39 protein-coding genes and 1 riboswitch are annotated in these 48,017 nt (G+C 48.7%); of the genes, 4 read left to right on the top strand and 35 right to left on the bottom strand.

Annotated features, from left to right (window positions below; all coding sequences use genetic code 11):
• Positions 1 to 475: 475 nt before the first annotated feature.
• From IEX98_RS23715 to IEX98_RS23690, 6 genes are all read right to left on the bottom strand, one after another.
• Positions 476 to 6,631, bottom strand: coding sequence for an S-layer homology domain-containing protein (locus tag IEX98_RS23715; protein WP_188892157.1), 6,156 nt, complete (start codon positions 6,629 to 6,631; stop codon positions 476 to 478).
• Positions 6,632 to 6,848: 217 nt separating this feature from the next.
• The gene (locus tag IEX98_RS23710) at positions 6,849 to 7,376 is read right to left on the bottom strand and encodes a phage tail protein (RefSeq protein WP_188892155.1); all 528 of its coding nucleotides are present in this window, start codon (positions 7,374 to 7,376) and stop codon (positions 6,849 to 6,851) included.
• Between the two features lie 20 nt (positions 7,377 to 7,396).
• Positions 7,397 to 7,903, bottom strand: a complete 507-nt coding sequence (locus IEX98_RS23705; RefSeq protein WP_188892153.1) for a phage tail protein — start codon at positions 7,901 to 7,903, stop codon at positions 7,397 to 7,399.
• Positions 7,904 to 7,936: 33 nt separating this feature from the next.
• Entirely contained in the window at positions 7,937 to 8,449 is a 513-nt protein-coding gene (locus IEX98_RS23700; protein WP_188892151.1) for a phage tail protein, read from the bottom strand.
• Between the two features lie 17 nt (positions 8,450 to 8,466).
• Positions 8,467 to 8,763, bottom strand: a complete 297-nt coding sequence (locus IEX98_RS23695; protein ID WP_188892149.1) for a DUF6916 family protein — start codon at positions 8,761 to 8,763, stop codon at positions 8,467 to 8,469.
• Positions 8,764 to 8,795: 32 nt separating this feature from the next.
• Positions 8,796 to 9,281: a GNAT family N-acetyltransferase gene (locus IEX98_RS23690; protein WP_188892147.1), complete on the bottom strand. Its 486-nt coding sequence runs from the start codon at positions 9,279 to 9,281 to the stop codon at positions 8,796 to 8,798.
• Between the two features lie 234 nt (positions 9,282 to 9,515).
• Between IEX98_RS23690 and IEX98_RS23685 the strand changes: the two genes are divergently transcribed.
• Positions 9,516 to 10,982 (top strand): PhoX family protein, encoded by a 1,467-nt coding sequence (locus IEX98_RS23685; protein WP_188892180.1) that lies wholly within the window; start codon positions 9,516 to 9,518, stop codon positions 10,980 to 10,982.
• Between the two features lie 328 nt (positions 10,983 to 11,310).
• On the opposite strand, the gene IEX98_RS23680 is transcribed toward IEX98_RS23685, so the two are convergent.
• The 12 genes from IEX98_RS23680 to IEX98_RS23625 form a co-directional block, all read right to left on the bottom strand.
• Positions 11,311 to 11,619 (bottom strand): hypothetical protein, encoded by a 309-nt coding sequence (locus tag IEX98_RS23680; protein ID WP_188892181.1) that lies wholly within the window; start codon positions 11,617 to 11,619, stop codon positions 11,311 to 11,313.
• Between the two features lie 99 nt (positions 11,620 to 11,718).
• Positions 11,719 to 12,216 (bottom strand): preQ(1) synthase, encoded by a 498-nt coding sequence (gene queF, locus IEX98_RS23675; protein ID WP_188892145.1) that lies wholly within the window; start codon positions 12,214 to 12,216, stop codon positions 11,719 to 11,721.
• Between the two features lie 33 nt (positions 12,217 to 12,249).
• Positions 12,250 to 12,978: a 7-carboxy-7-deazaguanine synthase QueE gene (gene queE / locus IEX98_RS23670; RefSeq protein ID WP_188892144.1), complete on the bottom strand. Its 729-nt coding sequence runs from the start codon at positions 12,976 to 12,978 to the stop codon at positions 12,250 to 12,252.
• Positions 12,971 to 13,435, bottom strand: coding sequence for a 6-pyruvoyl trahydropterin synthase family protein (locus tag IEX98_RS23665; RefSeq protein ID WP_188892143.1), 465 nt, complete (start codon positions 13,433 to 13,435; stop codon positions 12,971 to 12,973). Before IEX98_RS23665 ends, queE begins: the two co-directional genes overlap by 8 nt.
• Positions 13,432 to 14,091, bottom strand: coding sequence for a 7-cyano-7-deazaguanine synthase QueC (gene queC / locus IEX98_RS23660; RefSeq protein WP_188892142.1), 660 nt, complete (start codon positions 14,089 to 14,091; stop codon positions 13,432 to 13,434). Before queC ends, IEX98_RS23665 begins: the two co-directional genes overlap by 4 nt.
• A 97-nt stretch (positions 14,092 to 14,188) precedes the next feature.
• A riboswitch (PreQ1 riboswitch) is annotated at positions 14,189 to 14,232 on the bottom strand.
• A 1,631-nt stretch (positions 14,233 to 15,863) separates the two neighbouring features.
• Positions 15,864 to 16,589, bottom strand: a complete 726-nt coding sequence (locus tag IEX98_RS23655; RefSeq protein ID WP_188892140.1) for a nucleoside phosphorylase — start codon at positions 16,587 to 16,589, stop codon at positions 15,864 to 15,866.
• 1 nt (position 16,590) lies between these two features.
• A complete protein-coding gene (locus IEX98_RS23650; RefSeq protein WP_188892139.1) occupies positions 16,591 to 17,262 on the bottom strand; it encodes a sulfite oxidase-like oxidoreductase in 672 nt (223 codons plus the stop codon).
• A 22-nt stretch (positions 17,263 to 17,284) separates the two neighbouring features.
• The gene (locus tag IEX98_RS23645; protein WP_188892137.1) at positions 17,285 to 18,208 is read right to left on the bottom strand and encodes an ABC transporter permease; all 924 of its coding nucleotides are present in this window, start codon (positions 18,206 to 18,208) and stop codon (positions 17,285 to 17,287) included.
• A complete protein-coding gene (locus IEX98_RS23640; RefSeq protein ID WP_188892135.1) occupies positions 18,192 to 19,265 on the bottom strand; it encodes an ABC transporter permease in 1,074 nt (357 codons plus the stop codon). The genes IEX98_RS23645 and IEX98_RS23640 overlap by 17 nt, the downstream gene beginning before the upstream one ends.
• On the bottom strand, positions 19,258 to 20,757 hold the full coding sequence (locus IEX98_RS23635) for an ABC transporter ATP-binding protein (protein ID WP_188892133.1): 1,500 nt from the start codon (positions 20,755 to 20,757) through the stop codon (positions 19,258 to 19,260). Before IEX98_RS23635 ends, IEX98_RS23640 begins: the two co-directional genes overlap by 8 nt.
• 79 nt (positions 20,758 to 20,836) lie before the next feature.
• Positions 20,837 to 21,877 carry a BMP family lipoprotein gene (locus tag IEX98_RS23630; protein ID WP_188892132.1) on the bottom strand — a complete coding sequence of 347 codons (1,041 nt, stop codon included), beginning with the start codon at positions 21,875 to 21,877 and terminating at the stop codon, positions 20,837 to 20,839.
• 230 nt (positions 21,878 to 22,107) lie between these two features.
• Positions 22,108 to 22,713: a TetR/AcrR family transcriptional regulator gene (locus IEX98_RS23625; RefSeq protein ID WP_188892131.1), complete on the bottom strand. Its 606-nt coding sequence runs from the start codon at positions 22,711 to 22,713 to the stop codon at positions 22,108 to 22,110.
• A gap of 291 nt (positions 22,714 to 23,004) precedes the next feature.
• Here IEX98_RS23625 and IEX98_RS23620 point away from each other — a divergent pair, with 291 nt between their 5' ends.
• A complete protein-coding gene (locus tag IEX98_RS23620) occupies positions 23,005 to 24,438 on the top strand; it encodes a DHA2 family efflux MFS transporter permease subunit (RefSeq protein WP_188892179.1) in 1,434 nt (477 codons plus the stop codon).
• A gap of 88 nt (positions 24,439 to 24,526) precedes the next feature.
• Here the strand turns inward: IEX98_RS23620 and IEX98_RS23615 are convergent, their stop codons facing one another.
• The 11 genes from IEX98_RS23615 to IEX98_RS23565 form a co-directional block, all read right to left on the bottom strand.
• Positions 24,527 to 25,000, bottom strand: a complete 474-nt coding sequence (locus IEX98_RS23615; protein ID WP_229692359.1) for a MarR family winged helix-turn-helix transcriptional regulator — start codon at positions 24,998 to 25,000, stop codon at positions 24,527 to 24,529.
• Between the two features lie 123 nt (positions 25,001 to 25,123).
• Entirely contained in the window at positions 25,124 to 26,065 is a 942-nt protein-coding gene (locus IEX98_RS23610; protein ID WP_229692357.1) for an urease accessory protein UreD, read from the bottom strand.
• Positions 25,992 to 26,705, bottom strand: a complete 714-nt coding sequence (gene ureG / locus IEX98_RS23605) for an urease accessory protein UreG (RefSeq protein ID WP_188892128.1) — start codon at positions 26,703 to 26,705, stop codon at positions 25,992 to 25,994. The genes IEX98_RS23610 and ureG overlap by 74 nt, the downstream gene beginning before the upstream one ends.
• 56 nt (positions 26,706 to 26,761) lie before the next feature.
• Positions 26,762 to 27,445 carry an urease accessory protein UreF gene (locus IEX98_RS23600; protein WP_229692356.1) on the bottom strand — a complete coding sequence of 228 codons (684 nt, stop codon included), beginning with the start codon at positions 27,443 to 27,445 and terminating at the stop codon, positions 26,762 to 26,764.
• Between the two features lie 18 nt (positions 27,446 to 27,463).
• Positions 27,464 to 29,179: an urease subunit alpha gene (gene ureC / locus IEX98_RS23595; RefSeq protein WP_188892126.1), complete on the bottom strand. Its 1,716-nt coding sequence runs from the start codon at positions 29,177 to 29,179 to the stop codon at positions 27,464 to 27,466.
• A complete protein-coding gene (ureB, locus tag IEX98_RS23590) occupies positions 29,176 to 29,544 on the bottom strand; it encodes an urease subunit beta (RefSeq protein WP_188892124.1) in 369 nt (122 codons plus the stop codon). Before ureB ends, ureC begins: the two co-directional genes overlap by 4 nt.
• Positions 29,545 to 29,569: 25 nt before the next feature.
• Entirely contained in the window at positions 29,570 to 29,875 is a 306-nt protein-coding gene (locus IEX98_RS23585) for an urease subunit gamma (protein WP_188892122.1), read from the bottom strand.
• Positions 29,876 to 30,086: 211 nt separating this feature from the next.
• The gene (locus IEX98_RS23580; RefSeq protein WP_188892120.1) at positions 30,087 to 32,006 is read right to left on the bottom strand and encodes a LamG-like jellyroll fold domain-containing protein; all 1,920 of its coding nucleotides are present in this window, start codon (positions 32,004 to 32,006) and stop codon (positions 30,087 to 30,089) included.
• 247 nt (positions 32,007 to 32,253) lie between these two features.
• The gene (locus IEX98_RS23575) at positions 32,254 to 33,162 is read right to left on the bottom strand and encodes a D-alanyl-D-alanine carboxypeptidase family protein (protein WP_229692355.1); all 909 of its coding nucleotides are present in this window, start codon (positions 33,160 to 33,162) and stop codon (positions 32,254 to 32,256) included.
• 227 nt (positions 33,163 to 33,389) lie between these two features.
• Positions 33,390 to 34,478: a sensor histidine kinase gene (locus tag IEX98_RS23570; protein WP_229692354.1), complete on the bottom strand. Its 1,089-nt coding sequence runs from the start codon at positions 34,476 to 34,478 to the stop codon at positions 33,390 to 33,392.
• Positions 34,468 to 35,166, bottom strand: a complete 699-nt coding sequence (locus tag IEX98_RS23565; protein ID WP_188892118.1) for a response regulator transcription factor — start codon at positions 35,164 to 35,166, stop codon at positions 34,468 to 34,470. Before IEX98_RS23565 ends, IEX98_RS23570 begins: the two co-directional genes overlap by 11 nt.
• A 226-nt stretch (positions 35,167 to 35,392) precedes the next feature.
• On the opposite strand from IEX98_RS23565, the gene ilvD reads away from it, so the two are divergent.
• Positions 35,393 to 37,078 (top strand): dihydroxy-acid dehydratase, encoded by a 1,686-nt coding sequence (ilvD, locus tag IEX98_RS23560; protein WP_229692353.1) that lies wholly within the window; start codon positions 35,393 to 35,395, stop codon positions 37,076 to 37,078.
• A gap of 65 nt (positions 37,079 to 37,143) precedes the next feature.
• On the opposite strand, the gene IEX98_RS23555 is transcribed toward ilvD, so the two are convergent.
• The 4 genes from IEX98_RS23555 to IEX98_RS23540 form a co-directional block, all read right to left on the bottom strand.
• The gene (locus IEX98_RS23555; RefSeq protein ID WP_188892116.1) at positions 37,144 to 38,469 is read right to left on the bottom strand and encodes a sensor histidine kinase; all 1,326 of its coding nucleotides are present in this window, start codon (positions 38,467 to 38,469) and stop codon (positions 37,144 to 37,146) included.
• A complete protein-coding gene (locus tag IEX98_RS23550) occupies positions 38,444 to 39,142 on the bottom strand; it encodes a response regulator transcription factor (RefSeq protein ID WP_188892114.1) in 699 nt (232 codons plus the stop codon). Before IEX98_RS23550 ends, IEX98_RS23555 begins: the two co-directional genes overlap by 26 nt.
• Positions 39,135 to 40,094: a phosphatidylinositol-specific phospholipase C/glycerophosphodiester phosphodiesterase family protein gene (locus tag IEX98_RS23545; protein WP_188892112.1), complete on the bottom strand. Its 960-nt coding sequence runs from the start codon at positions 40,092 to 40,094 to the stop codon at positions 39,135 to 39,137. Before IEX98_RS23545 ends, IEX98_RS23550 begins: the two co-directional genes overlap by 8 nt.
• A gap of 763 nt (positions 40,095 to 40,857) precedes the next feature.
• A complete protein-coding gene (locus IEX98_RS23540; RefSeq protein WP_188892110.1) occupies positions 40,858 to 42,264 on the bottom strand; it encodes a polysaccharide deacetylase family protein in 1,407 nt (468 codons plus the stop codon).
• 180 nt (positions 42,265 to 42,444) lie between these two features.
• Here IEX98_RS23540 and ytvI point away from each other — a divergent pair, with 180 nt between their 5' ends.
• On the top strand, positions 42,445 to 43,581 hold the full coding sequence (gene ytvI / locus IEX98_RS23535; RefSeq protein ID WP_188892109.1) for a sporulation integral membrane protein YtvI: 1,137 nt from the start codon (positions 42,445 to 42,447) through the stop codon (positions 43,579 to 43,581).
• Between the two features lie 20 nt (positions 43,582 to 43,601).
• Here ytvI and IEX98_RS23530 read toward each other — a convergent pair whose 3' ends face one another.
• Both IEX98_RS23530 and IEX98_RS23525 read right to left on the bottom strand, forming a co-directional pair.
• Complete coding sequence (locus IEX98_RS23530) at positions 43,602 to 45,464, bottom strand: peptidoglycan D,D-transpeptidase FtsI family protein (protein ID WP_188892107.1); 1,863 nt, start codon at positions 45,462 to 45,464, stop codon at positions 43,602 to 43,604.
• A gap of 117 nt (positions 45,465 to 45,581) precedes the next feature.
• A complete protein-coding gene (locus IEX98_RS23525) occupies positions 45,582 to 47,735 on the bottom strand; it encodes a methyl-accepting chemotaxis protein (RefSeq protein WP_188892173.1) in 2,154 nt (717 codons plus the stop codon).
• Between the last annotated feature and the right edge of the window lie 282 nt (positions 47,736 to 48,017).

Genomic DNA, 48,017 nt, shown 5'->3' with positions numbered 1-48,017 from the left:
GTATTAGGCACGCCGCCAGCGTTCGTCCTGAGCCAGGATCAAACTCTCCATTATACGAGCTTTCAAGCGACCGAGTAGATCGATTGATTGAAAGTCGAGAAAGTTGAATTGCTCATTACTTTGTTTTATCGCTTTTCTATTAATTCGTTAGAATCAATAGGGCAGTTTTGCTCGTTGTTCAGTTTTCAAAGAACAATGTTTTGTTTCGACAACGGATGTTATCTTACCACATCCACTATCTCGATGCAAGCTTTTTTTCAGCTTGTTTGGAGTGTTTCCGCTCTTCACAAAGCTTGTCCTGCTTGCCTCGCCAACCGCGTCTCTCTCGGCCGGAAATAGAATATACCATGGATGACTAGAACATTGCAAGCCTTTTTGTAAAATAAAATCGAAATATGTCGATAGACGCCTTTATCTGTTAGAAAAAGCGCCTGAATCGTCTTTTAAGACGTTCCAGGCGCTTTTCTAGTAATCCCTATTCCCAAGGTGTTAAATCAGCTTGCTTCATAAGACGGAACAGCATCGTTACCGCTTCTGCCCTCGTCGCATGATCGGCCGGACGGAAGCTGCCTGCCGAATCTCCTTTGACAAGTCCAAGCTGTGAGGCTTGCCCCACGGCTTCTACAGCCCAATCTGATATGGACTGACGGTCTTTGAACCCGCCCACCGTTCCGTTGCCTTCCGGCTCAATACCTGCATAACGAAGGGCTCTAACCATCATGATCGCCATTTCCTCACGGGAAACGGTCGCATTTGGACGGAATGTTCCATCATTATAACCATTGATAATAGAAGCAGCCGCTGCTGCGTTAATCGAATCCGCATACCAGCCATTTTCTGCATCAGGGAAGCTTTCCTTGCCAGTGCTGTTAGTTAGACCAAGTACTCGCGACAGCAAGACGGCAAATTCAGCACGGGTAATCGAGCCTTCCGGATCGAATTTGCCTTTATCCTTGCCTTGCACAACGAACATGGAAGAAAGAAGATTGATTTCATTTTCTCCCCAATGTCCAGCCGTATCCTTGAACTGAACCGCTCGATTCACAACGATATACGTTCCGGCAACCCGGTCTTTCGCTTCAGCATACCATTGACCGTCTTTCGAAGTGAATTTCGCAGGAACGAAGCGGAACTCCCCGCTAGCGGAGTCAAAGCGCAGTACAGCAGACCCATACGCTGGCTTCGATGTGCCAAGCGGAATCATACGGTCCACATATTCCTCAAAAGTCGAAAATGCATGCTGACTGCTTTTTCCGTCAATATATCCGATCTTCATTTCTACTGGTCCAGCCAATACTTTGGCTCCAAGGCTTGACAGCTTGGTTTGAATGGCTGTTGCATTAGCACCAGTTGCTGGACCAAGTTCAAATGTAAATGCACTCACCGAACCCGTGCTGCCAAGCTCCCGGCTCGCCTGCTCAATCCGGTTCTTAACCGAAAATTCAATCGACCCTGACTCTGTCATTACTTCGATGACAAGCTTCTCGTTCATCCGCAGAAGTTTATTCAGTTCGGCAACGTCCAGTGCGAATGAAACTTGCTTGTCCTCGAATGACAACGTAACATAACCTGCTTGCACATCTTTGATCGATATCGGTTTATTCAGCTTTATACCATTCACAGTAAGCTGGATATCAAAGAAATCATTCCCGGCTCCTGCTCCGGACCCGCCGCCGCTGCCACTTGGCATTAGGACGGTTACTGGTGCCGCTACCGACAATCCTGCCCATTGCGCAGTCAATACAGCGCTGCCTGAACCGGCACCCTTCAAGTTTGTTCCTTCTACTACAGCTACTTCCTGTTTATCGATCTGATATACAGCTTCAGTTGTAATATCTTTCTTGCTGCCATCCGAATAGCTGGTCTCAAGTTTGATAGCGGTCGTTTGACCAACAATTACACTATAACTAGCTGGACTAAATGCTATTCGCGGCACGACGGTGAAGGAGAGAACCGCATCTGAGCTTCGATTGCCGACCGCGTCAGACGCAACGGCTTTCAATGTGTAATCCCCTTCCGCAAGTCCTAAAATCTCTACAGACCACTTGCCGTCCGCATCCGCAATGTCGGTCGCTACAGCTGTATTCCCGTCAACCGTTACATGAATCGTACTTCCCGCTTCAGCCGTTCCATTAAAAGAAATAGCATCGAAGCTCAGCTTTGTACCGTTTGCCGCTTCAAACCGAGGCGCGTCCGGTGCAGTTGTATCAATAATAATGATAGGCAGTTGCAGGGCAGGTAATGTCATATCCAGCGAATTGCCCGAGCTGTCTTTTATAACGGCGCCATTCAGGCTGATCGACCCAAGGGCAATACCATCATTGTCCGTATCTCCCGCGGCTACCGTATAAGTAAACGTTAATTTATTGCCCGCCGAATTCACAAAAGCTGCGTTCCCGGTCTTGCTTCCTATTGTCAGCGCTAGTACTGGCGAACCGCCCGAGGTATTAACCGTCACCGGTTTATTTAATACCAGGGAAAATACGAGCTCTTTACCTTCGCGATACACGCCGGCTTCTGTCGATTCCACCGATTGAATAGCAGGAATCAAAGCATCCACCTTAATAATCTCTGATAAGGCAGGAAGCGTCTCATTTAATGCATTGCCTGCAGCATCAGTAATAATCGCTTGGTTCAGTTTGATCTGCTTAAGCTGAATACCGTCCTCATCGTGATCACCGCCAATGACCATATACCGGAATGCAAGCTGGCTAGCGCTGGAGTTCACAGCATCGAAAAGAGCTGTCCGTGCTGTTCCGCCCACAAGCAGTTCCAATTCAGGAGTACCTTGCGTCGTATTAAGCGTGACGGCTTCGCTCGTTGGCAGAACGAATGTCAACTCGTCACCAACTGCATAGGTCCCTGATGCACTTGCCGTTACGCCAGTGAAGCTAGGCACAGTGGAGTCAACCTTTACGCTGGTAAGATCATATGCTGCAGTAATTGTAAGCTGTACCGTGTTTCCGTTCTCGCTTACAATCAATCCGCCGTTTGCTTGGACAGCCGTTCCCGCGGGAACATTGACTGTCTCACCGTTTGCATCACCGTTTGCCGGTACATATTTAAAGGTCAATTCCGTTGTTCCGCTGCCCGAATCATAGCTGGCACGGAATGTTTTTGCACCTAATTCAAAAGACAAGTAAGGCGTTCCGCCTGTTGTTTTGACAACTGCTTTATCACTGAATTTGACTATAAAAGACAGCGTTTCGCCTAATTTGTAGCTGCCGCTCGCTGCCGACAGGTTTACGATCTCTGGAACGACCGTATCAATCTTGACGTCGGAAAGGACAGTTGGACTTGGCAGTACCAATGACAGGAGATTTCCTGCTAAATCGGTAATGGTTGATCCGCTCTCGAAGGTTAAAGATACAAGCTCTATCCCGTCCAAATCTTGAACATTTGTCCCTGGTTCATAATCAAATACCAGCTTATCGGTTACTCCGCTAGTACCTGCGTAATCCAAATTGACTGTTTGTCCGGCGACTTTAAGAGATAACTGCAAAGAGCCGCTAGATACTGTTACTGGCTCGCTCAAACGAAGCTCAATTGCAACCGTACTGCCATAGGTGTAGGTTCCTGGTTCCGCATAGACCGATTGAATGAACGGATCCGTCGTATCAACAATAATCCCAGTCATAATCGGCTGAGCCGCAGGCGACAGGTTGGCATCATAGCCAGCCTGATCCTTGATTGAACCTCCATTCAAATCCATTGCTGCAGGCGATGAGAACGAAAGCCCATCGTTATCGGTATCTCCTGCCTGAATCGTGTAGTTGAATTGAAGCTTATTGGTACCTGAACCGGAACTGTAATTGGCATATTCAATCTCGCCGTTTATATCGAAGGCAATTCGAGGAGTTCCGGCAACGGTAACCTTCTCACTATATTCAGCTTGGAAAACGAGCAAGCCTCCTGCCTTATAATAGCCCGGATCCGGGACGTCCAGCTTCAACCATTCCGGCGATTTCGTATCAACTCGGATGCCTGACGTATCAATGCCTGTTGGAATGGTAAGCACGGCCGTATTGCCGGCCAGATCGTTAATTGAACCCCCGTTAAGAGATAGGGCTCCCAAAACAATACCGTCGTCGTCGTTGTACCCTTCCTCAATAGTGAGAGTAAATACAAGCTCCGTCGGCGATTTTTCTGAGGCAAATATGGCGTTAACCGTATCGTCGCCAATTTTTATTGGAAGCTGCGGCACTCCTGTTACCGATACAGTCTCACTGAATTGAACGGTAAATGACAGCTCCTCGTCGATTAAATAGATTCGGTTCGAAGGCAGCTGCACTCCGGTAACAACAGGAGGGACCGCATCAATTATAATACCGCTGGTCGATCCAACACTATTCAGCGTCCTCACTGCAGGCGCATTTTTATCGCTAACTAGTGTTCCTTCATTTAATTCGAGTTCACTGCCAATAGCGATGCCATTCAAATCGGACAGCCCTTCCGCGATCGTGTATCCGAAGGTAAGCTGTCCCGTATTAGAACCGCTAATATAAGATGCTTTCACTTGCGCACTCCCGATTGCCAGCGACAATTGAGGTACTCCCGTTACCTTGACCGGCACGTCGAAGTTTACCATAAAGGTTAAGGGATCTCCTGCCTTGTACGTTCCGCTAGCAGGAACAGAAACCGACGTGACCTTCGGAACCGGCTGAACGGCAGTACTGTCCACCGCTTTGTTGTTACCGAGATCTTCAGCTTCTTCACCGCCGCCAGAAATCGTCGTTTCACTGTCGAGCGTACTCAGGCTGGCGTTATCTGCAACGTCGGCCGTTATCGTTAAGACAGCAGATCCTCCCGGTGCAATTGAACCGGCATAAGTGCATGTCAGGCCTCCGGCCGGGCAACTCCATCCTGTTCCTGCGATGGACTTCGCCGTTAATCCAGCGCGAAGCTGGCTGGTTAACGAGATCGTTCCCGTTGTAGGCATAAGGCCAATATTCTCTACTTTAATGGTGTAGGTCGCATCCTTCTGCCCTTGATAGAAATCGCCGTTATGCGACATTTCTACGGTGAGGTCAGGCGCAACGTAATACTTCAACTCCAGCGTCCCAGTTAACGTATGGGCAACGCCGGCAATCGTTCGATTGACTGTAAACGTAAACGTCGCATCTCCCGCTGTATTGGCTTTCGGTACAACAGTCAACGTACGAGTCTGTCCGGTTCCCGCCAAATCATAGCTATCGATTACAGAGGATGTTTGCTTCGTAAGTGCCATTGCTATTGATGATGTATCACTTTGGAAATCGAAAGGCTGCGAATACGTATTGCCAAATCGCACCGCCTGGCGCTGTCCTTCAAAAGCGCCTGCCGCCGTTTTGCTCACAATGAGTCTTGGAAAGCCCCGCTGATCATACTTCGAGCCGGATGTACCGCCCGCGCTTCTTGCCGGACTGTCTGCTTTCAAGGCATGCGTTCTTGTAAACCCGCCATTATCGGCAAGCGCCTCCAAGCCTGCGTCAGTATCCAACAGGTTTCCGCTGCCGGCCGAGGTTCCTGTAAATACGTCCGACGCTTTATACACAACGTTATGAGTGCTAGTTTGCTGAGAAAGCTTCTTTCCTCCGTCTCCAACCGCTATATCCGCATTGGTAGATGCAGGAAAATTACCTGATACGACGGAGCTGAGAAGCGTTGGAGCTCCTCCAGCGACATAAAGCGCACCGCCTTTTTCCGTATTCGTATTTGCGGAAATGGTTACATGCCTCAAAATCGGCTGCACGGCTTGCGCAGCTTCTACCGAAGTAACGATCGCACTTCCGTATTTCGCCTGGTTGCCGCTAAACGTACTATTTTCTATAATCGTGTTCGCAATATTAATAGACAAAGCTCCAGCATAGCTGCCGATTGCTTTGTTTCCGATAAACGAACTGTCTGCAATTCGCAGCGGACCCGCTCCCGATTGGGAGGCCGGAATGAGGTCAATCGCGCCGCCTGGTTTTTTGCCCGATTGATTTCCCTCGAACGTCGATCTGATGATACTGACTTCAATATCCCCGTCGACATACAGTCCCGCTCCACCGTCTGCAGCTGTATTATTGGATACAATAACCCGGTCGAGAAGCAGCTTGCCGCCATCTAAGCCCGAGACGTACATCCCGCCTCCGTCGCCAAGCGTGTCGCCGGATTTGTTGTTAGCGACCACAACGTTGTACAGCGACAATGTCGATGTTCCCGTATCGGCATTAATGCCGCCGCCCCCATAGAATTCGTCAGGCGCTTGTCCGCCAGTAATCGTCAGCGCTTCAATCGCTACGTCGGCAAACGTACTGTTCAGACTATCATTTATGACGATTGCCCGGCCGCCAGAAGCGATTAGCTTCGTTTTGCTCGCGTCCCCATTGCGGTTTCCTGCGTCGCCAATCAACTTGATGCCCTTATTAATGTTCAGCGGCGTATTGCCGAGATTATAATCCCCGGGAGATAGATTAATAATCTGATAGTTATCTGGACTAGCTAGCGCAGCTCTAAGCGATGCTGCATCCGTTACCGTCGTGGTGTCTCCAGCAGCCGATATCGCTTGCGATATCCCCAAACCAGCGACGGCAATCAGAACGACGGCGATTGCCGCAACTGCTGCATGCTTGAAGCGCTTTGGAAGCCCTGCCCATTGTCGTAACATTATGTTTCCTCCTAAAAGTTTTGCGAAGCAAAACTTGCTTCGTAAGCATACGCTTAGTTTTGCGAAGCAAAACTTAACTTCGTAAGCATAAACCTAGTTTTGCGAAGCAAAACTTGCTTCGTAAGCATACGCTTAGTTTTGCGAAGCAAAACTTAACTTCGTAAGCATAAACCTAGTTTTGCGAAGCAAACTACTCGTAAACATAGACTCTATAAAACTAGGATCGTGGCGGAAATATACCTTGCAGCGCGATGATGAAATTCAACGTTAAATACGGCTGCATGTTATTATGCGGTTGTCCGCCGCCAGCGACTTGAACCTCCATCGGATGCATACTTTGCGTTGCCGGTCCGGCACCATAAATCGCTCCGCTTCTCCTGCCGTGTGTTGCAGTCGGCAGAGCGCCAGCAGGAGCGCTTTGAGGCTCCAGTGAATCAGCGTACTTCACAGAATGGCTGTGAGCAGGCATTTCGTTCGGAAGAAGTGTCACGTTTGATTGTCCGCCGCTTTCGCCTAAATCACGCATCGAGAGACCTGGTCCCTGTCCCGGATGCATAGGGGCGCGGCCTTGCAGATTGGGAAGCCCGAACGTCGATCGGCCATCCCCGCCATAAGTCGTGCCAAGCAGCGAAAACAAAGCCGTGTTTTGGCTGATCGCTAGCAACTGCCCATTACAAAACGCCCAGCCTCTCGGCGGAAAATTACCGGCAAAAATGCGTATTTCTGCTAAAAATTGATCAGACATAATGGACTGCAATACCTCCTTTAATCTCTAGACGGGAATATTCCTGTGATGCAAATACAGAAATTCAAAGTTAAATACGGTTGCATATTGTTATGCGCTTGATTTCCTCCGACATAGTCTGTTACAGCAGCATTAAGCGCCGCATTGATACCGTTTCCAGCCGTATGATAAGCGCTGACAGCAGGGGCCGCCCAGACCGCGTCTTGCGGCGAGCTGCTAGTTGCCGCTGTCGCCTTCCCCTGTAGCGGATGATTATGTAGCGGAAGCTCTTGAGGGGTTAACGTATGTGCAGTTTTACCGCTGGCTTGGCCTTGCACGAAACCCGCTCCAAAATGGATCGGCACCTTCCCTCGCAAATCAGGCAGACCGAAATTGGTTACTCCATCTCCTCCATAAGTTGTTCCTAAGAGGGAGTATAACGCTTGATTTTGATTTATGGCCAACAGTTGCCCGTTGCATGCTGCCCAACCTCTCGGCACAAAATTGAATGTATAGAGCTTAATTTCACCCATATATGGTTGTCCCATTATTCTTCTCCTTCCTTCATCTGTCCGTTAAGATTAGCTTGGATAAACACCATACAGTGAAATAATAAAGTTCACGCAAAGATAAGGCTGCATATTGTTATGCGGCTGGCTTCCTCCAGCCGCTGCCATTGACGAGGCATGCATACTTCCAGTTGACGACGCTCCCGATTGCGAATAAGGAGTTAGTGAAGACATCGCGAGTACCGCATTGGAAGGATTGCTGGTGTTTCCTTGTTCCGCGCGCGCAGCGAGACCATGGTTATGCCGAGGAATTTGCTGCACGGTTAAATTTGTGCTCTCCACACCGGCAGATTGTCCTATTACATAACTGTTCTGCTCATCGTTACCCAAATGAATAGGAATACGCCCCTGCAGATCCGGAAGCTTAAACGTATTAGTCCCGTCCCCGCCGTACGTGGTTCCGATCAAATTAAACAATGTGTCATTTTCCGAAATCGATATTTCTTGCCCGTTGCAAAACGCCCAGCCAGCAGGGGCAAAATTGCCGCCGAACATCCGGATTTCCCCTACATATGGTTGTGACATGATAATCCTCCTTTATATTAATCCTGCGCCAGGCGGCTGAACACCGCTTCGTATCGGGTGCCTTCCGCATCTTGGGCAACAGGAACGATAAATATCGCAACGTCCACTGTCTGTGTCCGCAACTGCAGCGTCTGCTGCGGAATGAAAGGCTGCAGCGGTCCTCGAAATAAGAGTGTAAACTGTTCATAGCCGCTCGTTATTCCCTTATCTTCTACTTCAACAAGCTCTAGTTCAAGCGGCGGCTCGGTTCCAATCACTTGAAAACTGCTGCCAGCTGCCTCCTTATAAAATGACAAAGAAGGTTCCGTCGTCATCACATTTTCCAACCTTTCCTGCTGTTTCCTAGCTATTTTGCTGCTTGTCGCTGTGTAGAAGGCATCCACTTCATAGATGTGTATACCTCTTCGGCCTTGTTCACTTCAAAGCCATGCTTAAGGTAAAGCCTTCGCGCAGCTATATTACTATTGTCCACCTGCAAAAGAATAGGCTGGCTTAAAGAAGCCGCATCCGCCTGCAGCCCTGTCAAGACTTTCGTTCCAAGTCCATTGCCCCTCATATCCGTTGCTAAGGCAATGTCCACAAGTGTGATCGCATTAGCTCCGTAATGAACACGCAATACACCCGCCCGCCGCTCCTCCACGCAAACAATCATGTACTTCGCATCGGGATATGCAGCCGAGTATGATGCCTCCCTAGCCCGGTATTGAAATTGCACCAATTGCTCCGCTTCGTTTGCACCAAATCCCCAGGATGCTATCTCTTCACGCTTTGTAACGGCAAACGTCTCGTAACGGAATGGTTCGTCTTCGAGTGTTGCCGGACGCAAATGCATAATTCCCCTCCTTTTTAGGATGAAACCTAATAGGCCGCCTGTATCTCTTTCACCTAAAAAACTGACATAAACACCGTTGTATCGAGCTTTTTTGCTATATGTACATAGTACATCTAACCTATCGGTTTTGCATCGATTTTTTTACAAAAAATGTTCATAGAATCTCTTAAGTATGCTATCTTATTGCTAGATGGTTTTTTCTAAAAGGACTCGGTTAAATATCGGAGGTTAATAATGGAATCTAAAAAAGAAGTGTCACGACGCTCCTTTCTCGCTTTTCTCGGTTCCGGGGCAGCAGCGCTTGCGGTATCCGCAACCGGTCTTGATCCGCTGATCGGCAAAGCCGAAGCGGCTTCGGCCAAGCTTTCGGCGCCTTCTGCGCTGCCGTTCCCCGCTTTGCAAATTACGTCTGCCGATCAACTGTCTATCGCAAATGGCTATAAGGCGGACTGGCTTGCTGCGGGGACTGAATCAGGCGGACGTTATATCAGCTACTGGCCGGGACAAACCGGGAACGAAGGTACGCTATGGGTTGCCCATACGGACGATGCAGCCGTTCAAAGCAGGGGCGCAACGATCTACAAGATTACGCGACTTGACGATTCAAGCGCATGGACCGTTTCTGAGTCTAAACGCATCAGCACGCTCGACCGTATCGCCCTAACTGGTCCCGCCAAAGGCTCAAAGGCTATACATAATGCAACTGTCGCGCAAGGACTGTGGAGCAACGGTTCCGGCGGACGCACGCCATGGGGTACTGTACTCGCGGGTGAACGCACACTTGATGCGGGTGCTGCTAAAGCGGGCTTGAATCCGCTGTCCGTAGGTTGGATGGCTGAAGCTGACCCGAACGACTCGTTATTTTCCACACGCAAGCATACGTCGCTCGGTCGTTTCGACCACGGCGATGCGGCGATCGCGTTGACACGCGACCGCAGAGTTGCCGTGTATATGGGAAGCGACCGCGCACTGTTCAAGTACATTAGCAATGGCAAATATGATCCTTTGCTAGGCAAAGGAAATTCGGCACTGCTCGAGGAAGGACAGCTCTACGCAGCCGACCTTAGCGGCGGACGCTGGATCCCCTTAACCGCCAAATCAGCGCGGGCCAAGCTGTCGAATCCCGCTTTCCGCATGCCAATCGGCGTTGACCCGCTGCGCGAGGACTTGCTGAAGGCACTACAAAGCGAAGCCGACGTGCTCGCCTATGCGCAAGAAACCGCTCTTGTGCTCGGTGCGACCGCGCTCGATCAATCCGCCGGGATTGCCATCCATCCAGCTGACGGATCGGTATTTATCTCCCAGACCGGCAGTGCTGCTTCCGGAAACGGCTTTGGTACAGTTCTCAGGCTTGTCGAATCCGGGCATGATGCCGGAGCAGACACGTTTGAATCCGATTTAACTGTAGCCGGTGGCCGCCAAGCAGGCTTCAGCTCACCGGACGGTGTCGCCTTCGACTCGGCCGGCCGCCTGTGGCTCTCGTCGCGCATGCCGGCGGAACGCCTCAATAACGGCGCTTATGCACCTTTTGGCAACAACGGTCTGTACGTCCTGACCGCTTCCGGAGCATCATTCGCTAAAGCTGAGCCATTCGCTATTGCCCCGGTTAAGGGTGCGCTATCCGCTCCCGCATTTGGACCAGACGGCACCCTGTTCGCCTCGATTGCGGGCAAGGGCGTTGTCGCCATCCGCAAAGCGTAATAACTTTCAACATATGCAAAGCCGCAGTTTCATCCCGCGTACAACGCGAGTAATGAAGCTGCGGCTTTTTTTGTCTAAATTTCTCACCGGTAACACAAACTGAACTAGAAATATCATTCCATAAAGAAAGGCGGTGAATCTCTATGGCGAAACAACAAGGCCACGGAAACAAAAACACGACGACCAAATCGTCCGACAAAAAAGGAAACGCATCCGGCAACAATCATTAAGGAACTGACCAGTCCGTTCTTAGCGCAAAAAAAACCCGTCGCCAGCTCGTTGCCGAGTGCGACGGGTGTCTCCCATTTCGTTTTATACTAAGCGAAAATTATTTCTTTTTCTTATTTTTATTTTTAGCAGCTGCTTTCACTTTCGAAACGCCGGCATATCTGCTTCTGCTGCGATTACTGCGGCTGCGGTGATGATTATTGTGCTCTCCCTCGTTCGAAACTTCTTCATTATGATAGCAATACTCATAGAGATGTTTCTCGCACGGAACACAATGATGACGGTTCACGACATTAACGCGATGAACAACTTCGACGATTTGCGGATGAAAGACATCATTATACACGGTTACAGGGGGATCATACACCCGAACGGTAGGGCAAAACGGATCGCAAGGACGACAAGACATTTGGTAGGCTCCTTTCCAATTGGTCTAATATAGTATACGGAGAGAGGCCATGCATTGCTTGTGTTAATGCCTTGCGAGACAGTTGTTCCTACCAGCTTTCTATCTGTTATCTACCTTCTCGGGATAGAGATCATGGTTGAACAATCGCTGTTCGGCCATTTGCTCGAATTTGGTTCCCGGCTTGCCATAGTTGCAATATGGATCGATTGAGATGCCGCCGCGCGGCGTAAATTTACCCCACACCTCGATATATCTCGGCTGCATCAGCTCAATCAAATCATTCATTATAATATTGACACAGTCCTCGTGAAAGTCTCCATGATTGCGGAAACTGAATAAATACAATTTAAGAGATTTGCTTTCCACCATCCGGATATCCGGAATATAGGAAATATAGATAGTAGCAAAATCCGGCTGTCCCGTCATCGGGCATAGACTCGTAAACTCCGGACAATTGAATTTGACGAAATAATCGCGATACGGATGCTTATTATCAAATGCCTCCAGAATGGATGGCGTATACTGTGAAGGATATTTCGTCCCTTGATTACCTAACAAACTAATGCCTTGCAATTCCTCTTCTTCTCTTCCTGTCATATGGTAAAGCTCCTCTCTTCTAATAAGCGATTGTCAAACGCCCCGTTTATTGCCCCAAACCCATGCGTGAAGCTGAGGCAGCACCCGGACCGCCTGTAGTTCCTCGCTTTGCATCACTTCGCCGACCAGCCATTCATAGCGGGCGAGCAGCTTGCGGAGCATAATGCCGTTGTCTGTCTCGATCAAGTCGTCATTACCCGATTGCACATAGAACGGTACCGACGGATAGCGGCGGTGAACGTCCACTGCATATTGCAAATCTTCCCGGTTGAAAATAACCACTTTCAAGCTAAACGCGCTCCCGTTCTCCTCGAGCTTGCCAACAAGATCGTCTAGCGCACTCCAGTCGGTCGCCATACCAGAGCTTGGCGGCTTAGGGGAAAGCGTTACATCATCAATATTGAGCAGCCATGGCTGCCAGCGGCTTCCTTGCGTCTCTACTGCTACACGCATGCCCTCTGCATGAAGCAGATCAACTAGCTCCCCCATAGACGGAAGCAGCGCCGGGTTTCCGCCCGACAGCGTTACATGCGAGAAAGCTTCTCCGCCAATCTCTCGCAGCTCAGCCAGCGTCTCCCGGGCTGTCAACATCCGAATCGAATCCTTGCCCGAACCATCCCATGTAAAAGCAGAATCGCACCACGAGCATGAATAGTCGCAGCCGGCCGTACGGACAAACATCGTCTTTTGCCCGATGACCATTCCTTCACCCTGTACGGTCGGGCCGAATATTTCCATGACAGGTATCCGTTTCTCACCCATTCGCTGCCGCCCTCCTGGGACGATAGACGACATAGCTTGACGGCGTCTCGCGTAAATACACTTGGATGCAGACCGGCTTGTTGGCTGTTTTGTCCAAATAAGCTTGAACCAGCTCGCAGATCGTCCGGGCCACTACTTCCGTCGTCGGATAATCGGCTTCGCCGGCGTTCCCATTCTCAGACCTCGATACGCCGAACAAGTCGGCATGATCATTCAATATGCCATGATCGAACCGGTCGTGGATAAGTTTCTTAATCGCTGAAAAATTGACGAGAAAGCCAGAGCTGTCGAGCATATCTCCAGCTATCGTCACATTGGTGAAATACGTATGTCCATGCACGCGTGCGCATTTGCCCGCTTCCTCGGTCGGAATAAAGTGGGCAGCCGCAAAGTGCAAATCTTTGTTTAGTTCATATTGGTAGGGATGCGGTGTTTGCGGATAAATCTGCTGCATCATTCTGCAGCACCTGCTTTCGCGAGATAACGCTCCAGCCCTTGGCGCCGCAGCTTGCAAGCGGGACATTCTCCGCAGCCGTCAGCTATAACGCCGTTGTAGCAGGTCAGTGTCTTCCCGCGTACGAACTCAAAGGCGCCAAGCTTATCGGCCAACTCCCACGTTTCTGCTTTATCCAGCCACATTAATGGCGTCTCAATAACAAACGGATAATCCATCGACAAATTCAACGTTACATTTAACGATTTAATAAATACGTCCCGGCAATCCGGGTAACCGCTAAAATCCGTCTCGCATACACCCGTTATGATTGATTTTGCCCCAATCTGCTTCGCCAGCACCGCCGCAAAGCTAAGGAACAATAGATTACGTCCGTCTACGGACGTCGTAGGTACTCCGTTTTCCTGCTCCTCGATTGCGATATCCGCTCTCGTAAGCGCATTTGGCGCAAGCTGATTCAAGAGCGACATGTCCAGCACATGATGCTGCACCCCTAGCTCCGCAGCGATGGCCGCGGCGCATTCAAGCTCCAGCGCGTGCCGCTGTCCGTAATTGAACGTCACCGCCTGCACTTCCTCATACCTCTCCAGCGCCCAGAACAGGCAGGTCGTGCTGTCTTGTCCGCCGCTAAAAACGACGATTGCTTTTCCTTGTTTCATTTCTTGATCTCCTCCCTTTTGTTGAGAGAGAGATTCCCCGAACGATACTGATTTTGTCCATAAAATGAAAAAAATGGATCACCAAAGGAGAGCCATTTCTTCCTTAGTTTTTTATAGAGGGAGTTCGCGAACCTCTCCTGCGACGGAAAATGTACAATACGCCGCAGCATTTATTCAATTGTACTACCGCATCATATCACAGCTGCTCATCGGGGAACAAGGCTTGAAACAACGCGGCTGGACTAACAAGCTGCGGGGCTGATGCTCATTGCGCGGATTTCGGTGCTGCCTGCTGCTTCTTATTCAAAGCTTACTTCGCTTACTCGACAATCCTGCGGGCTGACGCTCATTGCGCGGATTTCGGTCCAGCCTGCTGCTTCTTTTTCAAAACTTGCTTCTCTTCCACGACATTCCTGCGGGCTGACGCTCATTGCGCGGATTTCGGTTCAGCCTGCCATTCTTCTCAAAACTTTCTTCGCTTACTCAACAATCCTGCGGTCTAGCGCTCATTACGCGGATTTCGGTCCAGCCTGCCATTCTTGCTTCCATCACTATATTCGCTATCGCGCTATATGATGGATAGAAGCTGCAAAAAGTCAGTCTGCACTCGAATCCGCTCCATTTGCTCTAAACCGCTCCTTCCAATTCCAATGCCTAGACTGCCATTGAAGCTTTATAGTGAAGCAAATTGCTGCAACACGCTATTCTCTACTGGCTAGCGCCTCCAACTAACTTTACGATTTCTCCAACGAAGCTCATTCGCTATTTAGTGAACCCCGCTTCGTTGTACACATTCGTTTGAGGCCGCAACAGTCGTTTAGCGAAGCCAGTTTCGCTTTCCGTGAACCCAGGTTCTCCATTTGCGAAATTTAATTCGCTGTCCTCTCGGTTGAACCACCTTACCTGCTAATTAGCGAAATTGCCTTCGTTGATTTGCGAACCCGCTTCGCTAAAAAACAAATCCTAAGAAAAACTATCTAAACCCCGATATCATTCAGAAATGGAAGCAATACCAAAACAGTAACTATTACTTAAAAACAACAAATCCCATCTAATAGCAGATAAAAGTTACTCCGAGCGTTGTGACTAATCTAGCAGCAAGTTAGTTATACGAACGCACCATCAGCAGGTGTATGAGTGAATGGAGCGATTCGAGTTCAGCCTGACTTTTTGCAGCTTCTATCCATCTCCCTATCGCGGAAGCGATTAGGAGATGCGAAGCAGTGGCAGGCTGGACCGATTTGCGCAGTGAGTTAATGTTCTAATAGTAAGCATGTGAGCGAATGAAGCGATTCGAGTTCAGCCTGACTTTTTGCAGCTTCTATCCATCTTCCTATCGCGAAAGCGATTAAGAGATGCGAAGCAAGAATGGCAGGCTGGACCGATTTGCGCAGTGAGCGATTATTGGTTGGCTGTTGCTAGTAAGTGAGCGAATAGAGCAATTCGAGTTCAGCCTGACTTTTTGAAGCTTCTATCCATCTCCCTATCGCGAAAGCGATTAAGAGATGCGAAGCAAGAATGGCAGGCTGAACCGATTTGCGCAATGAGCGATTAATGTCCTACTAGTAAGCAAGTGAGCAAATGAAGCGATTCGAGTTCAGCCTGACTTTTTGAAGCTTCTATCCATCTCCCTATCGCGAAAGCGATTTTGGAGAGGCGAAGCAAGAACGGCAGGCTGAACCGAATTGCGCAATGGTCGAATGCCTTTGTTCATGCACACAAAAAAAAGGCGTTGCAGCAAGGTTTCTCCTTGCTGCAACGCCCCTATCCTCTTATGCTTTTGCAAGCTTCGCGATTGATTTAAGCGCAGCCGCAATCTCCCGCTCTACTGCATCCGCAACGACATTCGTATGCGGATCGTAATCGGCTGCTAGGTCGGAATCGGCATAGCCGTCCAGCGCCAGAATCGCTCCTGCACGCACGCCGCGCAGCGAAGCCACGACATACAACGCCGCGATTTCCATCTCAACCGCGAGAACACCTGCCGCCTTGTATTGCTTGTGCGGAATCTCAACCACGCCGTTGAAGAACACATCAAGCGTTACCGTGATCCCTTTCTTCACGATGCCTCCCTCAGCAGTTGCCGCCTCGTACAGCGCAGCAGTTACTTCGCTGTCGGCTACGGCAGGGAAGCCGCTCGGTACGAGCTGGCTCGTCAAGCCTTCCGCGCGAACAGCCGCAGTGCTGACGATCAAGCTGCCGGCTGGATGATCAGCGGAGTAAGAACCCGCAGTACCGACACGGATCAGCGTTTTCACACCGCCGCGAATGAGCTCCTCGAAGCAAACCGCAGCACCGGGGGAACCAACACCATGACTGACAACGGCAAGACGGACACCGTCATATTCACCGACAAAGGTGCGGTACTCGCGGCTGAATGCCAATTCGCGGGCATTCGTAAGTTTGCCGGCGATTTTCTCAGCACGGAATGGATCGCCGCATACGATCGCAAACGGCGGCAAATCTTCGGATTGAACCTGTAGTATAGACAACAGCATATTAATCAAACTCCTTATGAACCCATTCGTCTTCCGGTATATCGATCGTCTCACCGGAGAACCGCTGCTCGCGGAACGGGTCTGCGTAATTGTGGAAACCATTGCGTTCCCAGAAGCCAGGACGGTCTTCCTTCATAAATTCGATGCCGCGAATCCATTTCGCGCTTTTCCAGAAATACAAGTGCGGCACAACTAACCGAAGGGGCCAGCCGTGCTTGTCCGTCAACGGCTCGCCGTCAAAGCGGTGAGCAAGCATGACATTGTCCAGCAGCAAGTCCTCGAGCGGCAGGTTTGTATCATAGTTCTCATCCGCATGGATCATTACATATTTGGCATCGGCATGGACGCCCAGCAGAGGCAGAAGATCGATAAAACGAATGCCTTCCCATTCCGTGTCCAGTTTCGACCAGCGGGTCACACAGTGAATATCATTCACTTGCTTCGTCTGGGGCAAGGCCATCAGATCATCAAAGGTAAAGGTCCGCTCCTCCGCCACTTCCCCGAACACGCGAAGCGTCCAGGTCGACAAGTCATATTTCGGCACATCGCCCTCATGAAGAATAGGAAACCGCTCCGTAATCGTCTGGCCCGGCGGTATGCGGTGAGCAAGCTCCGGCGCCACCTCCGCAACCCGAACTGGCGCTTTTTTTAATCGTTCAGCCTTCTTGTTCATGTCTGTGTCATCCTCCTATAGCTTAACGGGAGCTCTCATTCGCTTTACGCGCTTCCTGCATATAGCTTTTGTCTTTAAAGAAGAACATCGCAACAATGGTAACGAGATAAGGCAGCATCATCGTAAAATGAACCGGTACCGAAAAGCCTTGAAGTCTCGTGCTAAGCGCATCCATCAAGCCGAAGAGCATGCTTGAGCCGAGTACGCCAAGCGGACTCGATTGTCCTAGCATCGTGGCAACCAGTGCGATGAAGCCACGGCCGGCTGTCATGCCTTCGGTAAACATCGTAACTTGGCCAAGCGAGAGCTGTGCGCCAGCCAGCGCGCAAAGCACGCCGCACATCAGAATAGCGCCGTATTGAATACGGGTCACTTTGATGCCAAGGCTTTTCGCCGCAGTTGGATTCTCGCCCGCTGCCAGCAGACGGAAACCGGATACGGTTTTGAATAAATAATATTGCAGAACGAATACAAGCACGATAGACAGGTAGACGAGCGGCGAATGACCAGAGATCACATCGCCAAGCCATGGAATATCTTTTATCAACGGAATATCCCATTTCGGCAAGCCAACCATGTCCTTATCGTAGAAAGCACCTTTTACATTGAAAATAGCCCTTAAGGAGAAGGTTGTCAGCCCGGCCGCCAAAAAGTTCAGCGAGATACCGACAACGATAATATTCGCCTTGAGATGAATACTCATATATGCCATTAGCGCCGAGAACACCGACACGCATACAATCGCAAACAAGACAGCAAGCCATACGTTGCCGGTCAAATGATTGCCTACAATCGCCGCGAAAGCGCCGATTAGAATCAAGCCTTCCAGACCGACGTTAAACAATCCAACGCGGGAGCATAATGCGCCGCCTAGCGCCGCCAGCAAAATCGGCGTGACCATACGGAGCGTCGATGCAAACAAAGAGACATCAAACAGCTGGTCCATTGGAAGCCCCCGCTTTCTTTTTCTTCTTCTTGAAATAAGAGTACGTAAATCTTGCGGATATAAATAAAATAAGAACCGCTTGAATGATGCTGGACACTTCCAGAGGAACGTTCGTATTGCGCTCCACACCCATGCCACCGGTCTGAAGAGCCGCCAGCAGAATCGCAGCAAGTGCTGTTCCCAGCGGATTTGATCCCGCTAACAGCGTAGCCATAATACCCGACCAAGCATAGCTCGGAGCCGTTAACGCATTGTCAAGATACCGGTACTGTGTGCCGAGCACCTCGCCTGCACCTGCCAAGCCGGCAAAACCGCCGCTTGCCAGCATGCTGTAGATCATCATCTGACCGCGTTTGACACCGCCGTACCCGGCAAAGAGCGGATTTCCGCCGAGCATCCGGACTTCATAGCCGCCAACCGTATGGCGCATGAACAAAGCAAGCAATATAGCCCCTGCAGCAGCAAGGATAAAACCGGCATGCAAGCTCATGCCCGGGAACAGCTTAGGCAGCCAAGCTGCCTTGTCGATCATAACGGTCTGTGCCATCGCCGCAGAGCCCGATTTGTCTTTAAGCGGATAGGAGACGATATATCCGGCAAACAGCACCGCTACATAGTTCAGGAGCAACGTTGTAATGAGCAAATTCATTCTAAACTTGGCGTCAAGCCAACCCGCGAGAGCAGACCATAATCCGCCAGCAACAATGCCTGCGACCAGTGCGGCAATAAGCTTCAACCATCCTGGTCCCGGCAAATAAATAGCTGTAACTGCCGCACTCAATGCGCCCAGCACCATTTGGCCTTCTGATCCCATATTGAAAAATCCGGCGCGGAAAGCAAGCGCAACGCCTAGACCGATCAGAATAATAGGCGTGGCCCGGCTAAGCGTATTAGTGAAGAAGTAAAAGCTGCCAAACGCGCCCTTCCACATTTCGCCGTATGTCTCGAATATAGAGCCCCCGACAACTGCGATGGCAATAGCACCAGCGATTAAGCCGACAATAATGGCCAAAAGCGGCTGAAGCAGCGCACGCGCCGTATTTTTGAGATTATCCAACCGCTTTTCCTCCTGCCATTAATAAACTGATTTGCTGCTCGGTCGCGGATTCCGCCGGCAGCTCGCCTACAATTCGGCCTTCATTCATAACAAGAATGCGATCCGAGAGCTTCAATATTTCAGTCAATTCCGAGGAAACGAGCAGGATCGCACCTTGCTCTGCCCTTTTCTTCAGCAGCTCGCCATGAATGATTTCCATAGCGCCAACATCCACGCCGCGCGTAGGCTCTGCCGCTATGAGAAACGGAGTCTTCTGCGCCAGCTCCCTGGCAACAATGAGCTTCTGCAAGTTACCGCCCGACAGATTTTGTGCTTTCGTATAAATCGAACCCGTCTTTATGCCAAACAGCTGTACCCAGCCGCTGACTAGCTTACGAATTGCCGATCCGCGAAGAATGCCGTTGCGCTGATATTTGCGATAATGTCCCATAAGACCGTTTTCCAATACGCTTGCCCCTTTGGCAACGCCCCATTGGTAGCGGTCCTCCGGAATATGCGCCATGCCGCGTTCGCGAATCGTCCGGACGGACTGCCCCTTCATGCTTTCGCCTAGCAGCAGCACATCCCCCTCATCCGGCTTCAACAAACCCGAAACGGCTTGCAGCAGCTCGGACTGACCGTTGCCGGATATACCGGCAATGCCGACAATTTCGCCTTCCCGGACATGCAGGTTCACATCGTTAAGCGCCGGATTCAGTTGATTGCCCCGAATCGTCAGTCCTTTAACCTCCAACACCGTTTTACCCGGCTTTGGCGTTTCCCGAATCATATCGACAAGGTCTCTGCCGACCATCAAACGCGAAAGCTCCTCAACGTTCGTATCCTCGGCGTTAACCGTTCCCGTTACGCGGCCGTCGCGAAGCACGGTAATCCGATCGGCCACTTCCATAATTTCTTGAAGCTTATGGCTGATGAGAATAAAGCTTTTGCCTTTAGCCGACAACGCTTTAATTGCTACAAGCAGTTCTTTCACTTCCAGCGGCGTCAAGACAGCAGTTGGTTCATCGAGAATAATAATTTCCGCGCCTTGATGAAGCACTTTCAATATTTCGACCCGCTGTTGCATACCGAGTGAACAGTTCTCAACCTTTTGCCAAGGATCTACCGGCATCCCATATTGACGGGCAAGCGCTTCCGTCTGGGCAGCGGCTTCCTTGCGGTCGAAGCCTACAGCCTTCGAGGGTTCTCGGCCAATGACGATATTTTCAGCTACTGTAAATGACGGAAACAGCATGAAATGCTGATGCACCATGCCGATTTTGCTGCGGATCGCATCCGTCGGGCTGCTGAAAAACTTTTCCTCGCCCTGAACGGTAATCGAACCGGAGGTTGGCGTTTCCATGCCGTATAAAATACGCATCAGCGTCGTTTTTCCAGCGCCGTTCTCCCCTACAAGCGCATGGATTTCACCCGCACGCAGCGAGAAGTCGACTTCCCGGTTAGCGGTAACGGCGCCGTAAGACTTTGTTATTTTGTCCAATTGCAGCAGCATAACATCGCTCCTCCCTTTTTTATGTAGGCAACAGGAAACCGGCTGCGTTCAGCAGCCGGCAGTATTTTACTATTTTAACCTACGGAGTTTGTACTACGATTTTACCAGAAATAATATCTTCTGCAATCGCCTTAACTTTGTCCACCGTCTCTTGGCCAATGAATGGGCTCAGTTGGGACGTCGTCTCATTCGTAATAAATGTAACGCCTACGCCTTTTTCTTTCAAACCATAGTCAACCGAAGAGAATTCGAAGTTGCCGCCCACGAAATCTTTAACCGTTTCGTAAGTTACAGTATCTGTACCTTTCAATTGCGACAATACGATATGCTCCGGATCGTCAAGTGTACGGTCGATGTCTTGTCCAGAAGCGTACAAGTTTTTCTCTTTCGCTGCTTCGAACACGCCAAGGTCGCCTACTGCGGACATGCCGGCTACAAAGTCAGCTTTTTGCGAGTATTGCAGCAATGCAAGCTCTTTCGCTTTCGGGGAATCCACGAAGCTGCCTACATAGTTAATAAGGAACTTAGCATCTGGGTTCGTTGCTTTCAATCCTTGTTCAAAACCAGAAGTATATTTCTTCAACAACGGCGTGTCCATAGCTACAACTGCGCCTACAACGTTTGTTTTCGTGGACAGGCCAGCTGCTGCGCCAAGCACATAAGCTGCTTCTTGCTCACGGAATTTTACGCTGCGCACATTAGGCAGATCAACCGTCGTATCGATAATCGCGAACGGCTTGTCCGGATTTTCAGTAGCGACTTTCGTCAAAGCATCTTCTGCTTGGAAAGTTGCTGTAATGATCAGGTCATAGTTTTCAGCAACAGTAGCACGCAGGTTTTGCTCCAGCGCAGCCGGGTCAGTCGATTCAATCGTTTTTACTTCTACGCCGAAATCTTTACCTGCTTTTTTCAAACCTTCGTCCATCGTTGCAAAAAACGGGTTAACGCCAATTTTTTCAGGAAGAACAAGTGCGATGCGTTTTTTCTTGCCGCCGTCATTGCCTGCTCCAGCGCCATTCTCGCCTGTACCTGCGTTGTTGCCTTTGTTATTAGAACCGCATGCAGCAAGTACCGCTACGATTACTAACATCGTTACAACTAATGATAATGTCTTTTTCATTGATTCAAGTCTCCCCTATTCCTTCTGTCTAATTTTTATTTAATTCCATCTTACCACAGTTGTATTGTCGGAATAAATCTTTTTATTTCGATTTCGACAAATTACTTATCTATTCTACAGTATTTTGTCGAACTGTGGCTAAAAGAATGCATCATTGCCATCATTTTGTAACAATTGAATACGTTTTTATTTCAATTAATTACCATTTCCGGCCTTTGCGATCATTCCATCTAATTAGTATCCGGTAATTGCAGCCGAAACAGTAACGAAAGCTGTTTCGCGAGAAAAGCCGGGGTGTAGGGCATATCTTCGCGAAGCCAGTACACGATCGTTCCTATAAAAGCCGAAGAACCATACCAAATTGCAATATCTGTAGGCACGCGGGTTGCCGAAACCACTGCGGCTGATTCTCGTTTCTGGGCTCTCTCGGTGATGAGCTTAATCATCAGATTCATCAGATTATCCGTAAATACCGGAATGCGTTTTGAAGCGAGCAGTACTTTATAAAATTTTGAATGGTCGGCAATATGCTCGATCAGTTTTTGCATTTTGTACAAGATGGGCCAATCTTTGTCTCTGACAGGAGATTCATTTGATGCATCATTTAAGATCTCCTCAATTTGCTGAATCATATCATCCGCTATCTTTTCCACCATGTCCGGAATATCCCGGTAATGAAGATAGAACGTAACACGATTGATCGTTGCACGTTCCGCAATCCGATTCACCGTTATTTTTTCCAGCTCAATATCCTGCAGCAAATCAATAAAAGCCTCGCGAATCAATTGGCGCGTGCGGAGTACTCGCGGATCGGTTCGGGGTGAAGTTGTTGACATGTCCTATCCTTTCCCCTCAGCTAATCTATACGACAGTTGAGTGCCGGTTTGTAAATTATTGTTCCACTATACGACGATTTACCTGCTGCCGTAAACTATGAAACATTTTCAGCAAAGCTGTTGCTTGTAGATTATAAAGGCGTTGATTATAATTTATAACGCTAAGTTAACTATGCAACAAAGTGTCTATTAGTTTCAATTCATCTAGATTTATGAAGGGATTTGAGTATTGTGAGTAATCATTCAGCCTTTGACAGCAGTTCAATTAAAAAAGGCCCCTTGTTGTTCGTCATGATTCTTGGCGCTTTTATCGCTGTACTGAATCAGACCATTATGGGAGTTGCGACCCCCGAGCTGATGGCTGACTTCCAAATTGCAGCGTCTACAGCCCAGTGGCTGACAACTGGTTATATGCTGGTAAACGGAGTGCTTATACCGATCACAGCGTTCCTCATGCAGCGGTTCACGACACGTGAGCTGTTCCAGGCTTCCATGACGATATTCCTCTGTGGAACCATCGTATCGGCTCTAGCGCATAGCTTCGATCTCTTGTTGGTCGGCCGTCTGATTCAAGCCGCCGGAGCCGGTATTATTATGCCGTTGCTCATGACAGTCGTTTTAACCATTTTCCCGCCAGATAAACGCGGTGCGGCGATGGGAATGGTCGGTTTCGCTATTATTTTCGCGCCTGCTATCGGGCCTACGCTCGCAGGTTATGTGATGGAACATTATTCATGGCGTACGATGTTCTATGGGATGATTCCGTTCGCGGTTATTATTATTGCGATTGCCTTTATTTATTTGAAGAATGTGTCTGAACGCAGCTATCCCAAAGTCGATGTCATCGGTGTTATTCTCTCGACTATCGGTTTTGGCGCTATCCTGTACGGCTTTAGCAGCGCCGGAGGCAAGGGCTGGTCAAGCGCGGAAGTACTTGTATCTATCGCTGTAGGGGTCGTTTCCCTGGCTCTCTTCACCTGGCGGCAGCTGGTCTCCGAAAGTCCGCTCCTTGATCTTCGGGCATTCAAATACAGCATGTTCTCCTTGACGACCGTTATTAATATCGTCGTCACAATGGTTATGTATGCGGATATGATGCTGCTTCCGCTATATTTGCAAAACGCCCGCGGATACACGGCTATGGAGTCAGGACTCCTCATGCTTCCCGGTGCGCTTCTGATGGGCTTCATGATGCCAGTGACCGGAAGACTATTCGACCGTTTCGGAGCGAAATGGCTGTCCATTATCGGACTGATCATTACCATTCTAACTACGATTGGCTTTGTCAATCTGACGGATTCTACAAGCTATACCTATTTGGTACTGATGTCAACAGGACGGCGCTTCGGGATGGCTATGTTCCTGATGCCGATTACAACAGCCGGACTAAACCAGCTTCCTGCACGGCTCAATGCACATGGTACAGCAATCTCCAACACCATTAAGCAAGTAGCCGGCGGAATTGGCACCGCATTGCTTGTCACGGTAATGACAACAAGCACCAAAACTCATCTTACGGAAATGATGACCTCAGGCGCTGCGGATTCCAAGGAGCATATGATGATGGAAGCGAGTATTCAAGGGATTAATGATGCATACCTCGTCATTATTGGCATTGGCGTTGTTGGTCTGCTCCTATCCTTCTTCATTAAACGTACGGGTCAAGCTGAAGAACCAGATACAACCCCGGCATCCCTGAAACGACAGCAAGCTACGGAAGCTTAATGGAGTAATTTCTACTATAAAAAGAGCTTTTCCGCTTATTCAAGCCGGAAAAGCTCTTTTTTCTATCCTCATTAAGAGGTTAAACTCTTTATTCCGATTCTCTTTTCGCTTCCAAATTACGCGACATCTTCTGAAACATTTTCGTCGCGAGCTCCATCTCTTCCGCTTCGAACCCGTCGTACAGCTCGTTCATAATCCGTTGGCGCATTTCATGAATAAATCCGACCAGCTTCCGGCCTTCGTCTGTAATTTCTAGCAGCACGATACGGCGGTCCTGATCACTTCTTGCACGATCGATATAACCATGTTCAATCAGCCGGTCGGCAATGCCCGTCACAGCCCCGCTCGTAATCCGAAGCAATTCAGCCATAGCCGACGCCTTTTGCGGACCAAGCTCATCGAGCAGTAGCACCATTTTCCCTTCGGTCATGCCAAGCCCGTGAACATTAAACCGGTTATATTCCGCATTAATCAGCCGCCGGAGCAGCCGGAACGCATCATCCATCTCTATAAGCTTCTCTTGCTTTTCACGCAATCGCTCATCCATCGCATTCCCTCGCATCACCTTTAATTCTCTTCATAATACCGTTTTTTCCGCGCAGAGCCAAGCTTTGACCGCTATTTCAGCCAAAAAACTATAAAAAAAACGGCTCCTTCCGCAACGGCGAAAAGAGTCGTCCTTCCATTAGCTCTTCAAAAAAGATAGCGGCGGCTTGCCCAGCAGCGACATTCGTGCCGCCTGCCAGAGCAGCCTCATCGTTTGCTGCAGCGGCCAAGCGGCAGTTGACGCTGCTGATACGGCAATGCCATGACGATACGTCAACGTCGCCCCGGCCAGCACGGTATGCTGCTGAAAGGGAGGCAAATGGTCCAACACCGTCTGCAGCACCTCCAGCAAGGTACCGTTAACGCGATCCGAGAACAAATAAAAGGTCGCCCAGTGCGTTTGTCCTTCCCAGCATCCTGAAGCAGAGAGCATCTGTTCCTCGGGTTTCACCCGCTGCCTTTGCACAAAGATAAGCTCCTCACCATAATAGACAGTCAACGAATTGCGAAGCTCCCGGTACCGGAATACTTCGTTGCGAAGCGTCCTCCCCGGACATAACACATCCGCCTGCATCCAGACCGCCCCGGGCGCGAGCGTCACCCGCGTTTCATTGTCAAGTCTCGCTGATTGATAGAGCATAATCGGCTCCGGCATATGCTCGATAACAGCATCCTCATCAAGAACGAAGCTTTGCAGCATCGAGGAGCCGCCTTCTTCCTCGCTGGGATGAACCTTCGTATAGGATTGATTGGTGATGAACGTATAAGTACTTGCGCAAGCCCGCCAATCGAACTCATACCGGTCGCCGTTCAATAAGCCAGGCGACACATCCATAACGATAACACCCAGTTGGCCTTCGAGTGGAAAAGCTTTGGCGATTTTAATAGGAGCCGTATGATACTTGTCGGTCACAAACGTACCTGCCCCTCCATTTGCAAAGGATGCGCGCAGTACAGAGGTTTGCGTCTGTAAGCTGTTATGTGAAGGAAACACTTGGCTTGCCATCTTAATGCGAATGCGGTGCTGTGCCCAATTGAATGATATGCGAATGCGCCTCGCCGCGGGCATGGGCAAGCTCATGCTCCAGCCAGCCTACAATCTCATCGACACCATCGCCGCCATGCATATTGGAGAAGACAAAAGGCTTATTCCCACGCATCTGCTTGGAGTCGGCATCCATCACTTCAAGGCTGGCGCCAACAAATGGAGCCAAATCGATTTTGTTGATAATAAGCAAGTCTGAACGCATAATACCAGGTCCGCCTTTGCGCGGTATTTTCTCGCCTTGGGCCACGTCTATAATGTAAATGAACAGATCGACCAGCTCTGGGCTGAACGCCGCAGCCAGGTTGTCGCCGCCGCTTTCGATGAAAATCAGATCCAAACCGTCAAAGCGGCGCTCCAGCTCTTCGATTGCTTCGAAATTCATCGACGCGTCCTCCCGAATGGCCGTATGCGGGCAGCCGCCCGTCTCGACGCCTATAATCCGCTCCTCTGGCAGCACGCCAGTGTTGACCAGAATACGGGCATCTTCCTTCGTATAAATATCATTAGTAATAACGGCAAGGCTGTACTTGCCGCTAAGCTCACGCGACATCCGCTCGACCAGCGCCGTTTTCCCCGATCCTACAGGACCGCCAATACCGACCCGAATCGGACGTGAGCCGTCAAAATTCGGTTTCTCCCATTGTTGATGCGAATGTCCTTGTCCCTCACACATTGCAATCCCTCCATTAATGGTTTCAATTGGTATTCAAGATTCAAGACTCCCGATGTTCAAGACATGAACAAACGAGAATACAATCGCTCATGACGGATCATGCCGAGCTCCGCCATCGGCATATTGGCGTAAGCCTCTTCCGGCTCCATACGGAGCGAGAGGGCAGCCGCCTCTGCAGTAAGCTTCGAAAGGCTCGCAATAAGCGCCTGCCCTTCCGTCTGACCCATCGACATGAGACGCAAGGCGCTGTTCACGCAGGTGACGATACAGGTATACAAATAACCTTGAATGGCTTGTTCTTCAGAAAGCCCAAATTGCAAGCAAGCATAGCCGTGAACGAGCGGATGCGTCGCTAGACATTCGCCGCTGCGCAGCCCTTGCGTTAATGGTGACCAGTGAAGCTGCGGATGGATCGAAACGGCAAGCTGCAGCAGCCTGCGGCCCATCTTTTCCACGCCGCTCCTCGTCTCCGCCGATACCCGCTGTACATGGACGAATCGCTCCACCGCCCATAACGCTTTCCAGTCTCCAACAGGAACATCCCGATATACGGCCCGGATCACCATCGCATCGGATGTCGCCCAGCTTTGCATCAGCATCGCCGAAGCATAATCATAGAGCTTCGCTGTCGTCTCCATCCGGCCTTCCTGCACAAGCGTCTCCAAGCCAAAGGAATGGGAGAATCCGCCAATCGGCAAGGCGGAGTCGAGAAGCTGCTGCATCGCCAGCCAAGGAATCATCTCATCATGCCGCCTTCCTTAGAACAAGAAATAACGCTGCGCCATCGGCAGTACAGCCGATGGCTCGCAAGTGACATGCTCGCCGTCGACCGTTACTTTGTAGGTTTCCGGATCAACTTCGAGCTTAGGGGTAGCATCATTATGAATCATATCTTTCTTCGTCACGCTGCGGCAGCCGCGAACGGGCTCAATCCGTTTCTGAAGGCCCAGTTCGCCAGCTATGCCGAGGTCATACGCCGCTTGCGACACGAAGGTAATAGAGCTGCTGTGCACCAGCTTGCCGTATGCGGCAAACATCGGACGGCCGAATACAGGCTGCGGCGTTGGAATCGATGCGTTGGGATCTCCCATTTGCGCATAGGCGATGCTGCCGCCCTTTAAGACTAGATCCGGCTTAACGCCGAAAAACATCGGATGCCAAATAACAAGATCGGCGAATTTGCCCGCTTCGATCGATCCAACCAAATGCGAGACACCGTGCGTAATAGCCGGATTAATCGTGTATTTGGCGATATACCGTTTAATTCGGAAGTTATCGCTTTCCGTATCATCAGGTGCAAGCGGCCCGCGCTGCTTTTTCATTTTATCCGCGGTTTGCCAAGTTCGGATGACGACCTCACCCACACGGCCCATCGCTTGTGAGTCAGAGCTGATCATGCTGAATACACCCATATCATGTAAAATATCTTCGGCAGCAATCGTCTCCGGCCGAATACGGGAATCAGCAAAGGCTACATCCTCGGGAATCCGGCTGTCCAAGTGATGGCAAACCATCAGCATATCGAGATGCTCTTCTATCGTATTAATGGTGAACGGACGCGTCGGGTTAGTCGATGAAGGCAACACGTTGAGCTCGCCAGCCGCCACAATAATATCTGGCGCATGACCGCCGCCTGCTCCTTCAGTATGATAAGTATGTATGGTCCGACCGCCGATTGCAGCCAGCGTATCTTCTATAAAACCAGCTTCATTCAAAGTATCGGAATGGATGGCGACTTGGATGTCATATTGATCAGCGGCTCGCAGACAAGCGTCAATCGCAGCTGGGGTTGTCCCCCAATCCTCATGAAGCTTCAAGCCAATGGCACCCGCTTTGATTTGCTCGATAAGCGGCTCGGTGAACGAAGCATTTCCTTTGCCCGTAAAACCAATGTTCATCGGAAACTGCTCTGCAGCCTCCAACATCCGCCGCATATGCCAAGCGCCGGGTGTTACTGTAGTAGCGTTCGTCCCCGTTGCCGGCCCCGTTCCGCCGCCAATCATCGTCGTAACGCCAGAGGATAATGCCGTCTCAATCTGCTGGGGGCATATAAAGTGAATATGCGAATCGATGCCTCCGGCGGTCACGATTTTCCCCTCGCCTGCAATAACCTCCGTGCTGGCTCCAACGATCATATTCGGCGATACGCCATCCATAATATCCGGATTGCCGGCTTTGCCGATGCCGACGATGACGCCATTTTTCAAGCCGATATCGGCTTTAACGATACCCCAATGATCAATAATAATGGCATTCGTAATGAGTGTATCCAGGACGCCTTCATCCCGAATCGCTCCGCTGGATTGTCCCATGCCGTCGCGAATGACTTTCCCCCCGCCAAACTTGCACTCATCGCCATATACGGTATAGTCGTGCTCAATTCGAGCCCACAGCTCCGTATCCGCCAATCGTATCGCGTCGCCAACCGTCGGCCCGAACATGGCTGCATAGCTCTGCCGATCCATTTCGCTCATGTTCGTTCCCCTTCCCAGGCCGTCAATCTTGCGCGCACCTCATCCGGCATGGCTCCGGATTCCGCTTTGCCTTGAGTCAAACCGTTTAAACCATAGCTCAGCTTCGAACCGCCCAATTCCACCAGTGATACCGGCTTCTCTTCACCTGGCTCGAAACGAACCGCAGTTCCCGCCGGGATATGGAGCCGCATGCCAAAGGCCGCTTCGCGATCAAACTTCAAAGCCCGGTTGACTTCAAAAAAATGAAAATGCGAGCCGACCTGCACAGGGCGGTCGCCTGTATTCACAACGATGCATGCAATCGTCCGTCGTCCGGCATTCAACGTAATATGACCTGCCGCCGTCCGGTATTGTCCCGGTATCATAGCAACATCCTCCCTCGACCCTCGGTTATTGCGCGATCGGATGGTGAACCGTTACAAGCTTCGTGCCATCCGGGAATGTCGCCTCCACTTGAACTTCATGAATCATCTCCGGTATGCCCGGCATTACCTGATCCCGGCGCAGCACCCGCGTACCGTAAGTCATAAGCTCGGCAACAGTCAGACCGTCACGCGCGCCCTCCATTAATTCAGAGGTAATAAGTGCGATGCTTTCCGGGTAGTTTAGCTTCACTCCGCGATTCAGGCGACGTTTGGCCAAGTCGGCTGCAATCGTAATAAGCAGTTTCTCCTTCTCGCGTTCCGTCAACTGCATAAGTTCACCTCTTTGCCTATAATAGTTCCATTATAGACAGCCTATTTAAGGAAGTAAATGGATTTGTGTAAGATTATATAACATTATCTTGATGAACGTAGTTGAACACCCCTTTAGACCGGCCTATGTAACATACTCTTTACATCATTAATCATTCCAACAAAAAAACAACTCATCAAAAAATGACAAGTTGTTTAACAATAAGAATAAATCAATTATTTAATGTGGATTTTAAATCAAACTGAGTATTTCTAACATTCCATTCACCAATTAATCCATTTTCTGAAGATTTAAGCGTCTTATATCTATTGTTTTGAATTTGTTCAGGGGTTAATGCAATATTCCATATACGTAAATTAGCTAACTTTCCGGAAAATTGATAATAATCTTTATCTGCACCTTCGTAACCACCAAAATTTACTGTATTTGTTACATTTGCTGTTCCGTTATTGACCCCATATCGCCATTTTAGTTCTTGTTTAACCCCATCTATATATAACTCGTTATTTAAAGGACCAAGAGTTCCATTATAAAAAATTGCCGTTACATGGGCCCATCTATTTTTCAAAGAAGCCGAAGGTACACTTAATACATCACCATTAAATGTATTGAATCCAAAATATCCATTTATAAAATAGAGATTATAACCAGGATTCCATCCAAACGGTACAACCATTTCCTTCCCATCCCAATTCATCCAAAACTCCACTGTGTTTTTACTGCCTGGTGCCCCATTTGCTAATATATTTCGATAGCTATTCGTTTTTGTACCATCGTAATTGTAAAATACTTCAGGGCTGTCACTTAATCGCCATTCACCAATAAGTCCATCCTCTTGTGGCAAGATGGTACGAAATGGGTATGCTTTTATCTGTTCCTTTGTTAATCCATAATTCCAAATACGTAAATTAGCAATTGTCCCATGAAATTGATAATACTCTTTATCTACTCCAACGTACCCTCCAACATTTGCTTTATCAGTAACTAACGCCTCTGCTTTCTTTGTCCCTGCTAACCATTTCAATTCTTGCTTCTCACCGTCTATATATAATTCATTGTATACAGGATCTAATTTTCCATTATAAAATACTGCAGTGATATGTACCCATTTATTCTTTAAATCAGTTGAAGAAACTCCTAATATTTCTCCACTAAAAGTATTGAACCCAAAATACCCATCTAAAAAATATAAATTGTACCCTGGATTCCATGCAAACGGCATCTCAACCTCCTTGCCGTCCCATTTCATCCAAAATTCAACTGTGTTTTTCCCACCTACCGCTCTATTGGTGGGTAAATTAGATAATTTCGTGACATTGTTACCTGTATAAGTAAGTGACATATTTGGTGTATCCCACACATACCATTCGCCAATTGGCTGAACCTCACTTCTTTTAACAGGTTTGTACATGTGTTCCTGAATTTGAGCTTGTGTTCTTTTCCCATTCCAGATCCTTACATTAGCCAACTTTCCCTTAAAAAGATATCGATTTATATTGTCAGCACCTACATATCCGCCAACGTTTGCGAAATTAGTAATATTACCTGTCCCATTCCCCTTAGTCGTCATCCATTTCAAATCCTGTTTAATTCCATCAAGATAAAGTTCACAGTTTTCCAAACTGCCATTATAAAAAACAGCATTAACATGCACCCATTTATCTTTTAGTAAATTAGAAGGCACGCCAAAAATATCACCGTTAAAAACACTGAATCCGAAGGATCCATATGCAAAATAAAGACTATATCCCGGGTTCCACGCAAATGGCATGACAACTTCTGTTCCATCCCACATCATCCAAAACTCTACTGTATTCATTCCATTCACATCTTTATTCACATTCAAATTTGGCAATTGAATTACCTTGTCACCATTAATTAACAGGCTCTGTTTTGGTTCCATTTCCAGTATTCGCTTAGAGATTGTATTCCCATTATTGTCATAGCTATTACTTAAGAATTTCCCATTTCTAAGATGTATATATTCCAAAAATCCATTATCATTATAAATATATTTATCTCCTGTTTTTATAGATTTTGATGTTTCTGCCCAGGCGCTAGGTACAGAAATAACAATGAACATACAAATTAACACCGTACTAAATAAGAATATCAGCTTCTTTGAAAACATTTGAACACTCCTTACTATTTTTCATAGATCATTTCTAAAAACTTGAATGTTAGAGTTTATTTTAAACCAATATTATAAAATATTTAACCCTTTATTTTCCCAAAAAAATAACGAAATTAAAAAGCCGCAATGAGAAAAATTTTCTCCAGCAGCTGATTATAATAACTATTATTAAATTGCTAATTAACTTTGAAATAAAGATTCAAATCTCCTCACACCGATATTGTTCTTCTCACTCCATTTTCTGTTATAAAAACCCGTACTCCAATAGCTTTTGCGTCTCCTCGAACCGGGCGTCCGCTGTGCCTGCCCCCATGACAACCGTAATAAGCCGTTTGCCGTCAACCTTTGCCGTACCGGTAAAACAATAGCCAGCCCGCTCCGTATAGCCGGTTTTCAAGCCGTCATTGCCCGGATAAGCGAAAGGCTTGCCTGAGAGCATCATATTCGTCGTCTGAAGTCTGGCATCGGAGCTGGTCAGCTTTACGCTGTCTCTAGCTGTTACCTCCAGCACCTCCGGATATTTGCCGATCAAATAGTAAGCGAGCTTGGCTGTATCCTTGGCTGTCAGTTCCGTCTCTTGCGAAGCGGACGCTTCCGGGAAAGCAGCTAAATCCGTCATGCTTAATCCCGTCGAGTTGCCGAATACCGCTTTATCGGACAATCCGATCTGTTTACTCCTTTTGTTCATGAGCTGAACAAATTCCTTCTCCGAACCGCCGATATGCTCCGCTAGCGCAATTGCAGCATCATTCGCGGAATGAATAGTCGTCGCTTCGAACAGCTCCCTGACTGTCCAGCTCTCGCCAGGGCCGAATCCGATCTGTGCACCCGGCGCTTCCGCAGCGTACCGGCTCGTCTTGACCGTATCGCCCCATTTTAGAAGCCCATCGTTCACGTAATCGAGAACGAGCAGCTCCGTCATCATTTTCGACATGCTGGCAGGCGGCAGCGCAGCATTTGCATTTTTTTCGTAGACGATCTTGCCTGTTTCCGCATCTAACAATATGGCAGCCTCTGCGGCGATATTCAGTGATTTTTTCGACTGTACCGGATTGCTATACCATTCGGAGCCGGCCAGACCAAATACCGTAATCCCCGCTAATAATAAAAATAAACCTGCTGCTTTCCGATTCATTTTCGTAGCTCTGTTCATAAAAAAATCCCCTCTCTATGCCGTTTCTTCTTCTCCTATTGTAGGAGGGGCATTTTAAGGGGGATGTAACAAAATCATAATTAAAACTTAAAATTGTCTTAAACTAGGGTGCGTCTGAGAACTCTGAGGGCAGCAAATTTTGCCGAATTTTCGTTCCATGCAAGGCGCGTTTGTGAAGGCGTACCCGGGGGTACGTCAAGCAAACGGAACGAGTTTTCAGACACGCCCTAATCCAGCGCAGGCAGCTTTACTCTAAAAGTCGTCACCGATGACTCGCTCGTCACGCTAATCTCGCCGCCATGTTTTTCGACAATGCCTTTGGCAATAGCGAGGCCAAGCCCTGAACCGCCCGACTTCTCCGTCCTCGACTTATCCACCCGGTAAAACCGGTCGAATAAATGAGGAAGATCCGCCGCCGATATCGTCTCTCCGTAGTTCGTCACCTCGACCAAAGCCCAACCTGCCGCTTTTCTGAGCCGAATTTCCAATCGTCGCCCTTCCTTGCCGTAAGCAATCGCATTGGAAAGCAAGTTCTCGAACACGCGTACCAGCTTGCCCGGGTCACCCGAAATAGTTACCTCTTTATCGTCGCCATACAGCTTTCCTTCCATCTCAGCCTGCTGCAGCTCCGGTAAAAACTGAACGAGCAGCTGGCCCAGCATCTCCTTCAGGCTCATCGTCACCTGCTGGAGCGGAATCGCATCATGGCGCATGCGCGTGTATTCGAACAAATCATTGATCAAGACATGCAGCCGCTGGGACTTCTCGTAAGCGATTTGCACGTAATGACGCAGCTCCACCTCATCACGATAACGATCCTGCTCCACCAGACCAAGGTAACCGAGAACCGAGGTAAGCGGCGTTCGCAAATCATGGGAGACGTTCGTAATCAGCTCGTTTTTCGTCTGCTCCGCGCGCCTCTCATCGTCCAAAGAGTTTTTAAGACGCTCTACCAGCACATTCATGTCCTTGGCTAAGTTGCCGAATATGCTTCTAGGCGCTACCCGGATCACATCGTCGAAATGACCTTCGGAAATATAACGGACGGAGTGCCCAATTTGCTCAAGATTGCGGTAGGACCGCCATTGGAAAAAACAGAAAAAAGCGAGTATGAGGAGAATGCCCCCTACATACGTCGTTTCCTGTATTCCTAAAATATTAGCAAATCGAAGAATTAACCTGCGTAAACTAGAGCCCCGAGTCAAAATTTCAGAACCAGCCACTAAAAAAATCATGCTAATGACACCAAGAATAATGCTGATCGCCAGATGCATCAGCGTCCGCCATACCATCCGCAGTGCGATTCTATCCTTCAATTTTATAGCCAACTCCCCATACGGTTACAATGAGCTTGTCCCCGAGCTCCTGCTCCAGCTTATCCCGCAGCTTGCTGATATGGACCATAACCGTGTTATTGGATTCGAAGTATTTCTCTTTCCACACCTGCTGGAAAATTTCCTCCGCACTATACACTCTCCCGGGATTGCTCGCAAGCAAATAGAGGATACCAAACTCCGTTGAGGTTAAGCTCAGCGCTCTCCCTTCAACCGCAGCGGTGTAACTCGCTTTATCAATCGTCAGCGCTCCCAGGACAAGCCCTCCCCTCTCCTGACTTTGTACAGTTGTTACCGGATTATATTGGTAGGAGCGTCTAATTAACGAACGGACACGGGCGATCAGCTCCAAGGGGTTAAAAGGTTTAATCATATAGTCATCGGCGCCAGTCATCAGCCCCATAATTTTGTCCATATCTTCGGCTTTGGCACTAACCATTAGAATCGGAACCGCATGATCCCGTCTTAGTCTGCGGCATACTTCCAAACCGTCCATCTTCGGCATCATAATGTCGAGAATGACCAAATCGAACGCAGCCTTGCCATAGGCCTCAAGCGCTTGCTCGCCGTCAAACGCAATTTCCGTCTCATAGCCTTCATTGCGCAAATAAATTTCGATCAGCTCCGCAATCTCCCGCTCATCGTCTACAATTAATACCCGCCTGCTCATCGTGCTTGTCCTCCTGTTCGCAATTCCTTGCTGGTTTTACTATACAGGATAGTATTGCCCGCCGTCCTCCATAGTTGGAATTATTCAGAAATATTATGACAAATTTCAATCTTTCTTAAGGTTTATCCGGCTCTGGAAACACTCTGGAAACCGTTCACATCGCTAGCCAACGGTTGTCCATTGTGATAAACTGAGGGGTATCGACATTTATATGGGAGGGTCTCACATGGCGCCAAAAAAAATGCGTTCCGACATGATTACTAAAGGTTTCGACCGCGCACCTCACCGCAGTCTTTTGCGTGCTGCAGGCGTAAAGGAAGAAGATTTCGGCAAACCGTTTATCGCGGTCTGCAACTCTTATATTGATATTGTTCCAGGTCACGTCCATCTTCAAGAATTCGGCAAGCTCGTAAAAGAAGCGATTCGCGAAGCTGGCGGCGTACCTTTCGAATTCAACACAATCGGCGTCGACGACGGCATCGCAATGGGCCATATCGGCATGCGTTATTCACTTGCAAGCCGCGAAATTATTGCGGATTCGGTTGAGACAGTCGTTAACGCGCACTGGTTCGACGGCATGGTATGTATTCCAAACTGTGACAAAATTACACCGGGCATGATCATGGGCGCGCTTCGCGTCAACATTCCGACCATTATGGTCAGCGGCGGCCCAATGAAAGCTGGACGTACGAAAGACGGACGCGCAATCTCGCTTACGTCGGTATTCGAAGGCGTTGGCGCACACATGGCCGGCAAAATCGACGACCAATCACTGCTTGAGCTTGAACAATACGGCTGTCCGACTTGCGGCTCCTGTTCTGGCATGTTCACCGCCAACTCGATGAACTGCCTTGCAGAAGGACTTGGCCTTGCGCTGCCAGGCAACGGCACGATTCTGGCTGTATCGCCGGAACGCAGAGAGTTCGTTAAACAATCGGCTCGTCAATTGATGAAGCTGATCGAGCTTGACCTGAAGCCACGCGACATCGTGAAAAAAGAATCGATCGACAACGCTTTTGCTCTTGATATGGCTATGGGCGGATCGACAAATACCGTTCTTCATACGCTTGCTATCGCTCATGAAGCAGGTATCGAATATCCGATCGAACGCATTAACGAAGTAGCTGAGCGCGTGCCGCATTTGGCTAAAATCGCTCCAGCATCCGATTATCATATTGAAGACGTTCATAATGCAGGCGGCGTAAGTGCAATCATTAATGAATTGTTCAAAAAAGAAGGCGCTTTGAATGGCGATATGATGACCGTAACGGGTAAAACGCTTCGCGAGAACGTTGCCGGCTGCGAAATTCTCGATAAGGATGTTCTCCATCCGATCGACGATCCGCACAGCGAACGCGGCGGTCTGGCTGTTCTCTTCGGCAACCTGGCTCCACGCGGCTCCATCATTAAAGTCGGCGCTGTCGACAAAGAAGTGGGCGGCTACCATAAAGGTCCTGCTATCTGCTTCGACTCGCAAGACGATGCACTTGCCGGTATCGCTACTGGCAAAGTAAAAGAAGGACATGTTGTCGTTATCCGCTATGAAGGACCAAAAGGCGGCCCTGGCATGCCTGAGATGCTGGCTCCAACTTCGCAAATCGTCGGTATGGGCCTTGGCACGAAGGTTGGTCTCGTAACGGACGGCCGTTTCTCCGGCGCATCCCGCGGCATCAGCATCGGTCACGTATCGCCTGAAGCAGCTGAAGGCGGCCCAATCGCTTTCGTACAAGACGGCGACATCATCGAGCTGGACATGAACAACCGTGCGATGAACCTTCTCATCAGCGACGAAGAGTTCGAGAAACGCCGCGCCGCATGGCCTGGCTTCGAACCAAAAATCAAACGCGGCTACCTTGCGCGTTACTCGCATCTCGTAACGAACGCCAGCACTGGCGGCGTTATGAAAATGTAGTTTGGTCAAATTAAAGAGAAACCCGCGTTTTTCAAAAAGCCGGGTTTCTCTTTTTGTTTATAACATTAAATGAAACGCTGCTTGGGTAAATGTACAATAACGTTAAATTGATCACCGTGGACCTCGACTCTGATTTCTCCCCCATGCAGTTCAACGATGCTTTTTACAATGGCCAGCCCTAGTCCGGAGCCTTCGGTCCGACGGGATTCATCTGCTCTTTTGAAGCGCTCAAACAGCTCCTCTGCAGCAAAATCAATCTCATAGACAGCTGTGTTTTGTATTTTGAATAATACCTGATCATCCGATTCGTCCAAATAAATGTAGATTCGGGTTCCAGGAAGCGAATATTTCTGCGCATTGCCAATTAAATTCTCGAATACACGCCAAATTTTATTGCCGTCCAATTGCGCATGAATCGGGAATTTCGCGATTCTCTCCCGAATGACGAGCGAAGCTTGTCCCATATTGGTGTTGGACTCGGCAATCGCCTGTGTCAATAAAGTTGCAACATCGATATACTCAATATCCAGTTCTACTGTGCCGCTGGCCATTTTTGAAATATCGAACAGGTCTTCAATCAGCAGCTTCAGCCGGTACGCCTTGCGGTCGAGGGTTTCAATATAAGCTCGGGCTGTCTCCGGAGAGAGATCTTCTTTTTTCAAAAAATCGACGTAGTTGATAATAGAAGTTAGCGGGGTCTTCAAATCATGCGATACGTTCGTAATCAACTCTGTCTTTAACCGCTCGCTCTTCATTTGGTTTTCCAGCGCGCTTTGATACCCGGCTTTCATATTGTTAATATAGCCAGCAAGCTGGGATAGCGCATCGTTGCCGGTATCCTGAATCGTATTGTTAATATTCCCTTCAGAAATTTCTCGGCTTCCGTTGAGAATGACAATGAAACGTCTAAGCTTGGAAAGTCCATAGGGAACAACGAACAGCACATACAGCAGTTCGTAAAGAACGAGCCAGCTCTGTTCATACCAGGAATAGGTTGTGGCTATAAGCCAAGCACAAATTCCGGCTATTGCAGTGAGCAAGAATAGGATGATGAGGGCTAGCGTTATCCTTCTGTTTTGCAGACTGGTTCTACTGCCGGTTCTCCAAAGATGAAAGTAAGGGATCAGTACGCTGCCGTGCCAGAAGGAACGCTCATTAAAGGGCTTTTTCATATAAAGAAATAGTCTGCCTGCCAGCAAGCCAAGAATAATAAACGCAAGCAGTTTCTGAATGAAGCTTGAAATTGAAAACCCCAAACCCAAACTCAGTCCTGGCACGTATAAATACATGTCTGCCAGCACAACGCTCCATAATATAACGGCGACAATTAGAACGAGAAGGTCGATTCGAGCCTCCCGGTCTATTTTACTTCTTCTCAATTTTGTATCCAATTCCCCATACCACCTTTAAATATTTTGGGTCTTTGGGATTGATCTCAATTTTTTCGCGAATATTTCTCACATGTACGGCAACCGTATTCTCTGAAGCAAAGATCGGTTCATTCCACACGCGCTCATAAATCTCTTCAATCGAGAAAACTCTGCCCTTGTTCTCCATCAGCAGCTCCAAAATTTTGTATTCCTTCGGGGTCAGTCTGACGTCCTCCCCATCTACCTCAACAATTTTTGAGCTTTTGTTCAGCACGAGTCCTCTTACTTGAATAATCTCTTCATCACTCGACTGGAAGGAGCCTAAATTCGTAAATCGGCGCAGCTGAGAACGGACTCTAGCGACTAACTCCAGAGGATTGAATGGCTTCGTTATATAATCATCGGCTCCAACATTGAGACCCAAAATCTTGTCGCCATCTTCCGACTTGGCGGAAAGCATAATGATCGGTATATTTTTATTTTCACGAATTTTAAAGGTCGTCTTGATTCCATCAAGCTGCGGCATCATGACGTCCATGAGAATGAGATGAATGGTTTCCTGTTCAAGGATCTGGAGTGCCTCGAGCCCGTTGGAGGCTGTAAATACATCCACTTCATCACTTTTCAAATAAATAACGAGCGCTTCTCGAATTTCCGGTTCATCGTCTACAACAAGAATATTATTTTTAGCCATTATTTCTCACCTTCATTACGATATTGCTTATACTTGCCAATCGGGAACTAATGTATCCTGAAATGCCTAAACGGTCGGGGGAGGCTACTGCAACCATCAGTTCCTCCGGTGTTTTTTCCTGATCCGTGTAAAATCCATGTACTCCGAGGCTGTTCAACAGTTGCATAGCCGATCTGCTGTTGACGGTGTGAACATAGCTTTTTACTCCAAGCTTATTTAGTTCTGGAACTAAATTAGGATTGATAAACACACGATATTCAGGCATAGCGACGGCTGTCAGATGCTTGTCTCTTGCAAACTCCACAATACTTTTGGCGGAGGCGCCGGTTTTGTAAAGGGAATACATCTTGTTCGGAAAGGGATAGATTCCCATTACCATGTCATACATTTCCGGGCTGAAAATTTCAGGTATCATCCGGTTGAGCAGTGCAGGATCCGTACGGCGCGCCTCATTGACTAAATGCGTAAACTGCTGCTGAATTTGCTCTTTACTGCCTGCCTTTGTATCCAAGACTAGATTAAAATCACGATATTGCTGCATTAGCTGCAAGATATCCGGCAGTGTAAGCGGATGGAATTTGCCCATTATTAGCGAGTTTGCAAACTGAAGCTTTGTTACGTCTCGCCCGCGATGAGCAGCCAAATCCGGCTGCAGCCTGTGCGACCAATCATGTCTGGCTACAAGCTCCCCATCCGTCGTTTGAACAAGATCAACTTCGAACAAACGATACCCTCTAGTGTAATTGGTTATAAATGCCTCATAAGAATTTGTATAGCTAGCGCCTTCGACTCCGCCAAGTGCATGTGCAATAAGTCTATTATTCTCCCAGGCGCTGGTGCCGGCTGCAGAAACCTGCTGGTGCTGACCCTCTGACCAAACAAGTCCCCAGCTGAACCAGATCATTCCTGCCGTCATGGCGATTACTATGCTTAACATGATTGTCTTCTTCATTTGATTTGCTCCTTTGTTGTCCCGATGAGAGACATACTACAGGACGCAAATGAAGAAGGGCTGGTACAAAAACGAAAGAATTTATGAAGTTTGTATACCTAATCTCTTCCGTACCACGCCTTTCCCGTTGCACGGTGCGGTTTCTATATCCCCATAAGCCTCATAAATTTCTTCACAACTGATGCTGTCAACTCGCGGCTTCGATGCTTTCGAGGCTGTTTAGACAGCACAAAATGTAAAAGTGCATGTTGATTACCCTCAAAATGGCCCAAAACAGCTATCAAAATGTAAAAGTGCATTTGAAACCGCTCCATTTGGCCGTTCCAAAGCTTTTTAGACTGATCAACCTGCACATTTGCATTTTGAAGCCATAAATCGTCGAAAAACCGGCCAACAGCCTGCACTTTTACATTTTGAATAGTCAACGTACTGAAAGATAAGTTTAATTACTTAAATTTCTGCTGTTGGACTTTAATTAGTATACAAGAATGGCAGCATGAACCGAAACGCGCAGCGAACCCGGAAGCTAGTACAAGGACTTCGTTGCAAAATCAGGGGGAGCGGAGCGTTTCGAGTTCAGGCTGACTTTTTGAAGATTCTATCCATTTATCATGCGAACGCGATGAGACAAAGGAATCAAGAACGGCAGCATGAACCGAAACGCGCAGCGAACCCGGGGCTTGTAGCGACCACAGACCTGTGCACAAAGAAAAAGACCTGCCAAGAAGCGGATAAAACACCGCCGTGCAGGTCTAGTCTGCTATTAAATGACCGAAGTGCTTCCACCGACATGAGCAGGGTCTTCCGCGACAGCTGCCTGAATCGTTCGTTCTACGGCGTCGGAGAGGCTTCTCGCGCCTTCATGCACGAGTGCTGTCCCTCTAGTCGCATAGGTCATCATATGATTAATCGGCATGAGCAGCATATGCGGATCGATAGCGCTTCTCCGCTCGCTGGCACGTTCATTGCTCTGCTTTTTAGTCAGCACCCTCATTAATACGCGTAAGTAGATGCGTGTCGAGCGGGCGAATAGCCCGTCCGGCAGCCGGAAAATATGGAACCCTAACCGGTCGGCACCGCGATGTATCATCGTAACGCCGTATACGGCTCTGACGTTCTCTGCTTCCGGATCTTCCGCCAATTGATCGGCCAGCATAGGAAGTGCATGCTCGACTTCTCTCAACATCTTAATGCCGGTAACGACCGGCGACTTGGAGTTGGCAGCGATAGACGAGAGCATGCGGTTGTCAAAATGCAGCTCGACGATTTTATCACCTTTTTCCAACGTGCCGTTGCCGCCAAGCACTACAGATTGACCGCTATATTTTTTGATTCGATAATGAAAGGCGGGGTTTTTCTCCCCTACCTGCTTCAAACGGAAAACAAAATGAAAAGCCCGTTCGTACTGCAGCCACATGGAAATCAGCGAGCGTTTCCACCAAGACTGCTGCTTCTTGCCTTTGGATTCTTCCGTAAGCTTAATCATCGTATCCACACCAACGAACCGATAGCCTCGTTTCGTCCCTTCCTGCAGGTAAGCTTCCAGCGCAAGAAGCATATTGGCTGGAGCAGTAGGATCGGCCCCCGGCGTTCTGCCGCAATCATGCAATAAAATAACTTCACCCGGGCGCAGCTTTTTCATCATTTTAGACTTGAGCTTCTCAGCACCCAGCTTCGCGTTCCAATCTCCGAATAATGCGGACCATAACACGATTTGATAATGTCCCAGCCTTGCAAAATCGAATACGTTTACGATTCCCCAAGGCGGCCGATAATAGCCGGAACGGATACCCGTTGCCTCACGTATAACATCACAAGTAAGGCCAATTTGCTTGCGCACTGTTTTGGGCCGCATAAGCCAATTCGACTTATGAACATAATTATGAATGCCGATAATATGGCCTTCCTCTTTCATCCGACGGAGCAGCTCAGGCTGTCCTTCTGCATGGGAGCCAACGACGAAAAACGTTGCTTTCGCATCGAATTTCGCAAGCAGATCCAGCAGCTTCGGCGTATATTCGGGATCTGGACCGTCATCGAATGTGAGCGCGATTTCCCGCTCTACATGACCTTTTTTGAAAACACGAAACCCGAAAGTACGACTAATGAATGCAGGGAGGAAAGCATAGAACGTCAAGAAGTAAAGTGCCCCAAGCAGCAAATTCTCCATATTATTCCCCACCGTTTATTAATTTTTAAAGCTCGCGGTTATTGCACCCACGTTAATCACAGATAAGTTTAATTGTAACATACTGTGTTTGAAAATAGGCATTAAAATAGGCAGTCGTTTAAAAATTATAGTACAATCATTATGGAAATATGAATCCACTAAACCAAAGGAGTTAAGCTCATGCTGCCATTTTACAAGAAATATTGGCGAACTGCATTTGACATCGCGCTAATTGCATTGACAGTCTACCTTACGATGCTGACATTTAGTTATTTGTACAAAATCGCAACCCCTATTTTTTTCTCGTTCATTATTTATATGTGCATCGAGCCGCTTGCGAAGCGACTTAATAAAATTGGCATTAAAAAATCGATTGCCTCCGGCATCTCCATTCTTTTATTTTCCATCGTCGCGTTGGCCGCTTTTTCCGGACTGGCCTATGTCATAATGGATCAAACGAAAGATTTCATTGAGTACAAGCTTCCTGAATATCAGAGAATACTGGAAAATCAAATCGCCAGCAATACCGGTCTTTTGCAAGGGCGAATTGAAGCATTGCCACAGGACTGGGTAGTCAAAATTACGGAATACATAAGCAGCGCTACCGAAAAACTGCCGAAGCTCATTCAAACGGTGTTCATGAGTCTTTACGGCTACGTTACCTCCTTCTCCACCTTTTTATTCAATCTGATCATCGGCGTTGTTCTCGCTTATTTCCTTAGCATTGAAATTAAAATGTGGAAAAAAACAGCGAATGAAAAAACGCCAAACACGTTCAAAAAAGCATTTTTCTTTCTTAGAGAAAATGTATTCAAAGGCATTGCCGGATATATTAAAGCTCAGGCTAAAATGATCAGCATAACATTTATTGTTATTTTCGTATCCTTGCTTCTGCTTGGCGTCAATAATGCGCTAATGATATCTGTCATCGCCGCGATTTTCGATATTTTGCCGCTTCTCGGTGTCGGTACGATCTTTATTCCTTGGATCATTTATTTATTCATTGTGGGACAAACTTCATTGGCCATTTGGGTTTCCGTGCTGTTCTTGGTTGTTGTACTAGCCCGTCAAATTCTTGAGCCGAAAATAACAGGCGATACACTTGGCGTCTCTGCCTTCACGATGCTTGCCTTCATGATTATTTCGCTCAAGCTGTTTGGCATCGCAGGCGTTATTTTATCGCCGATTCTGATCATTTTAATTAAAGCCCTTTATGACCAAGGCTTCTTCCATCGTTGGATTCGAACGCCGCAGGATGAATTCGACCTGGTATCTCCCGTACCGGAGCCGCCTCCAGGTCCAAAGCCAACTGAGTAAGACGGCTTAACTATCATCGGCTATACGTTCTTTTCATGCTCCGACTCAATCTTGGCGATTAGGTCCATAACGCCGCGGAAAAGCTTGGTCGCCTCATTTGAGCTTCCCGGCGGCCGATATTTCGAGAGCACCGCAACAGCATAACGCGGCGACTTCGCCGGTCCGTAGCCTGTGAACCACTGGTGAACGCTTGGCGCACCAACTCGCAGCACATCGGCCGTGCCGGATTTCCCGGCCACGGTCCAAATTCCTTGGCGGATCGATTGACCGGTGCCATGGTCAACGACCGCCTCCATTCCGCGAAGCAGCACGCGTGCGGTAGCCGGGTGAATCCGGCCGGCACCCCCATCGTCTGCCCGCTTCGCGGCAAGCTTCGCCATCCGCTGGCCGTTGGCATAGCGGATCTCACTCACAAGGCGCGGCTCTAGCACGCGCCCTCCATTCAATAGCGTGACGACTAAGTTCGCCGCCTGAAGCGGCGTCATTAATACGTCACGCTGTCCAATAGCGCTTTGCGCCATAACGCCTCCGTCGATGACGAGGCGTTTTTGTTCGCCGTCCGCAGTGCTGCGGCGAACGAACAGCTGCCCGGCTTCTTCCTCGCCGAGCAGACGAAGCGGCTCGCGGAATGGCCCAAACGGCTTTTCCGCATGCCAGCCCACTTGCCGCGCAATGCCTAGCGCGGCCGCTGTATGCTCGAATTGCTCCGCGCTTAAACGCTCAGCAATCGTTGCGAAGGCGATATTGCATGATTGGGCCAAGCCCTCACGGAGTGTCAGATGGCCGTGCCCGCCTTTTTTCCAGCAGCTAAGGCCGTATTTGCCATATTCACCGTTGCAGGTGAATTTCTCATTTTCCCATGCTACTCCTGCTTCCAGCGCCGCAGCCTCCGTCACTAGCTTGAAGACCGAGCCTGGAGGAACGGCAATAAGCGCATGATTAATCAGTGCCTTGCTGTTCTCCTCGCTTAAGCGCTCCGTCGACTTCATAGCAGGTCTAGATACCATCGCCACAATATCGGCGCTTTGTGCATCCAGCACTACGATTGCCCCTTCTTTGAGCCCTTGCGCATCCGCATAAGCTTCAATCCGATTCTGCAATTCCAGATCAAGCGTCGTATCGACTTGCAGCGGATAATAGCTATTGCCAGGCTCCGTCACGCGCAAATCCAACCCTTTAAGCGGCTGAAAGCGGCTGTCCATAAAATAAGATACCGAAGTAGCTCCAATCCCCCGGATTAATTTATCCAGAGACTTTTCCAGACCGGAGCCGCCTACTTGATCCGTCAGCTTACGCTTGCCGCTCGCCAGCTCCTGCGGATATGCAGTCTCCAGCCATTCAGGATGCTGGCTTGTATAGCCAATCGCTTGCTTCGGAAAATGTCCTTCGATATATCGGTTTCGGTACGGCAGTGCTTTAATACCTTGCAGCTTGAGCTGGGATAACTGCTGCACTTGCTGCTCAGTTAAGCGGAGCGGATTCCCTTTGCCATCGGTATGCCTCCAAAAAGCAGGCTCACGCAGCCTGTCCCACCTTGCGCTCAATTCCGCTACGGAGACATCCAGCAGTTTCGCAAGCTTCTGCAGCTCCGGTTCAGCTCCTCGTGAGCTTGCGACGATCGGGAACAGAGCCAACGTCGTATACGTCTCCCCGGTTATAGCTTCGCCGCTGCGATCGAGAAAGTCACCTCTCCCCGTATCCAGCACCAAGCTCCGCTGCCGCTGGACGACAGACATACGCTTCCAATTCCCCCTTGCTGCTGCAGCAGCTGCAGCAGACACATGCTGCGGGCCTGGCGCAAGTTGAATCCAAGCCAATCGAATGATATATAGTCCCATCACCATTGTAAGCAGTATTGCCACTATTGCCGCACGCCGAGCCATCGCTGCATCCTCCGCTTCTATCCTGCATCATGCTTATAAATGCAGTATCGCCTTGTCTGCACATAAAAAAACCGTCCAACCAACTGGCTGGACGGCTGTAATCATATAAGGGCTCTTTTAATCGATTTTAAATTTCGCAAGCGAATCTTTCAGTTGGCGGGATACGCTGTCCAGACGCTCGGACAAGTTAACCAAGCCATTACTAATGCTAAGCTGTTCTGTACTTAGAGACGCCACTTCTTCCGATGTAGCCGACGACTGCTGGGCAACGGCGCTGACATTCGTCATCGCTTCGCTAAGTACGGATTGCGATTGATCCAGCATACCGATCGATCCGGTGACGGAATCAAGCTTTTGAACAAATTGCCCCATCTGGCTCTGTACAGTCAAGAAGATTTGGTTTGCTTCCTTAACAGAACCGATCTGTTCTTGGAACAAAGGATACGCTTCGGACAGCACTTGAACAGTTTCCTCGATTTCGCCGCTGATTCTTTCAGTAATCTGAGCCACGATATCGATCGATTGACGCGATTGATCAGCTAGCTTGCGAATCTCGTCTGCAACCACCATGAAGCCTTTGCCAGCCGCACCTGCGCGGGCCGCTTCAATCGTAGCATTGAGAGAAAGAATATTCGTCTGTTTCGTCAAGTTGTTCAGCACGTCGAGAATTTTTACAATGGAGCCTGTACTTTCTTTCAGACTGTCAACCTTCTCGACCATCGAACGGGTCATTTCCTCTGTCATTCCGGTTTTCTCAATGAGAACGCCCATATAAGCCGTACCTTGCTGACTGGCTTTCTCCACATCTCCAGCGGATTCCACCATTTCTCCGTTCGCGTCCATTACAGTGCGCATTTGCATATTGATGTTGCCGGTGAGGTCGCTTCCTCTTTCGGCCTCAACAGCAAGGCTGCTTGCACCGTTCGCAATTTCCTCCGTTGCAACCGAAATCTCTCTTGCAGATATAGCGGTCTTTTTCGACGCATCGGTTAGTTCACTTGCCGTAGCAAGAACCTCTTCCGCCGACAGTGTCGTTTGCTTCGCGAGTGCTGTAATTTGAGTCATCATTTTATTAAAGCTCTCACCGAGCTGGCCAATCTCGTCTTGACGTTTCTTAAACGCGGAACGAACGGTCAGATTGCCTCTTTCCCCTTCGTTCATCAGATTTCGCAGCTGAACTAACGGAATTGCAATCGTACGGATCACGAGCAAGCCAATCGCGATAGCGAGTAATGCAGCAAGTCCGACGGTGATCCAAGTCATTTTATTAATAATTGCAGCATCTTTGACGAGTTCTTTCACTGGGATCGTCCCGACCAGCTTCCAATTCATCGATTTAAATTGTGCGTAAGCAGCCAGTACATCTTCTCCTGACGTTGACTTCAATTTCAACGAGTCATTTTCCGTCTCAGGCAACTTAATATTTTGCGGTTTGCCGATCAAGCTGGCATCGCTGTTTGCAATATAATTGTTGTTCTCATCTACAATCGAGATTTGGCTGCCTTCGCCAAGCTGAATATCCCGATACTGCTCTTGAATACGGTCGAGGCTGATTTCAAGCAAAATCATATAGCGGGCTTTGCTCAAGTTGCTGTCATTCATTAGACGCCCTAAGCCAATTGTCGCCTGCTTGTCGCCTGTACCGAAGCCGCCGGGCTGCGTCTCAACCCAATACGTTCTTCCTTTCTGCTCTTGTATCGCTTTGAACCATTCACTGTCGACCATAGCTTCCGCAGCTGAAGCGCTTGCACTTCCTGCTGTTACAAGTTTTACCTTCGGATCTACCGGGAATAAATATACGCCTAGAATCGCGTCATTGCCCATTACGTAATTTTGCAGCTTATCCCCAAGCTCCTTAACGCCTTCAAACGTCGTGTAATCATCCTTGCTGTCCGCTATTTTTTCGGCAAGCTTATGGAAATCCTTGTCGATCAAAATTTGCATCGAGATGTCTTCGTACGTTTTGAAAATCGTATTTAAATTATCAGTTGCTTGAACGATCGTCTGATAACTCGCTTCTGACACCTTGCGTTCTACAATTTTCTTCGATTGCGAGTAGGCCAATTGTCCCACGGCAAGTACGCACGCGATGATGCTGATAAAAATAATGAAAAACAGCTTCATCCCTACCGATTTTACAGGACTCGTCAGCTTTGTCTCCTTCAGTGCGTTGAGACTGGACTTGGCAAGGCTTGCCCCCTTGTCCCCTAATGTTTGCGCTTTCAAACTGCTGGTAGAAGTCGTATTTTTTTCTTTGTTCTTCTTCCCCATATTTTTCAATGGAAGACACCGCCTTTGTACGATTGTCGTTGTGTGCAATTGATGATAGAGACCTCATTTGCGGTTAGTTCTTTCACCCTATTATGTATGGTTATATAACCCTATTATTTTATATCGGTCAACAATTGTCAATTCATAATATGTAACGCAGCATGTAATCCTGAAATTCGACAGTATTTATAAAAAAAGAGAGGTTTTCACCTCTCTCATTGCTTTATGCGCTTCATTTGAAGGGGTTACTACGCGTAATGTGTCGGAATTGATGAATGTGTT

This window comes from Paenibacillus radicis (ex Gao et al. 2016) (assembly GCF_014641555.1).
In the GTDB taxonomy this organism is placed as follows: domain Bacteria; phylum Bacillota; class Bacilli; order Paenibacillales; family Paenibacillaceae; genus Pristimantibacillus; species Pristimantibacillus radicis.
This window is presented reverse-complemented; position numbering and strand designations above follow the sequence as displayed.

Bases quoted from the DNA above. Each gene is read 5' to 3' on its own strand.
- IEX98_RS23715 (WP_188892157.1), bottom strand. From the start codon at position 6,631: ATGTTACGACAATGGGCAGGGCTTCCAAAGCGCTTCAAGCATGCAGCA.
- IEX98_RS23710 (WP_188892155.1), bottom strand. From the start codon at position 7,376: ATGTCTGATCAATTTTTAGCAGAAATACGCATTTTTGCCGGTAATTTT.
- IEX98_RS23705 (WP_188892153.1), bottom strand. From the start codon at position 7,903: ATGGGACAACCATATATGGGTGAAATTAAGCTCTATACATTCAATTTT.
- IEX98_RS23700 (WP_188892151.1), bottom strand. From the start codon at position 8,449: ATGTCACAACCATATGTAGGGGAAATCCGGATGTTCGGCGGCAATTTT.
- IEX98_RS23695 (WP_188892149.1), bottom strand. From the start codon at position 8,763: ATGACGACGGAACCTTCTTTGTCATTTTATAAGGAGGCAGCTGGCAGC.
- IEX98_RS23690 (WP_188892147.1), bottom strand. From the start codon at position 9,281: ATGCATTTGCGTCCGGCAACACTCGAAGACGAACCATTCCGTTACGAG.
- IEX98_RS23685 (WP_188892180.1), top strand. From the start codon at position 9,516: ATGGAATCTAAAAAAGAAGTGTCACGACGCTCCTTTCTCGCTTTTCTC.
- IEX98_RS23680 (WP_188892181.1), bottom strand. From the start codon at position 11,619: ATGTCTTGTCGTCCTTGCGATCCGTTTTGCCCTACCGTTCGGGTGTAT.
- queF (WP_188892145.1), bottom strand. From the start codon at position 12,216: ATGACAGGAAGAGAAGAAGAGGAATTGCAAGGCATTAGTTTGTTAGGT.
- queE (WP_188892144.1), bottom strand. From the start codon at position 12,978: ATGGGTGAGAAACGGATACCTGTCATGGAAATATTCGGCCCGACCGTA.
- IEX98_RS23665 (WP_188892143.1), bottom strand. From the start codon at position 13,435: ATGATGCAGCAGATTTATCCGCAAACACCGCATCCCTACCAATATGAA.
- queC (WP_188892142.1), bottom strand. From the start codon at position 14,091: ATGAAACAAGGAAAAGCAATCGTCGTTTTTAGCGGCGGACAAGACAGC.
- IEX98_RS23655 (WP_188892140.1), bottom strand. From the start codon at position 16,589: ATGCTGTTGTCTATACTACAGGTTCAATCCGAAGATTTGCCGCCGTTT.
- IEX98_RS23650 (WP_188892139.1), bottom strand. From the start codon at position 17,262: ATGAACAAGAAGGCTGAACGATTAAAAAAAGCGCCAGTTCGGGTTGCG.
- IEX98_RS23645 (WP_188892137.1), bottom strand. From the start codon at position 18,208: ATGGACCAGCTGTTTGATGTCTCTTTGTTTGCATCGACGCTCCGTATG.
- IEX98_RS23635 (WP_188892133.1), bottom strand. From the start codon at position 20,757: ATGCTGCTGCAATTGGACAAAATAACAAAGTCTTACGGCGCCGTTACC.
- IEX98_RS23630 (WP_188892132.1), bottom strand. From the start codon at position 21,877: ATGAAAAAGACATTATCATTAGTTGTAACGATGTTAGTAATCGTAGCG.
- IEX98_RS23625 (WP_188892131.1), bottom strand. From the start codon at position 22,713: ATGTCAACAACTTCACCCCGAACCGATCCGCGAGTACTCCGCACGCGC.
- IEX98_RS23620 (WP_188892179.1), top strand. From the start codon at position 23,005: ATGATTCTTGGCGCTTTTATCGCTGTACTGAATCAGACCATTATGGGA.
- IEX98_RS23615 (WP_229692359.1), bottom strand. From the start codon at position 25,000: ATGCGAGGGAATGCGATGGATGAGCGATTGCGTGAAAAGCAAGAGAAG.
- IEX98_RS23610 (WP_229692357.1), bottom strand. From the start codon at position 26,065: ATGAGCTTGCCCATGCCCGCGGCGAGGCGCATTCGCATATCATTCAAT.
- ureG (WP_188892128.1), bottom strand. From the start codon at position 26,705: ATGTGTGAGGGACAAGGACATTCGCATCAACAATGGGAGAAACCGAAT.
- IEX98_RS23600 (WP_229692356.1), bottom strand. From the start codon at position 27,445: ATGATTCCTTGGCTGGCGATGCAGCAGCTTCTCGACTCCGCCTTGCCG.
- ureC (WP_188892126.1), bottom strand. From the start codon at position 29,179: ATGAGCGAAATGGATCGGCAGAGCTATGCAGCCATGTTCGGGCCGACG.
- ureB (WP_188892124.1), bottom strand. From the start codon at position 29,544: ATGATACCGGGACAATACCGGACGGCGGCAGGTCATATTACGTTGAAT.
- IEX98_RS23585 (WP_188892122.1), bottom strand. From the start codon at position 29,875: ATGCAGTTGACGGAACGCGAGAAGGAGAAACTGCTTATTACGATTGCA.
- IEX98_RS23580 (WP_188892120.1), bottom strand. From the start codon at position 32,006: ATGTTTTCAAAGAAGCTGATATTCTTATTTAGTACGGTGTTAATTTGT.
- IEX98_RS23575 (WP_229692355.1), bottom strand. From the start codon at position 33,162: ATGAACAGAGCTACGAAAATGAATCGGAAAGCAGCAGGTTTATTTTTA.
- IEX98_RS23565 (WP_188892118.1), bottom strand. From the start codon at position 35,166: ATGAGCAGGCGGGTATTAATTGTAGACGATGAGCGGGAGATTGCGGAG.
- ilvD (WP_229692353.1), top strand. From the start codon at position 35,393: ATGGCGCCAAAAAAAATGCGTTCCGACATGATTACTAAAGGTTTCGAC.
- IEX98_RS23550 (WP_188892114.1), bottom strand. From the start codon at position 39,142: ATGGCTAAAAATAATATTCTTGTTGTAGACGATGAACCGGAAATTCGA.
- IEX98_RS23545 (WP_188892112.1), bottom strand. From the start codon at position 40,094: ATGAAGAAGACAATCATGTTAAGCATAGTAATCGCCATGACGGCAGGA.
- IEX98_RS23540 (WP_188892110.1), bottom strand. From the start codon at position 42,264: ATGGAGAATTTGCTGCTTGGGGCACTTTACTTCTTGACGTTCTATGCT.
- ytvI (WP_188892109.1), top strand. From the start codon at position 42,445: ATGCTGCCATTTTACAAGAAATATTGGCGAACTGCATTTGACATCGCG.
- IEX98_RS23530 (WP_188892107.1), bottom strand. From the start codon at position 45,464: ATGGCTCGGCGTGCGGCAATAGTGGCAATACTGCTTACAATGGTGATG.
- IEX98_RS23525 (WP_188892173.1), bottom strand. From the start codon at position 47,735: ATGGGGAAGAAGAACAAAGAAAAAAATACGACTTCTACCAGCAGTTTG.